This window comes from Sphingomonas sp. 179-A 2A2 NHS (genome assembly GCF_045371305.1).
GTDB lineage: Bacteria > Pseudomonadota > Alphaproteobacteria > Sphingomonadales > Sphingomonadaceae > Sphingomonas.
This window is the reverse complement of the sequence record NZ_JBIQDE010000001.1, coordinates 56,076-110,725: the sequence shown is the minus strand read 5'-3', so window position 1 is coordinate 110,725 and position 54,650 is coordinate 56,076. Positions and strand designations below refer to the sequence as shown.

General features: G+C 67.1%; 61 protein-coding genes, 1 tRNA gene and 1 other RNA gene (2 of these 63 cut by a window edge). 40 read left to right on the top strand and 23 right to left on the bottom strand.

Annotated features, from left to right (window positions below):
- Together mfd and ACH0AE_RS00570 are read right to left on the bottom strand one after the other, a co-directional pair.
- Positions 1-480: the start of a transcription-repair coupling factor gene (gene mfd / locus ACH0AE_RS00575; RefSeq protein ID WP_406875369.1), read on the bottom strand. The gene continues 2,976 nt to the left of window position 1, outside the view; 480 of the gene's 3,456 nt are visible here — the first part of the coding sequence; its start codon is at positions 478-480; its stop codon lies beyond the left edge, outside the window.
- Between the two features lie 43 nt (positions 481-523).
- Positions 524-808, bottom strand: coding sequence for a succinate dehydrogenase assembly factor 2 (locus ACH0AE_RS00570; RefSeq protein ID WP_046411778.1), 285 nt, complete (start codon positions 806-808; stop codon positions 524-526).
- 114 nt (positions 809-922) lie between these two features.
- On the opposite strand from ACH0AE_RS00570, the gene recG reads away from it, so the two are divergent.
- A complete protein-coding gene (recG, locus tag ACH0AE_RS00565; RefSeq protein WP_294442928.1) occupies positions 923-2,977 on the top strand; it encodes an ATP-dependent DNA helicase RecG in 2,055 nt (684 codons plus the stop codon).
- Between the two features lie 46 nt (positions 2,978-3,023).
- Here the strand turns inward: recG and ACH0AE_RS00560 are convergent, their stop codons facing one another.
- From ACH0AE_RS00560 to ACH0AE_RS00550, 3 genes are read right to left on the bottom strand one after another with little or no spacing between them, the layout of a single operon-like run.
- Complete coding sequence (locus ACH0AE_RS00560; RefSeq protein WP_294442927.1) at positions 3,024-3,803, bottom strand: sulfite exporter TauE/SafE family protein; 780 nt, start codon at positions 3,801-3,803, stop codon at positions 3,024-3,026.
- Positions 3,804-3,810: 7 nt separating this feature from the next.
- Positions 3,811-4,329, bottom strand: a complete 519-nt coding sequence (locus ACH0AE_RS00555; RefSeq protein ID WP_046410754.1) for a rhodanese-like domain-containing protein — start codon at positions 4,327-4,329, stop codon at positions 3,811-3,813.
- Positions 4,326-4,646: a helix-turn-helix transcriptional regulator gene (locus ACH0AE_RS00550; RefSeq protein ID WP_186314011.1), complete on the bottom strand. Its 321-nt coding sequence runs from the start codon at positions 4,644-4,646 to the stop codon at positions 4,326-4,328. The genes ACH0AE_RS00555 and ACH0AE_RS00550 overlap by 4 nt, the downstream gene beginning before the upstream one ends.
- 69 nt (positions 4,647-4,715) lie before the next feature.
- On the opposite strand from ACH0AE_RS00550, the gene ACH0AE_RS00545 reads away from it, so the two are divergent.
- The gene (locus ACH0AE_RS00545; RefSeq protein WP_046411776.1) at positions 4,716-5,591 is read left to right on the top strand and encodes an MBL fold metallo-hydrolase; all 876 of its coding nucleotides are present in this window, start codon (positions 4,716-4,718) and stop codon (positions 5,589-5,591) included.
- 20 nt (positions 5,592-5,611) lie between these two features.
- On the opposite strand, the gene tyrS is transcribed toward ACH0AE_RS00545, so the two are convergent.
- From tyrS to serS, 3 genes are read right to left on the bottom strand one after another with little or no spacing between them, the layout of a single operon-like run.
- On the bottom strand, positions 5,612-6,838 hold the full coding sequence (gene tyrS / locus ACH0AE_RS00540; RefSeq protein WP_294442925.1) for a tyrosine--tRNA ligase: 1,227 nt from the start codon (positions 6,836-6,838) through the stop codon (positions 5,612-5,614).
- 57 nt (positions 6,839-6,895) lie between these two features.
- Positions 6,896-7,963, bottom strand: a complete 1,068-nt coding sequence (locus ACH0AE_RS00535; RefSeq protein ID WP_294442924.1) for a M23 family metallopeptidase — start codon at positions 7,961-7,963, stop codon at positions 6,896-6,898.
- Between the two features lie 10 nt (positions 7,964-7,973).
- On the bottom strand, positions 7,974-9,263 hold the full coding sequence (gene serS / locus ACH0AE_RS00530; protein WP_294442923.1) for a serine--tRNA ligase: 1,290 nt from the start codon (positions 9,261-9,263) through the stop codon (positions 7,974-7,976).
- A gap of 93 nt (positions 9,264-9,356) precedes the next feature.
- Between serS and ACH0AE_RS00525 the strand changes: the two genes are divergently transcribed.
- Entirely contained in the window at positions 9,357-9,866 is a 510-nt protein-coding gene (locus tag ACH0AE_RS00525; RefSeq protein ID WP_294442922.1) for a host attachment family protein, read from the top strand.
- 74 nt (positions 9,867-9,940) lie between these two features.
- Here ACH0AE_RS00525 and ACH0AE_RS00520 read toward each other — a convergent pair whose 3' ends face one another.
- Positions 9,941-10,753: a hypothetical protein gene (locus ACH0AE_RS00520; RefSeq protein ID WP_294442921.1), complete on the bottom strand. Its 813-nt coding sequence runs from the start codon at positions 10,751-10,753 to the stop codon at positions 9,941-9,943.
- 365 nt (positions 10,754-11,118) lie between these two features.
- Here ACH0AE_RS00520 and dksA point away from each other — a divergent pair, with 365 nt between their 5' ends.
- From dksA to ACH0AE_RS00500, 4 genes are all read left to right on the top strand, one after another.
- A complete protein-coding gene (gene dksA, locus ACH0AE_RS00515; RefSeq protein ID WP_294442920.1) occupies positions 11,119-11,583 on the top strand; it encodes an RNA polymerase-binding protein DksA in 465 nt (154 codons plus the stop codon).
- A gap of 72 nt (positions 11,584-11,655) precedes the next feature.
- The gene (locus ACH0AE_RS00510; protein ID WP_294442919.1) at positions 11,656-12,021 is read left to right on the top strand and encodes a PilZ domain-containing protein; all 366 of its coding nucleotides are present in this window, start codon (positions 11,656-11,658) and stop codon (positions 12,019-12,021) included.
- A 67-nt stretch (positions 12,022-12,088) separates the two neighbouring features.
- A tRNA-Leu gene (locus tag ACH0AE_RS00505) sits at positions 12,089-12,174 on the top strand.
- A gap of 47 nt (positions 12,175-12,221) precedes the next feature.
- Positions 12,222-12,734: a biliverdin-producing heme oxygenase gene (locus tag ACH0AE_RS00500; RefSeq protein ID WP_294442918.1), complete on the top strand. Its 513-nt coding sequence runs from the start codon at positions 12,222-12,224 to the stop codon at positions 12,732-12,734.
- Positions 12,735-12,741: 7 nt separating this feature from the next.
- Here ACH0AE_RS00500 and ACH0AE_RS00495 read toward each other — a convergent pair whose 3' ends face one another.
- The 4 genes from ACH0AE_RS00495 to ACH0AE_RS00480 form a co-directional block, all read right to left on the bottom strand.
- A complete protein-coding gene (locus ACH0AE_RS00495) occupies positions 12,742-13,197 on the bottom strand; it encodes a DUF983 domain-containing protein (RefSeq protein WP_294442917.1) in 456 nt (151 codons plus the stop codon).
- Positions 13,198-13,265: 68 nt separating this feature from the next.
- Positions 13,266-15,377 (bottom strand): histidine kinase dimerization/phosphoacceptor domain -containing protein, encoded by a 2,112-nt coding sequence (locus ACH0AE_RS00490; protein WP_294442915.1) that lies wholly within the window; start codon positions 15,375-15,377, stop codon positions 13,266-13,268.
- Between the two features lie 104 nt (positions 15,378-15,481).
- A complete protein-coding gene (locus ACH0AE_RS00485) occupies positions 15,482-16,480 on the bottom strand; it encodes a nitronate monooxygenase family protein (protein ID WP_294442914.1) in 999 nt (332 codons plus the stop codon).
- 134 nt (positions 16,481-16,614) lie between these two features.
- Positions 16,615-17,982: an acyl-CoA dehydrogenase family protein gene (locus tag ACH0AE_RS00480; RefSeq protein ID WP_294442912.1), complete on the bottom strand. Its 1,368-nt coding sequence runs from the start codon at positions 17,980-17,982 to the stop codon at positions 16,615-16,617.
- A 129-nt stretch (positions 17,983-18,111) separates the two neighbouring features.
- On the opposite strand from ACH0AE_RS00480, the gene ACH0AE_RS00475 reads away from it, so the two are divergent.
- From ACH0AE_RS00475 to ACH0AE_RS00445, 7 genes are all read left to right on the top strand, one after another.
- Positions 18,112-19,089 (top strand): phosphotransferase family protein, encoded by a 978-nt coding sequence (locus tag ACH0AE_RS00475; protein WP_406875364.1) that lies wholly within the window; start codon positions 18,112-18,114, stop codon positions 19,087-19,089.
- Positions 19,086-19,439: a DUF6285 domain-containing protein gene (locus tag ACH0AE_RS00470; RefSeq protein ID WP_294442910.1), complete on the top strand. Its 354-nt coding sequence runs from the start codon at positions 19,086-19,088 to the stop codon at positions 19,437-19,439. The genes ACH0AE_RS00475 and ACH0AE_RS00470 overlap by 4 nt, the downstream gene beginning before the upstream one ends.
- A 149-nt stretch (positions 19,440-19,588) precedes the next feature.
- Positions 19,589-20,773 carry an acyl-CoA dehydrogenase gene (locus ACH0AE_RS00465; RefSeq protein WP_294442907.1) on the top strand — a complete coding sequence of 395 codons (1,185 nt, stop codon included), beginning with the start codon at positions 19,589-19,591 and terminating at the stop codon, positions 20,771-20,773.
- 10 nt (positions 20,774-20,783) lie between these two features.
- Positions 20,784-21,896 carry a CaiB/BaiF CoA-transferase family protein gene (locus ACH0AE_RS00460; RefSeq protein ID WP_294442906.1) on the top strand — a complete coding sequence of 371 codons (1,113 nt, stop codon included), beginning with the start codon at positions 20,784-20,786 and terminating at the stop codon, positions 21,894-21,896.
- Positions 21,897-22,050: 154 nt separating this feature from the next.
- Positions 22,051-23,175, top strand: a complete 1,125-nt coding sequence (locus ACH0AE_RS00455; RefSeq protein WP_294442904.1) for a CaiB/BaiF CoA-transferase family protein — start codon at positions 22,051-22,053, stop codon at positions 23,173-23,175.
- 12 nt (positions 23,176-23,187) lie between these two features.
- Entirely contained in the window at positions 23,188-23,358 is a 171-nt protein-coding gene (locus ACH0AE_RS00450) for a hypothetical protein (protein ID WP_294442902.1), read from the top strand.
- Positions 23,359-23,388: 30 nt separating this feature from the next.
- A complete protein-coding gene (locus ACH0AE_RS00445; RefSeq protein WP_294442901.1) occupies positions 23,389-23,925 on the top strand; it encodes a (2Fe-2S)-binding protein in 537 nt (178 codons plus the stop codon).
- On the opposite strand, the gene ACH0AE_RS00440 is transcribed toward ACH0AE_RS00445, so the two are convergent.
- Both ACH0AE_RS00440 and ACH0AE_RS00435 read right to left on the bottom strand, forming a co-directional pair.
- A complete protein-coding gene (locus tag ACH0AE_RS00440) occupies positions 23,912-25,171 on the bottom strand; it encodes an MFS transporter (protein WP_294442899.1) in 1,260 nt (419 codons plus the stop codon). The genes ACH0AE_RS00445 and ACH0AE_RS00440 overlap by 14 nt on opposite strands.
- Complete coding sequence (locus tag ACH0AE_RS00435; protein WP_294442898.1) at positions 25,168-26,493, bottom strand: dicarboxylate/amino acid:cation symporter; 1,326 nt, start codon at positions 26,491-26,493, stop codon at positions 25,168-25,170. The genes ACH0AE_RS00440 and ACH0AE_RS00435 overlap by 4 nt, the downstream gene beginning before the upstream one ends.
- Positions 26,494-26,634: 141 nt before the next feature.
- Here ACH0AE_RS00435 and ACH0AE_RS00430 point away from each other — a divergent pair, with 141 nt between their 5' ends.
- Positions 26,635-29,778, top strand: coding sequence for a carboxyl transferase domain-containing protein (locus ACH0AE_RS00430; RefSeq protein ID WP_294442897.1), 3,144 nt, complete (start codon positions 26,635-26,637; stop codon positions 29,776-29,778).
- An 11-nt stretch (positions 29,779-29,789) separates the two neighbouring features.
- On the top strand, positions 29,790-30,422 hold the full coding sequence (locus ACH0AE_RS00425) for a glutathione S-transferase family protein (protein ID WP_294442895.1): 633 nt from the start codon (positions 29,790-29,792) through the stop codon (positions 30,420-30,422).
- A gap of 36 nt (positions 30,423-30,458) precedes the next feature.
- Here ACH0AE_RS00425 and ACH0AE_RS00420 read toward each other — a convergent pair whose 3' ends face one another.
- The 5 genes from ACH0AE_RS00420 to hppD all read right to left on the bottom strand — a co-directional run bounded on the left by ACH0AE_RS00420 (position 30,459) and on the right by hppD (position 34,831).
- Entirely contained in the window at positions 30,459-31,103 is a 645-nt protein-coding gene (locus ACH0AE_RS00420; RefSeq protein WP_294442893.1) for a DsbA family oxidoreductase, read from the bottom strand.
- Positions 31,100-31,975: an alpha/beta fold hydrolase gene (locus ACH0AE_RS00415; protein ID WP_294442892.1), complete on the bottom strand. Its 876-nt coding sequence runs from the start codon at positions 31,973-31,975 to the stop codon at positions 31,100-31,102. The genes ACH0AE_RS00420 and ACH0AE_RS00415 overlap by 4 nt, the downstream gene beginning before the upstream one ends.
- 10 nt (positions 31,976-31,985) lie before the next feature.
- A complete protein-coding gene (locus tag ACH0AE_RS00410) occupies positions 31,986-32,369 on the bottom strand; it encodes a Rieske (2Fe-2S) protein (RefSeq protein ID WP_294442891.1) in 384 nt (127 codons plus the stop codon).
- A complete protein-coding gene (gene hmgA / locus ACH0AE_RS00405; protein ID WP_294442890.1) occupies positions 32,333-33,625 on the bottom strand; it encodes a homogentisate 1,2-dioxygenase in 1,293 nt (430 codons plus the stop codon). Before hmgA ends, ACH0AE_RS00410 begins: the two co-directional genes overlap by 37 nt.
- A gap of 156 nt (positions 33,626-33,781) precedes the next feature.
- Positions 33,782-34,831 (bottom strand): 4-hydroxyphenylpyruvate dioxygenase, encoded by a 1,050-nt coding sequence (gene hppD / locus ACH0AE_RS00400; RefSeq protein ID WP_294442889.1) that lies wholly within the window; start codon positions 34,829-34,831, stop codon positions 33,782-33,784.
- 78 nt (positions 34,832-34,909) lie between these two features.
- Here hppD and ACH0AE_RS00395 point away from each other — a divergent pair, with 78 nt between their 5' ends.
- Both ACH0AE_RS00395 and ACH0AE_RS00390 read left to right on the top strand, forming a co-directional pair.
- The gene (locus ACH0AE_RS00395) at positions 34,910-35,350 is read left to right on the top strand and encodes a MarR family winged helix-turn-helix transcriptional regulator (RefSeq protein WP_294442888.1); all 441 of its coding nucleotides are present in this window, start codon (positions 34,910-34,912) and stop codon (positions 35,348-35,350) included.
- 2 nt (positions 35,351-35,352) lie between these two features.
- On the top strand, positions 35,353-36,243 hold the full coding sequence (locus ACH0AE_RS00390) for an ROK family protein (RefSeq protein ID WP_294442887.1): 891 nt from the start codon (positions 35,353-35,355) through the stop codon (positions 36,241-36,243).
- A gap of 391 nt (positions 36,244-36,634) precedes the next feature.
- On the opposite strand, the gene ACH0AE_RS00385 is transcribed toward ACH0AE_RS00390, so the two are convergent.
- From ACH0AE_RS00385 to ACH0AE_RS00375, 3 genes are all read right to left on the bottom strand, one after another.
- A complete protein-coding gene (locus tag ACH0AE_RS00385; protein ID WP_294442886.1) occupies positions 36,635-37,393 on the bottom strand; it encodes a hypothetical protein in 759 nt (252 codons plus the stop codon).
- 69 nt (positions 37,394-37,462) lie between these two features.
- Positions 37,463-38,362 (bottom strand): RNA polymerase sigma factor RpoH, encoded by a 900-nt coding sequence (gene rpoH, locus ACH0AE_RS00380; RefSeq protein WP_294442885.1) that lies wholly within the window; start codon positions 38,360-38,362, stop codon positions 37,463-37,465.
- A 61-nt stretch (positions 38,363-38,423) separates the two neighbouring features.
- Positions 38,424-39,371 carry an RluA family pseudouridine synthase gene (locus ACH0AE_RS00375; protein ID WP_294442884.1) on the bottom strand — a complete coding sequence of 316 codons (948 nt, stop codon included), beginning with the start codon at positions 39,369-39,371 and terminating at the stop codon, positions 38,424-38,426.
- Positions 39,372-39,383: 12 nt separating this feature from the next.
- Between ACH0AE_RS00375 and ACH0AE_RS00370 the strand changes: the two genes are divergently transcribed.
- From ACH0AE_RS00370 to ACH0AE_RS00265, 22 genes are all read left to right on the top strand, one after another.
- Positions 39,384-39,794 (top strand): Mov34/MPN/PAD-1 family protein, encoded by a 411-nt coding sequence (locus ACH0AE_RS00370; RefSeq protein ID WP_294442883.1) that lies wholly within the window; start codon positions 39,384-39,386, stop codon positions 39,792-39,794.
- Between the two features lie 24 nt (positions 39,795-39,818).
- On the top strand, positions 39,819-40,463 hold the full coding sequence (locus ACH0AE_RS00365) for a histidine phosphotransferase family protein (RefSeq protein WP_294442882.1): 645 nt from the start codon (positions 39,819-39,821) through the stop codon (positions 40,461-40,463).
- A 77-nt stretch (positions 40,464-40,540) separates the two neighbouring features.
- On the top strand, positions 40,541-42,826 hold the full coding sequence (locus tag ACH0AE_RS00360) for a chemotaxis protein CheA (RefSeq protein WP_294442881.1): 2,286 nt from the start codon (positions 40,541-40,543) through the stop codon (positions 42,824-42,826).
- Positions 42,823-43,251, top strand: a complete 429-nt coding sequence (locus ACH0AE_RS00355) for a chemotaxis protein CheW (RefSeq protein WP_294442880.1) — start codon at positions 42,823-42,825, stop codon at positions 43,249-43,251. The genes ACH0AE_RS00360 and ACH0AE_RS00355 overlap by 4 nt, the downstream gene beginning before the upstream one ends.
- A gap of 62 nt (positions 43,252-43,313) precedes the next feature.
- Positions 43,314-43,679, top strand: a complete 366-nt coding sequence (locus ACH0AE_RS00350; RefSeq protein ID WP_294442878.1) for a response regulator — start codon at positions 43,314-43,316, stop codon at positions 43,677-43,679.
- A 17-nt stretch (positions 43,680-43,696) separates the two neighbouring features.
- Entirely contained in the window at positions 43,697-44,767 is a 1,071-nt protein-coding gene (locus ACH0AE_RS00345; protein WP_406875363.1) for a chemotaxis protein CheB, read from the top strand.
- Entirely contained in the window at positions 44,764-45,609 is an 846-nt protein-coding gene (locus ACH0AE_RS00340; RefSeq protein ID WP_294442876.1) for a protein-glutamate O-methyltransferase CheR, read from the top strand. Before ACH0AE_RS00345 ends, ACH0AE_RS00340 begins: the two co-directional genes overlap by 4 nt.
- Before the next feature lie 97 nt (positions 45,610-45,706).
- Positions 45,707-46,396 carry an N-acetylmuramoyl-L-alanine amidase gene (locus ACH0AE_RS00335; protein WP_294442875.1) on the top strand — a complete coding sequence of 230 codons (690 nt, stop codon included), beginning with the start codon at positions 45,707-45,709 and terminating at the stop codon, positions 46,394-46,396.
- Between the two features lie 93 nt (positions 46,397-46,489).
- The gene (locus tag ACH0AE_RS00330) at positions 46,490-47,356 is read left to right on the top strand and encodes a sterol desaturase family protein (protein ID WP_294442874.1); all 867 of its coding nucleotides are present in this window, start codon (positions 46,490-46,492) and stop codon (positions 47,354-47,356) included.
- 72 nt (positions 47,357-47,428) lie between these two features.
- On the top strand, positions 47,429-48,043 hold the full coding sequence (locus tag ACH0AE_RS00325; protein ID WP_294442873.1) for a hypothetical protein: 615 nt from the start codon (positions 47,429-47,431) through the stop codon (positions 48,041-48,043).
- 71 nt (positions 48,044-48,114) lie between these two features.
- Positions 48,115-48,493: RNase P RNA component class A (rnpB, locus tag ACH0AE_RS00320), an RNA gene on the top strand.
- A 39-nt stretch (positions 48,494-48,532) separates the two neighbouring features.
- Positions 48,533-49,069, top strand: coding sequence for a J domain-containing protein (locus tag ACH0AE_RS00315; protein ID WP_294442872.1), 537 nt, complete (start codon positions 48,533-48,535; stop codon positions 49,067-49,069).
- Positions 49,066-49,392, top strand: a complete 327-nt coding sequence (locus tag ACH0AE_RS00310; RefSeq protein WP_294442871.1) for a (2Fe-2S) ferredoxin domain-containing protein — start codon at positions 49,066-49,068, stop codon at positions 49,390-49,392. Before ACH0AE_RS00315 ends, ACH0AE_RS00310 begins: the two co-directional genes overlap by 4 nt.
- The gene (locus tag ACH0AE_RS00305; RefSeq protein WP_294442870.1) at positions 49,389-49,826 is read left to right on the top strand and encodes a DUF2147 domain-containing protein; all 438 of its coding nucleotides are present in this window, start codon (positions 49,389-49,391) and stop codon (positions 49,824-49,826) included. The genes ACH0AE_RS00310 and ACH0AE_RS00305 overlap by 4 nt, the downstream gene beginning before the upstream one ends.
- Positions 49,827-50,003: a hypothetical protein gene (locus ACH0AE_RS00300; RefSeq protein WP_294442869.1), complete on the top strand. Its 177-nt coding sequence runs from the start codon at positions 49,827-49,829 to the stop codon at positions 50,001-50,003.
- Positions 50,000-50,758: a 16S rRNA (uracil(1498)-N(3))-methyltransferase gene (locus ACH0AE_RS00295; RefSeq protein WP_294442868.1), complete on the top strand. Its 759-nt coding sequence runs from the start codon at positions 50,000-50,002 to the stop codon at positions 50,756-50,758. The genes ACH0AE_RS00300 and ACH0AE_RS00295 overlap by 4 nt, the downstream gene beginning before the upstream one ends.
- On the top strand, positions 50,742-51,608 hold the full coding sequence (locus tag ACH0AE_RS00290; RefSeq protein WP_294442867.1) for a hypothetical protein: 867 nt from the start codon (positions 50,742-50,744) through the stop codon (positions 51,606-51,608). The genes ACH0AE_RS00295 and ACH0AE_RS00290 overlap by 17 nt, the downstream gene beginning before the upstream one ends.
- 45 nt (positions 51,609-51,653) lie before the next feature.
- A complete protein-coding gene (locus ACH0AE_RS00285) occupies positions 51,654-53,027 on the top strand; it encodes a glutamate--cysteine ligase (RefSeq protein ID WP_294442865.1) in 1,374 nt (457 codons plus the stop codon).
- 43 nt (positions 53,028-53,070) lie between these two features.
- Positions 53,071-53,706: a nicotinate-nucleotide adenylyltransferase gene (locus ACH0AE_RS00280; RefSeq protein WP_294442864.1), complete on the top strand. Its 636-nt coding sequence runs from the start codon at positions 53,071-53,073 to the stop codon at positions 53,704-53,706.
- Positions 53,703-54,104, top strand: a complete 402-nt coding sequence (gene rsfS, locus ACH0AE_RS00275; RefSeq protein ID WP_406875362.1) for a ribosome silencing factor — start codon at positions 53,703-53,705, stop codon at positions 54,102-54,104. Before ACH0AE_RS00280 ends, rsfS begins: the two co-directional genes overlap by 4 nt.
- Before the next feature lies 1 nt (position 54,105).
- Positions 54,106-54,528: a 23S rRNA (pseudouridine(1915)-N(3))-methyltransferase RlmH gene (locus tag ACH0AE_RS00270; protein WP_294442931.1), complete on the top strand. Its 423-nt coding sequence runs from the start codon at positions 54,106-54,108 to the stop codon at positions 54,526-54,528.
- Between the two features lie 27 nt (positions 54,529-54,555).
- Positions 54,556-54,650, top strand: partial view of a murein hydrolase activator EnvC family protein gene (locus ACH0AE_RS00265; protein ID WP_406875361.1) — the start only. Its footprint extends 1,036 nt past the window's final position; 95 of the gene's 1,131 nt are visible here — the first part of the coding sequence; its start codon is at positions 54,556-54,558; its stop codon lies off the right edge, out of view.

Below are 54,650 nucleotides of genomic sequence, written 5' to 3'. Positions count from 1 at the left end.
GCCGGCGTCGTGGACCGTATCGGTGCGCACATAGCCGTTGGCGGAAAGCAGCGCGGCGAGCTTGTCACGCGCGATTCGCTCACCCGGCTTCAGGTTCGCGACGAGCTGGCGGATGCGGAACGGGGTGAGCGTGCGCTGGGTGGCGGCGTTGACGGTGGTGAGGACGAGCTGCGGCGTCTTGGGGGTCGCCTGCAGCTTGTGCAGCGCGCCGATCCGCTCCGCCATGACGCGCAGGGAGGGCGAGGCCCGGTCATAGGGAAGGCAGTCCCACGCGGGATATTCGACGATCTCGATCTCCGGCGCGAAGAAGCGCGCGGTGCCGGCGATCGCGCGCATCGCCGCTTCGTCCGGCGCGATGAACACCGCCCGCGTCGTCGCCGCGCGGGCGAGATCGGCGAGCAGGCTGGGCAGGAAGCCGGTCGGCACGCCCGAGAGGGTGAGCGGCGTCTTGGCGGAGAGAATCGTCTTCAGATCGGGCAAAGGCGGGTCCGTTCGTATCGGGCGGCGGCAGGTAGGGGCTTGGTCAGGCGCCGGGCTGGCTGCCCGGGGTGGCGAGCGCGAAATCGACGCGGCGCATCGTCTGCATCATCTCGCCTTCCCATTCGGGCGGGCAGGGGATGGAGCCGATCGCCCAGCCCATGATGTCCACGTCCTGCTCCTCCAGCAGGCGTTCGAACCATTGCAGCTGTTCTTCGGACCAGCTGGCGTGATGCGCATCGAAGAAGCCGCCGATCATGAAATCGGCCTCGCGCGTGCCCCGGTGCCAGGCGCGGAAGCGGGTGCGCCGCAAACGAGTTTCTTGATCCATCAGGGGCTCCAACGACACTTGGCCGGCCGTGGTTTCGCACGGTCGGCGACGATAATTCATCCGCTCGCCTGACAGGATCGATGCGAACGGCTAGGCGTGGCGCAAGAGATAGTCATGCGACCCAATATCCTCAATCCACTGTTCGCCGAAGTCACCGCGCTGAAGGGCGTCGGGGCAGGGCTGGCCAAGCCGCTGGATCGGCTTGGCCTTGCGAGGGTGGTGGACGTGCTGTTCCATCTGCCGAGCGGCTGGATCGATCGCCTGCCGCGCGACGAGCTGATGGCGCAGGATGCGGGGCGCACGATCGCGATCACGCTGACGGTGCGCGACATCCGCGTCTCCTCAAGCCCGCGCGGGCCGACGCGGGTGCAGGCCGCCGACGGCTACGGCAACATCGTCAGCCTCGTCTATTTCGGGCGATCGAGCGGGCTGGTGCGCAAGCTCTATACCGTTGGCGAGCCGGTGCGCGTGTCTGGCAAGCTGGAGACATACGGCCAGGAATTGCAGATCATCCACCCGGAGATCGTGGATGGGGAGGACAGCTTTCGCGAGCGCGAGGCGATCTATCCGCTTTCGGAGGGGATTACGTCGCGCCGCGTCGGTGGCTTGGTCGAGCAGGCGATCGCCCGCGCGCCCGAGCTTGGCGAATGGATCGAGCCCGGCTTGCTTGCCCAGCGCGACTGGCCGGGGTGGAAGGAGGCGCTGACGCGCGTCCATGCCGATCCGGCCGATGCGGTGGCGCGGGCGCGGATCGCTTATGACGAGATCTTTGCCAACCAGCTGGCACTGTCGCTGGTGCGGCAGGATACGCGGCGTCGGCGCGGGCGCGCGCTGAAGGGCGACGGTCGGCTGCGCGACATGCTTCGGCTGCCCTATGCGTTGACCGGCGCACAGGCGCGGACGGCGCGCGAGATTGAGGGCGATCTGGCGCAGGACGCGCCGATGCTGCGACTGCTGCAGGGCGATGTAGGGTCGGGCAAGACGCTGGTCGCGGCGCTCGCGCTGATGATCGCGGTGGAGGCGGGGGCGCAAGGCGCGCTGCTGGCGCCGACCGAGATCCTGGCGCGGCAGCATTATGACACGCTGCGCGAGACGCTGGCCGGCTTGCCGGTGAACATCGCGGTGCTGACCGGGCGCGACAAGGGTCGGGCGCGCGAGGGCGTGCTGATGGGGCTGGCGGATGGGTCGATCGACATATTGATCGGCACGCACGCGATCTTCCAGGATGCGGTGACTTACCGCGACCTTGGCCTTGTTGTGGTGGACGAACAGCATCGCTTCGGCGTGGCGGAGCGGCTGGCGCTGTCGGCCAAGGGCAAGACGACGCCGCACCTGCTGGCGATGACCGCGACTCCGATCCCGCGCACGCTCGTCCTCGCGCAACATGGCGAGATGGACCAGAGCCGGCTCGACGAAATGCCGCCGGGGCGCGAGCCGGTGGAGACGCGCGTCATCAGCGAGGAGCGGCTGGACGAGGTGGTCAACGCGCTCGGCCGGCATCTGGCAGAGGGCAAGCAGGCCTATTGGGTCTGCCCGCTGGTGGAGGAGAGCGAGAAGAGCGACCTTGCCGCCGCCGAGGCGCGGGCGGCGGCGCTGGCGGGGCGCTTCGGGGATCGCGTCGGGCTGGTGCATGGCAAGATGCGGCCGGCGGAGAAGGACGCGGTGATGGCGCGCTTCGCCGGCGGCGAGCTTGGCGTGCTGGTGGCGACGACGGTGATCGAGGTGGGCGTGAACGTGCCCAATGCGACGCTGATCGTGATCGAGCATGCCGACCGCTTCGGACTGGCGCAGCTGCATCAGCTGCGTGGGCGGGTGGGGCGCGGCGGCGGGCAATCGCGCTGTCTGCTGCTGCGCGGCAATGCGCTGAGCGAAACGTCGCGCGCGCGGCTGGCGCTGATGCGCGAGACGAACGACGGCTTCATGATCGCCGAGGAGGATCTGCGGCTGCGCGGCGGCGGCGAATTGCTCGGCACGCGGCAATCGGGCGAGGCGGCGTTCCGGCTGGCGACGCCGGAGCTGCTCAATGAGCTGCTGCCGATCGCTTACGATGACGCACGGCTGCTGATCGATCGCGACGGCGGGCTTTCCGGCGCGCGCGGGCAGGCGGCGCGGGTGGCGCTGTATCTGTTCGAGCGCGACGCCGGCGTCGCCCTGCTGCGATCGGGCTGATCAACGATTTCGCGCCGCGTCCCGGATGCGCGGGCAAGCGGCGCCGTCAGAATGAGGTCAGCGCGACGAATAGACCGGCAGCGATGACCATCACGGCAAAGCCGCGTTCGAGCAGGCCCTTGCGCGTGGCGAGGGCCCGAGCGGCGGCCATCCCGGCTACGGTGCCGATCGCGCCGCCCGCGATCATCAGCGCGGTGATCGGCCAGTCGACCATGCCCGAGGTGGCGTAGGACGCTGCGGTGGTCAGCCCCAGTGCGCTCACCACCACGAGCGAGGTTCCCACCGCGTTGGCGATCGGCATGGCAGTGGCCAGCATCAGGCCCGGGACGATGAGGAAACCCCCGCCGATACCGAAGAAGCCGGCTGCAAGGCCGACGCCAAGGCCAATCGGGATCAGCCTCGGCAGCAGCGTCGCGGCGGACTCTCGCGACAGGCGAACGTCCGGCGCTGGCGCAGACTTGCGGGGGCGGAGCATCGAGAGGCCGACGCCGACCATCAGCAGGCCGAACAATGCCAATAGCCGCGCGCCATCCATTGCCTTGCCGAGTTCCGCACCGATGCTCGCCCCGGCGACGCCCACCGCCGCGAACACGGTGGCGCAAGGCCATTTTACCGTGCCCGCCTGGGCGTGGCCGGCAAGGCTGGCCAGCGCGCTGGCGGCGACTGCAACGGCGGCCGTCCCGATCGCGAGATGCGCAGACCCGGTCCCGACGACATAGACGAGCAACGGCACGGCGAGGATCGACCCGCCGCCGCCGACCAGCGCCAGGATCAGGCCGATCGCCGCGCCGGACGCGAGCGTGGCGAGGATGGCGGCGGCGGTCATGAGCGGCTCAGCTCGCGGCGCGCCGGTTCCACGGCATCATGCGCAGCAGGTTCGCCATCCCACACCAGCCGGTCGCCCCGGCGAGCATCAGGCCGGCACCAACGAAGGCGGACAGGCCGAAGAAGGCGGGAGTGACGAACAGGCCCAGCAGCACGCCCGCAAGCACCAGCATGCCTGCCGTGATCTGCACCTGCCGCATGACCTCAAGTGGCTGGGCGCGATCGACCACCGTCGGTTGCCCGGCCGAGCGCCAGGCATCCACGCCGCCATCCAGGATATAGGCCGGGGCGCCTGCGGCAGCGGCGGCGAGCGCGCTGGCGTTGGCAGCCGTGCGCATCCCCGACTTGCAGTGGAAGATCACCGGGCGCTCTTCGCGCCGCAGGGTGGCAACGCGGTCGAGCGGCAGATTGACCGCACCGGGAATGCGCTCGCGCGCGAATTCGTCAGCGCCGCGGATGTCGACCAGCCGCGCGCCGCCATCGAGGGCGACGCGCGCGTCGCGCGGGGACAGGGTGGGAAGCATCAATCAACGTCCTTGCAGTAAAGTTGGTAGAGGGTGGCGAGAAGCGTTTCGACGCGGGGATCCGCGATCGCGTACCAGAGCGTCTGGCTCTCGCGCCGGAAGGCGACGAGGCCTTCGTCCCGCATCTTCGCGAGATGCTGCGAACAGGCGGACTGCGACAGGCCGACATCGCGGGCGAGGGTGGTGACCGTCACCTCGCCATGCTCGACCAGCTTGCACAGCAGCATCAGCCGCCGGGGATTGCCGATTGCCTTGAGCGTGTCGGCAACGTGGCCGGCCTTTTCCTCGAACGTCGCCAGATCCATCGGCGGCTTCAGCATCTGCTTCTCCATTAGATATTGCTAATTTAGCAATCTCTAATACATGTGCAAGGCATGATGGAGCCGAATATGACCCAGCCTTTCATCAAGGCCTTCTTCGATGAGCCGACCAACACGATCAGCTATCTCGTCGGCCACCCTGCCACCCGCATCGCGGCGGTGATCGACCCGGTGCTCGATTTCGACCTGGCGAGCGGCGAGGTGGATAGCCGGTCCGCAGAGCGGATCCTCGCCTTTGCCGATGAGGACGGATGGCAGATCGCGATCGTGCTCGAGACCCATGCGCATGCCGATCACCTGTCGGCGGCGCCCTTCATCAAGGCGCATACGGGCGCATGGATCGGCATCGGCGCGCACATCCGCGACGTGCAGCGCATCTTTCGGCCGGTATTCGCGATGACGGACCTGAAAATCGACGGATCGGACTTCGACCGGCTGTTCGACGACGGCGAGCGGTTCCAGATCGGCGACCTTGCCGTCGAGGTGCTGCACGTGCCCGGCCATACGCCAGCCGATGTCGCCTATCTGATCGGTGATGCCGCGTTCGTCGGCGATACCCTGTTCATGCCCGATTATGGCACCGCGCGTGCCGACTTCCCGGGTGGCGACGCCCGCACTTTATATCGCTCGATCCGCCGGCTGCTGTCGCTGCCTGGCGAGACGCGCCTGTTCCTGTGCCATGACTATAAGGCGCCCGGTCGCGACGAATATCGCTGGGAAACGACCGTGGACGAGCAGCGTCGATCGAGCGTGCATGTTCATGACGCGGTCAGCGAGGACGCGTTCGTCGCCATGCGCGAGCAGCGCGACGCCGGCCTCGCCGTGCCGCGGCTGTTGTTGCCGTCGATCCAGGTCAACATCCGCGCCGGCCGCTTCCACGAGGCGGCGGACAATGGCGTCACCTATTTGCGCATTCCCGTGAAGCCCCGGGAACGCGCAGAGTAAGGAGGGAAGGGCGCCGATGGTCAGCCGGCGACGAGCAGGCCGTGGTGCTTCTTGCCGGCGGAGATGCGGACCGGCTCGCCGCCTGCGGCCACAATGGCGGCTTCGTCCGAGACCTTCTCGCCGGCGACGCGCGCGCCGCCCTGCTTGATCAGACGGCGGGCCTCGCCCTTGGAGGCGCAGAAGCCGAGGCCAACGAGCACGTCGACCAACGCCACCTCGCCGTCCGCGGCGAAGGTGGGGAGCGCGTCGCCGCTGGCGCCTTCCTCGAAGGTCTTGCGGGCGGTCTCCGCCGCCTGCTCCGCTGCCTCGCGGCCGCGGCACATCGCGGTGGCTTCATTGGCGAGGATCTTCTTCGCCTCGTTGATCTCCGCGCCCTCGAGCTTTTCGAGGCGGGCGATCTCGTCCTCCGGCAGGTCGGTGAACAGGCGCAGGAAGCGGCCGACGTCGCGGTCATCGGTGTTGCGCCAGAACTGCCAGTAATCGAAGTGCGGCAGCTGATCCTCATGCAGCCAGACGGCGCCGGAGACGGTCTTGCCCATCTTCTGCCCGTCGGCGGTGGTCAGCAGCGGGGTGGTGACGCCGAACACCTCGGTCCCGTCCATGCGGCGGGCGAGTTCGATGCCGTTGACGATATTGCCCCATTGATCGCTACCGCCCATCTGCAGCCGCACGCCATGGCGCAGCGACAGCTCGCGGAAGTCATAGGCCTGCAGGATCATGTAGTTGAATTCGAGGAAGCTGAGCGACTGCTCGCGGTCGAGCCTGAGCTTCACCGAATCGAACGACAGCATCCGGTTGACCGAGAAATGCTGCCCGACCTCGCGCAGGAAGGGTATGTATTCGAGCTTGTCGAGCCAGTCGGCATTGTCGACCATCACCGCGTCTGTCGGGCCGTCGCCGAACGTGAGGAAGCGTTCGAAGATGCGGCGGATCGAGGCGACGTTGGCGCCGATGCGATCCTCGGTCAGCAGCTGACGCGATTCTTCCTTGAACGACGGATCGCCGATCTTGCCGGTGCCGCCGCCCATCAGGACGATCGGCTTGTGCCCGGTCTGCTGCAGGCGGCGCAGCAGCATGATCTGGACAAGGCTGCCGACGTGGAGCGACGGCGCGGTCGGATCGAAGCCGATATAGCCCGGCACCACTTGGCGAGCGGCGAGCGCATCGAGCGCCGCCGCATCGGTCATCTGGTGGATGTAGCCGCGGTCCGTGAGGACGCGGAGCAGATCGGACTTTGCTTCGGTCATAGTGGAGCGGCACATGCCCTCACCAGGCGGCGCCCGCAAGCGGGCCGGGCGTCCCGGTTAACGCTTGGGCAGTTGAGTCGTCGGGTCGACCGGGTTGCGGCCCTTGCGCAATTCGAAGTGCAGTTCGGGCTGATCGGCAAAGCCGGTGTCACCGGACAGTGCGATCGTCTGGCCCTTCTTCACCGCCTGGCCGCGCTGGACGAGCAGCTTGGAGGCGTGACCGTACACGCTGGTCCAGTTCTCGCCGTGGCGGACGATGATGAGGCCGCCGAGCGCAGCGATGCCGTCACCGACATAGGCCACGGTGCCGTCGGCGGCGGCGCGGACCGGCGTTTCGGTCGGCACCGCGATCTTGATGCCGTTGTTGCGCTGACCACTGGCGCCGGCGCCGAAGCGGCCGACGATGCGGCCGTCGACCGGCCACATGAAGCGGCCCGGGCTGCTGGTGGGCGGCGCCACCGCCGCAGTGGCGGGAAGGACGCGGCGCGGCGTCGCGACCGGTTTCGCCGGTGCCTGGTTTTCCGCGATGGCGGGCTCGCCGCCGGTGATGATATCATCGATGTCGAGGCGGAAGGCGGCGGCGCGCTCAGCAGCGCTGCGCGGGCGCGTGTCACCCGGGATCAGGATCCGCTGCCCGGTGCGCAGGATGTAAGGCTCGCTGAGGTTGTTCGCGGCGACGATGTGCGACCATTCGACGCCATAGGCGCGGGCGATCGCGATGCCGGTCTGACCGGAACGCACGAGGTGATAGCGGCCGCCGGGGATGCGCAGCCGCTGGCCGGCGTAGATGACGAACGGGGCGGACAGGCCGTTGGCGCGCGCTATCGCTTCGGAGCCGGCGCCGGTCCGCTCCGCGATGGCGCGCAGCGAGTCGCCGGAACGCACGACATAGGTTTGATCCGGAACCTGGCGCGCATCGTCCGCCACTCCGCGCTGCTCCCACGCGGGCGGCGGGGCGGGAAGCTGATCCACCTGCTCCTGCGGCCGCGGCCCGGGACGGGGCGGCGGATAACTGCCGCCCGTATCGGGACGCGGCGGAGTGGGCCGCGCCGGGCGGTCGACCGAGGGAATGCATCCCGCCAACGCGATCGCGAGCGGCAGCGCAAGCGGGATACGGTTCGTCATTACCGCTGCATTAACCCTGGACGGGCCGCGGCTCCAGTCGGTTCAGGCCCCCGAGATACGGCTGCAGCACCGAGGGCACCGCGACCGAGCCGTCGGCCTGCTGGTAATTCTCCAGGATCGCCACGATCGTCCGGCCGATCACCAGGCCGGAGCCGTTGAGCGTGTGGACGAAGCGGGTCGCCTTTTCGCCTTCCGGGCGGAAGCGGGCGTTCATGCGGCGCGCCTGGAAATCGGTGCAGGTGGAGCAGGACGAGATCTCGCGATAGCGATCCTGCCCCGGCAGCCACACTTCGATGTCATAGGTGCGGGCGGCGGAGAAGCCCATGTCGCCAGTGCACAGCTTCATGCGGCGGAACGGCAGCTCCAGCCGGGTCAGCACGTCCTCCGCCGCGGCGGTCATCCGCTCATGCTCCGCCTCCGACTGATCGGGCTCGACGATCGAGACCATCTCGGCCTTGTCGAATTGATGCTGGCGTATGAAGCCGCGCGTATCGCGCCCCGCGGCGCCCGCTTCGGAGCGGAAGCAGGGGGTGAGGGCGGTGAAGCGCAGCGGCAGATCGGTCGCCGACAGGATCTTCTCGCGCACGATGTTGGTGAGGCTGACCTCACTCGTCGGGATCAGCCAGCGACCGTCCGTGGTGCGGAACAGATCCTCGGCGAACTTGGGCAACTGGCCTGTGCCGAACATCGCCTCGTCACGTACGAGGAGCGGCGGGATCACTTCCTCATAGCCATAGTCGCGCGTCAGCACGTCGAGCCCATATTGGCCAAGCGCGCGGGCGAGCTTCGCGACATGGCCGCGCACCAGCGTGAAGCGCGCGCCGGACAGCAGTGCGCCGGTTTCGAAGTCGAGACCGAGCGCAGGGCCGATCGCATCATGCTCGCTGATCGCGAAATCGAACGTCGGGCGCTGGCCCCGTTCGTGGACGAGCTGATTGTCGTTCTCGTCCGCGCCGTCGGGCACGTCGGCGAGCGGGAGATTGGGCAGGCCGGCGAGGAGGCTGTCGAGTTCGCCGCCGAGCCGTGCTTCCTCCGCCTCAAGCTCGGGCAGCCGCTGCTTCAGCGTGGCGACTTCCGCCATCAGCGCGGCGGCGGTTTCCTCGTCCTTCTTGGCCTTGGCGGCGCCGATGGCCTTCGACGCCTCGTTGCGGCGCGCCTGGCCGACCTGAAGCTCCGTCACCACCTCACGGCGGCGGCGATCGAGATCGAGGATGGTGGCGGCGTCCGCCGGCTTGCCACGGCGCGCCATGGCGGCGTCGAAGGCGGCGGGATCGTCACGGATCAGGCGAATGTCGAGCATGGCGCGGCGCTATGCCGGGCAGCGACCAGCGAGGCAACCCGGGTGGGTGACGGCGCGTTGGTCGGCAAATACGGCATGCAAGGAGGTATCAACATGCAAGTTCCGCACAACGCCGTCGTTCTGGTGGCGGACGGCCGCAAGCTGCTGTTCCTGCGTAATGAAGGTGACGGCGAATATCCGAACCTGACGGTGGAATATGCGGAGGAGCAGAGCAACCCCGCGGACCGCGACCAGAAGACGGATGCGGCAGGCGCGGCTTCCTCGACGCAGAGTGGCCCGGGGGCGCCGGCGGTGGCGCAGAACGGATCGATGCACGCCCGCGGCGGCGGCGCGCAGTTCGCCCCGGCACGCGGCACGCTGGGCGAGGCGGATTTCCATCAGCTGGAAGAGGATCGCTTTGCGGCCGACGCGGCGGAACTGCTGAAGAAGCGCGCCTTGTCGAACGAATATGAGAAGCTGATCGTGGTCGCGCCGCCCAAGACGCTGGGCGAATTGCGCAAGCATTACCACAAGGAAGTGAGCGATCGGCTTGCGGGCGAGCTTTCCAAGGACCTGACCGGCCACCCCATTTCGGACATCGAGCAGGCGCTGCTGAACGCCTGAGCCGGCCGAGTCGCATTAAAAAGGGCCCGCGCGATGGTGTCGCGCGGGCCCTTTCTGGTGGCGCGATGGTAAGATCAGGCCGCGACTGGTGCCTTCTTGGCGAGGCGGCGGCGCGCAATGAGCGCGGCTGCGGCGGCGCCGAACAGCAGCACCATCGGCGGGGCCGGCACCGGCGAGGGATTGCCGCTGCTGTTGCTGCTGTGCCCGCCGTTCGACGACCAGCCATGGTTCGAGCCCCAGCCGTGGCTGGAACCCCAGCCCTTCGACGACGAGCCGTAGGACGAACTGGACGTCGAGGAAGAGGTGGAGGTTGAGGTCGAGCCGCTGGTCGAGCTGGACGTGGAGGTCGACGAGCCGCCGGTCGACGTGGATGTCGACGAACCGCCCGTCGAGGTGGAGGTGGACGAACCACCGGTCGAGGTGGACGAGCCGCCGGTCGACGTCGAGGTCGAGCCGCCGCTGGAGCTGGACGTCGAGGAGACCACGATCCCGCCCGAGCCGCCACTCCCGCCCGAGCCACCGAAGAAGCCGCCAGCGAAGAAGCCGCCGCCGCCAAAGCCGCCGCCACCGATGATCGGCGCTGCCACCGGCGCGCCGCCGCCCGAGACGACCGGCGCTGCTGCGGGCAGCGGCACGGGAATGGGGGCAGCCTGACTGGCGACCGTCACCACCGCGGGCGCGCAGGTGGTGGTGGTGTTCTTCACGATCGTGCGGACCCTGGTGCGCGGCGGCGGCGGGCGCTTCGCCACCCGCTTCACGGGCGTCGACTTCTTGGTGAAGGACGTGCGCGCCTTCTGCGTTTCCGCCACGTGCACAGCGCCCCCACCGACGATCGCGCCACCGACCGTGCACGCGCAGAGTTTCGCCAAAGCCATCCGCACCGACATGATGTCTCTTTCAATCAAGAACGACGTTACCGCCGCATTGCCCCTCGCGACGACGAGGGGCTGCTATCACCGTAAAGTGCGAAACAAAGCATTAAGCGCAACGTGATTCGGTGCGATTCACCGTCTCAAGATCGTATTTCCCGCAGGTTTGCTGACAAAATCATGGTTAACGTGCCAGTAGGGGACGGAACTTGCCGCGGCTGCGAACATGAATTCCCCCCGTTCTCGTGGATGGAATGCTCACACTTATTGGTGAGTCGAGTGCAGGAGCGCTTGTCCGTTAGTTAAGGCGCGACTATAGGGCGCGCCTGGGGCGCTCAGTGGTGCTTTGAGAAACGCTGTGACGCCGGCGGGGAGACAGGTCGATGGCGACGGCGTACAATCGCGTGGATCAGACTGAGGTATCCGGCTTCGCGGCCAATGACGGCGACGATGGTTACCGGCCACATGCTGACGAGCCCTTCATGAACCCACGCCAGCAGGCGTATTTCCGGAACAAGCTGCTGGCATGGAAGGAAGCGATCCTGCGCGAGGCGCAGGGCACCCTTTCCCAATTGCAGATCGATTCGATCCGCGAGCCCGATCTCAACGATCGCGCTTCAAGTGAAACCGACTGGTCGATCGAACTTCGCACCCGTGATCGCCAGCGCAAGCTGATCGGCAAGATCGAGGCCGCGCTGCGGCGGATCGATGACGGCGAATATGGCTATTGCGAAGTGACCGGCGAGCCGATCAGCCTGGGTCGGCTGGAAGCGCGGCCGATCGCCACCATGACGGTCGAGGCGCAGGAGCGGCACGAGCGGCAGGAAAAGGTGTCGCGCGAGGAATAAAGCGCGCGCAGGTGGCGCCATTGCGGACGCGTCTTCGTAATTCGTCAAGAAATACGGTCGTATCCAGAAGCCATGGATCCTGCCCGCGAAAACGTCTTCCTCGAGGCAGCGCCTGCCGACGGCGGGGCGCGTGGCCGTGACAGCCTGTTCCTGCTCGCGAGCCTGAAGGTGGAAGGCATGGCCGAGGCGATGCCAGTCCGCGTCCGCAACCTTTCCGCTGGCGGGCTGATGGCCGAATTGCCCGAGCCGGTATCACCCGACAGTGCGGTGGAGATCGATCTTCGCGGCGTCGGCAAGATCAAGGGCCGGGTCGCATGGCAGACCGAGGGACGCGCCGGGATCGCGTTCGACCGGCAGATCGATCCGCAACGTGCGCGCAAGCCGGTGGGCACAGCCAAGAGCGACGACTCGCCCAAGCCGCTCCGCTTCCCCGGCTAAACGACGCGCCATCAACGCCGGGCTAGACGGGCCCGCCCCAATCATGCCAAAGCCGCCGCCCGGACACGCGGGCGTGGCGGAATGGTAGACGCAGCGGACTCAAAATCCGCCGTTGGTGACAACATGTCGGTTCGAGTCCGACCGCCCGTACCACGCTGGTCCCTCGACCGCGGCCGCCGGATCGGGCATCGCGTGCGGCGATGTCATCGATTTCCCTTCTCCGATCGCGAACCGCTGCCGCCCACGAGGCGGTCGACGCTGCCTTTGGCGGGTTCGATCTGCTCGACCGGGAGGCTTATACGCGCTTCCTGGCGGCGCATGCCAAGGCGCTGCCGATTGCGGAGGCGAGAGCCGCGGCAGTCTGGCCGGATCTTCGCCCGCGCTTGCCGTTACTGGCCGAGGATCTCGTCCAATTGGGCCATGAGGGGCCAGTGGTGGCCACACCGCGCGCGGCGAATGACGATCCGCGCGCTTGGGGCGCGCTCTATGTGGTGGAAGGATCGCGTTTGGGCTTCGGGATGCTGGCCAAGCAGGTGGGCGGCGGGCTGCCGACCGCTTATCTGGCCGCGACTCACGCGCCGGGCGAATGGCGCGACATCCGCTCCGCGATCGACGCGGCTGGAGAGGGGAAGGACGAGCATTGGGCCGAGGAGCTGGTCGCCGGTGCGCTCGAGACGTTCGATCTTTATGCCGCTGCCGCGCGGGCTGCGTGAGCGGCCGTCACTGATCGAAATCGTTGGTCTTGTCGTCCGTTCCGTGCAGCTTCGACCATAAGGCGCCGGTTCCCGCTTCCTGCGCGCGGTTGACGAATTGCGAGGCGACCAGCCAGCCCTTGATCGGCTGGAGCGGCAGCAGCGTGCCGATCACCATGACCGGAACCGATGTGAGGAGGTGGACCCAGGCGGGGGGATCAAACGCGACCTGCAGCCAGACCACGAAGGCGGTGAGCGGCAGGGCGATGATGCACAGCGAGAAGAAGGCGGGGCCGTCGTCCGGTGCAGCGAAGCGATAGTCGAGCCCGCAATTGTCGCAGCGATCGGCAAGCTTCAACCAGGAGCGGAACATCTTTCCCTGGCCGCAGCGAGGACAAAGGCCCTTCCAGCCGCACTTCATGATCCAGCGGAACTTGGCTTCACCGCTCAGCGGCGCGCGCGCGGATACATGTTCATCTGTCATGCGCGGGAGGTAGGGAGCCGCGCGGGCGACCGCGATGAGACAAATTGTCCTATTTCCATCGCCGCCACCTAACGCGTCTTGTCCTCGATCAGCGCCGTCACGATCGTGCGCAGACCCGGATGGTTATCGACCTGTTCCAGCTCGCCATCGAGCCGCGCCATCATCGCATCCATCATCCGGCTGCCGAAGCCGCGGCGATCGCCGGACAGGCCCTGCCCCTGATCGGCGACGATCAGGCGCAGGCGATTGCGGTGCTGCTCCAGCGCGATGTCGATCGGGCCCGAGCCGCCGGGATAGGCATATTTGGTGGCGTTGATGACGAGTTCAGCCGCGATCAGCCCGATGCTGACGGCGCGATCGGTGGGGATCAGCATCGGCATGAGATCGACCGTCATCTGCGATGCCCAGTTCTGGCCGAGCGAGTTCTTGATGTCGCCGATCAGCTCCTCGAGGTAGCGCGCGAGGTCGATCGTCTCAATCTGATCGTCGCGGTACAGGCGGCGGTGGACGAGGGCGACAGCGGAAAGCCGCGAACGTGCCTCGATCAGCTGATCCGCGACCGGGCCGGGGCCAGCGTCACGCGCCTGAAGCGACAGGAAGGCAGCGACGAGTTGGAGGCTGTTCTGGACGCGATGGTCCACCTCCTTCATCAGCACGTCCTTCTGGCCGAGCAGCACGTCCTTTTCGGCCGAGGCGCGTTCGAGCTCGTGATAGAGGCGCTGGCGCTCACGCGCGTCGCCTGCCTCGCGCAGCACACGGCGCAGGCGATGCGAGGCTTCGACCTGTTCGAGCGTCCAGCGGCGCGAGCGGCCACGCACCGTCTCGCTCCACGACTGGAACGAGGTGCGCGGGGTGAGCATCTCACCCTCGCCGATGCCGGTGCCCTTGTGCGGGTTGCCGGCCCATTCGACTTCCTCGATCTGTTCGACGCGGAACCAGACGAGCGTCGCCTGCTCCTCGGGCACGGGCAGGGTGAGAATGCCGCTGGCGCGATCGGCAAAGCCCTCCGCGGCGGGCAGCACGCTGGAGAGATGATGCGTCGCGAACGCCTCGGTCGAGTTGCGCTCGCGCAGCCAGTCCCCGATCGCGCGGATATGATCTGAGTCGGGACAGCGGCCGTAGCAGTCGATCCCCCCGGGATGGAGCACCGCCACGCCATCGGCATCGAACATGCGGCGCAGGTCGTCGGCGCGGGCAGCGACGGCGCTGGTGAGCGGCGGCCGAAGCGACGGTACGAGCGAGTCCTCGGCGGCCCGCAGGGCGAGCCGCTCGCGGTAGCTTTCCGCCTCTTCCTTGGCGCGGATCTGGCGCGCGAGGCCGCCGGCAAGCGCCACGCCGGCAAGCCGCACGTCGAGCGGCATGGCGATCGGCGTGCGGTGATGGCAGGCGATGAGGCCCCACAGCACGCCATCCTTGACGATCGAGATGGAGGCGGAGGCGCCGACGCCCATGTTCTTGAGATACTGGACGTGGATCGGCGAGACGCTGCGCAGCGCCACGTCGCTGAGATCGACATCCGCGAAAGGGGCGGGGCGGAGCGGGGCCGGGACATAATCCACGTCCGGGATGACGCGGGCGCGGTTGCGCACATAGAGCGCGCGGGCCTGGCGCGGGATGTCGCCGGCCGGGAAATGGTGATGCATGAAGCTGCTGAGGGCCGGATCGCGGTCCTCGCCGACGACGCGGCCGGCATCATCGTCGAGGAAACGATAGACCATCACGCGATCAAAGCCGGTGAGCGCGCGAAAGGCGCTGGCGGCGCGAGCGCACAGCGCCTGCAGCGTGGGCGCGCGTTCGAAGCTGGCGGCGATCGAGTCCATCCAGGCGAGCATGTCACCCGCGAGCATCGGTTCGGCAGCGGCCGGCTCGAGCTCGACGATCAGCCGATCACTGCCGCGATGGATCGCCACGTCATAGTTGCGATCGCGCAGCCGAACACCGGCGGCGCGGATCGTGCCGCCCGAGCCGGGCGCGATCGTGCCGAGCCGCGCCGCGACGTCCTGGGAAAGCAGGGTATCGAGTTTGGCGCCGCGCCAGGAATAGCCAAAGGTGCCTTCAAGATCGCCGGCACCCGCGACGACGCGGTACGTGTCTGGCGCCGCGATCAGCAGCAAACCGTGGGGCTGAATCGCCCCGGGGATATGGATTGGTTCCCGATCGCAATCCGTCAGGTCGGGCATGGCCCGCTCGCTATGCGCCGCCATGACCCTCTTTCTCAACGCGGATCAAAGAGGCATGGCGCACGCACGCGAGCGGTGCAACTGATCTATGTTAATAAAGCGGCTTACTCCGCCGCTGCGGCGTAGCGGCTGACCATCGACTGCAAGCGGTTCTCGATGATGTCTTCCGCCTGGGCGACGATGCGGTCGACCAGCTCCTTCACGGTGGGCACGTCCTCGATCAGGCCCTGCACCATGCCGGCCGACCAGATGCCGCCATCGGTATCGCCGGCCTGCATTGCATCCTGGCCGCGCTTGCCGGCGACGAGGTGCTGGATGTCGCTGAACTGGGCGCCGCCGGCGCGCTCGATCTTCACCACCTCGTCGGACACGGCGTTCTTCATCACGCGCGCGGTGTTGTGCATCGTGCGGAAGATGAGGTTGGTCGCGCGCTCGTCGTTCTCGATCATCTTCTGCTTGAAGCTGTCGGCGATCTGCGCCTCCTGCGTGACGCAGAAGCGCGTGCCCATGTTGATGCCGTCCGCACCGAGCGCGAGCGCGGCGACGAGGCCGCGGCCATCACCAAAGCCGCCCGAGGCGAGCATCGGGATCTTCACCTTGTTGGCGGCGGCCGGGATCAGGATGAGGCCGGGGATGTCGTCCTCACCCGGGTGACCGGCGCATTCGAAGCCGTCGATCGAAATGGCATCGACGCCCTTGCGCTCAGCGGAGAGCGCGTGGCGGACGCTGGTGCATTTGTGGATGATCTTGACCCCGGCGGCCTTGAACATCTCCCACTGCTCGGCGACCGCTGGGGTGCCGGCGGTCTCGACGATCTTGATGCCCGAATCGATGATCACCTGCGCATAAGCGTTGTAATCGGGGGCGTTGATCGTCGGGAAGACGGTGAGGTTCACGCCGAACGGCTTGTCGGTGAGATCCTTGGTGCGCTGGATTTCCTTCGCCAGTTCCTCCGGCGACGGCTGAGTCAAAGCGGTGATGAAGCCGAGCGCGCCGGCATTGGCGACGGCGGCGACGAGCTGCGCCTTGCCGACCCACTGCATGCCGCCTTGTGCAATCGGATAATCGATCCCGAACGTTTCGGTGAACCGTGTCTTGAGCATTTGCCTCTCCCCTGGGCCGCCGCAGTCGGCGGGGTAACGTAACAGATGTTATGCTGATCTGAATGGCGTCGCAAGCCTTGCCGCCGGCCGCCCGCCCGGCTCCCCGCCGGGGCGACGGCCGGCTAGCCTGACGATCAGAAGACGCTGCCGAGCGCCTGCTTCCCCGAACGCGGGCGGATCTGGCTGTTGCGATAGTCGACGTCGCTCCAGTCGAGTTCCTTGAACTCCTGTCGGCGCGGGCCGAGGTAGCCGAACAGGAAGGCTGCGACCTTGCGCATCTGGATCTCCTCCGCGCCTTCGGTGATGCGATAGCGACGGTGATGGCGATAGATGTGCTCGAACGCCTTGTGCCGCGAATAGCCGATGCCGCCATGCACCTGCATCGCGCGGTCCGCCGCCTCGCAGCAGAGCCGATTGCCCCAGTAATTGCACATCGACACCTTGTCGGAGAGGCGCTTCTCCACCTCGTGGTGCGGCATCTGGTCCATTTCCCAGGCGGTCTTGCGGATCAGCAGGCGAAGCATCTCGGCCTGGGTGGCGAGCTCCACGAGCGGGAACTGGATCGCCTGGTTGCGGGCAAGATCCTCGCCGAAGGGCTTGCGCTGGCGCGCGTAGCGGATCGATTCCTCGATGCAGTAGGTCGCGGCACCCAGCGATGACGCCGCCTGGCGGATACGGTTTTCGTGCACGAAGGCCTGAGCGACGGGAAGGCCGTTCTCCGGATCGCCGAAGATCGTCGTTTCCGGCACCCACACGTCCTTGAAGCTGACGCGCGGGTGATCGGTCGGCATGTTGAAGGTCCAGAGATATTCCTCGACCTTCACGCCCTCATCGTCGGTCGGCACCAGGAAGCAGGTGATGCCCTTCGCCGCGCCATCCTCGCCGCTGGTGCGGGCGAACAGCGCGCAATGCGTCGCTACGTGCATGCCCGTCGTCCACATCTTTTCGCCGTTGATGACATAGCCGGGAACGCCATTGCGAGATTCCGGCACCGCGCGCGTTTCCATATGGGTCGCGTCGGAGCCGTGATACGGCTCGGTCAGGCCGAAGGTCACCCGGCGGGTGCCGTTCAGCGTGCCGGTGATGAACTCTTCCTTCTGCTCCTCGGTGCCGAAATCGTCGAACATCTTGGCGAAGGGATTGTTGGCGACGATCGAATGCTCGGTCTGCAGATCGTTGTGGAGGCCGAGGCCCTTGGCGGCGAGATACTCGCGGATCACGCACATCCACAGGTTCGACCCGCCCTTGCCGCCGAACTTGGGATCCATGGCGAAGCGCAGATGCCCCGCCTTGTCGGCGCGGCGCTTCGCCTCCCGCATCAGCTCTTCCCACTCATGGCGCGGCAGGCCGTCGTTCTCGAAATCGGTGCGGGCATATTCGCGACGGTGGTCAAAAAAGCGGACGTTATCGTCGGCTTCCTCGAGCGGCTTGATCTCCGCTTCGATGAAGGCGTCCAGCTCCTTCAGATAGTCGAGCAGATCCTGCGGCAAACCGAAATCCATGGCCCTCTCCCGAATTAAGTCGATCCTTTTAACTTGCGTAGCGCGCTCAGGCAGGATTTACAGCCCCTAAATCAAACAAGCCGAGGGGCGATGGCGGAGAGGCTTTCGAAAGACGAGTTGGCGCGGCGATTGTCCGCGCTTGCACCGCGCATGGCCCCGGGGGCGGAGCGGGTTGAGAATCTGGTACGCCTGACGGGCGGCGCCAGCATGGAAACCTGGGCGTTCGATGCGGTGGGGGCGGGGGATGCGAAGACGCCGCTGATCCTGCGGCGACGCACGCGGATGGTGATGAACTCCGCCGTCTCGAAGCCGCCGCTGCGGCGGGAGGCTGAGGCTATCGCGCTGGCGGTTGAGGCCGGCGTGCCGGCGCCAATCGTGACCTATGTCTGCGACGAGGAGGCGGACGGGCTGGACGAGGCCTATGTCATGCACCGTGTCGCCGGCGAGACGCTGGGCAAGAAGATCACCAGCGATCCCGCGTTCGAGCCGGCACGCGGCAAGCTCGCGCGGCAATGCGGTGCGGCGCTGGCGCGGATCCATTCGGTCGAGCCGCTCGATGGACTGGACCAGACTGACGCCGAGACGACGCTCGCCAATTACGAGGCGATGTGGCGGGCGACCGGCGCGGTGCGGCCCACGATCGAGGCGGCGTTCCGGTGGCTCGAGAAAAGGCTGCCGAAGGAGAAGGTGACGTCCCGCTTCGTCCACGGGGATTTCCGCAACGGCAACATCATGGTCGATCCGAACGAGGGGCTGGTCGCGGTGCTGGACTGGGAATTGGTGCATGTCGGCGACCCGGCGGAGGACTTAGGCTGGCTGTGCACCAACAGCTGGAAGTTCGGCCGGCCGGATCGCTATGTCGGTGGCTTCGGCGACGTGCAGGACCTGCTCGATGGCTATGCCGAAGCGGGCGGCGAGCCGATCAGCGCGGCGCGAGTCGATTTCTGGTCGATGCTCGGCAGTCTCAAGTGGGGCGTCATGACGATGGGCATGTACGCGAGCTTCGCCTCCGACCCGAGCGCCGGGCCGGAGCGCGGCGTGATCGGCCGCCGTTTGTCGGAGACGGAGGCTGACATCGTGGCGATCATCGAAAGGAACGCGGCATGATCACGCATCCGACGGCGCAGGAACTGGTGGCGGGCGTCGCGCAATGGCTGCCGGTCGATGGCAGCGCCAGCGTCTTTGGCCTGCGCGTGGCGCGCAACGCGCTGGAGATCGCCGCGCGTGACATGGCGCTGAGCCCCGCCGCGGATGCGCGTGCGGTGGAGCGGATGCGTGCGCTGCTGCACCGTGACGGCACGCGTGACGAGTTGGACGCGGCGCTGGTCGCCGCGATCCGCAGCGGGGCGATCGCCCCGGACGATCCCGCGCTGGTCGCGCACCTGAAGGCAACGGCGCTGGACACGATCGCGATCGACCAGCCGAAATATGCCCATACGCTTGGCGCGCCCGTCTGAAGCTCTATAGGCCATCCGGATCATCTCCGTTCGCCCTGAGCTTGTCGACGGGCGTGTCGTTCGGCCCGTCGCCGCTTGGCACGGGTGTCGACAGGCTCAGCCCGAACGGGGCGGGGCGTTTCGCTCCTGGCACTATGGTGGAGTAGATTATGGCCGGCATGGGCGCGTTCGATTGGGCGGATCCGTTTCTGCTCGACGAGCAACTGAGCGAAGACGAGCGGATGGTGCGCGATACCGCGCGTGCCTATGCGCAGGAGAAACTGGCGCCGCGGATCATCGATGCGTTCGCCAATGAAGTGACCGATCCCGCGATCTTCCGCGAGATGGGCGAGCTTGGCCTGCTGGGCCCGACGATCCCGGAGGAGTATGGCGGCGTCGGCGCGTCGTACGTCGCCTACGGCCTGGTCGCGCACGAGGTGGAGCGGATCGATTCGGGGTACCGCTCGATGATGAGCGTCCAGTCCAGCCTCGTGATGTACCCGATCCATGCCTATGGCTCGGAGGAGCAGAAGCGGAAGTATCTGCCCAAGCTCGCGAGCGGCGAGTGGATCGGCTGCTTCGGCCTGACCGAGCCGGATGCGGGCTCCGACCCGGGCGGCATGAAGACCCGGGCGGTCAAGACCGACGGCGGCTATCGCCTGTCCGGCAGCAAGACCTGGATCTCCAATGCGCCGATCGCCGACGTGTTCGTCGTGTGGGCGAAGAGCGATGCGCATGGCGGCGGGATTCGCGGCTTCGTGCTCGAGAAGGGCATGAAGGGGCTGTCAGCGCCCAAGATCGAGGGCAAGCTCTCGTTGCGCGCGTCGATCACCGGCATGGTGATGATGGATGATGTCGAGGTGGGCGAGGATGCATTGCTCCCGGATGTTCAGGGGCTGAAGGGGCCGTTCGGCTGCCTCAACCGCGCTCGCTACGGCATCAGCTGGGGCGCGATCGGCGCGGCGGAGTTCTGCATGCACGCCGCGCGGCAGTACGGCCTCGATCGCCACCAGTTCGGCCGGCCGCTCGCCGCGACACAGCTGTATCAAAAGAAGCTGGCGGACATGGAGACGGAGATCGCGCTCGGTCTTCAGGCGTCGTTGCGGGTCGGCCGGCTGATGGACGAGGGCCGGTTCGCGCCGGAAATGGTCTCGATCGTGAAGCGCAACAATGTCGGCAAGGCGCTGGATATCGCCCGCGTCGCGCGTGACATGCACGGCGGCAACGGCATCTCGGGCGAATATCAGGTGATGCGCCACGTGATGAACCTCGAAACGGTGAACACCTATGAGGGCGCGCATGACGTGCACGCGCTGATCCTCGGCCGCGCGATCACAGGCATCGCCGCCTTCTGAGCGCCGGCACATGAAGGAAACCCCGCTCAAGGGCATCAAGGTCGTCGAGCTTGCCCGCATCCTCGCCGGCCCCTGGGCGGGGCAGATCCTGGCCGACCTCGGCGCCGAGGTGATCAAGGTACAGAGCCCCGCGGGCGATGATACCCGCACCTGGGGCCCGCCGTTCGTCGAGCATGACGGCGACCGCGCCGCGGCCTATTACCACGCCTGTAACCGCGGCAAGACGAGCATCATTGCGGACTTCACCAAGGCGGAGGACGTGGCACGGGTGAAGTCGCTGATCGCCGATGCGGACGTGGTGATCGAGAACTTCAAGGTCGGTGGGCTGGCCAAATACGGGCTCGATTACGCGAGCCTGGCGCCGGATCATCCGCGCCTCGTCTATTGCTCGATCACCGGTTTCGGCCAGACCGGGCCTTATGCGCACCGTGCCGGTTATGATTTCATCATCCAGGGCATGGGCGGAATCATGTCGCTGACCGGCGAGCCGGACGGCGCGCCGCAGAAGATCGGCGTCGCCTTCGCCGACATCATGACCGGGCTGTATGCCACGATCGGCATCCAGGCCGCGCTGATGATGCGCGCGCGGACGGGGCGGGGCCAGCAGGTGGATTGTGCGTTGCTCGACACGATGGTTGGGGTGCTCGCCAACCAGGCCGCGAACTATTTCGCCAGTGGCGAGAACCCGGCGCGGATGGGCAATGCCCATGCGAACGTCAGCCCCTATGCCGTGTTCCCGACCAGCGATGGCTGGTTCATTCTGGCGGTGGGCAATGACGCGCAATATCACCGCTTCGCCGCCATCGTCGGGATCGGACCGGATCCGCGGTGGGACACCAATTCCGGGCGGATCGAGCATCGCGCGCCATTGTTCGCGCTGATTGAGGAGCGCTGCCGCACCTTCATGCGTGATGACCTGCTTGCCAGGCTGGAGGCGGCGGGGGTGCCGGCGGGGCCGATCAACACCGTGGAACAGGCGCTGAACGACCCGCAGGTGCAGGCGCGCGGCATGGTGCTGCCGGTGAACGACACGCGGCCGATCGCAGGGCTGCGCACGCCGATCCAGTTCTCCGGCGCGGATCTGGCGCTGGACAAGGGTGCGCCGCCGCTCGTGCGGGGATAGTCGGACGCTCCGACCAAGCCGGAGCCGCGGGTGCCGGTTGGCGCGGGCTTCGGCAGGGTTGGCCCGAGCGGTTCCCCGAGGCGGCATAACTTTTGTTGTGCTCACCGCCGCCGCGCGATACGCCTGCCGGCAAATCAATCGGGAGAGAGACATCGTGAGCAACGCGCCACTCGCCGGCATTCGTATCGTTGAGTTCGCCGGGATCGGCCCCGGCCCGTTCGCCGGCATGATGCTGGCGGACCATGGTGCGGAAGTGATCCGGATCGACCGCCCGGTGAAGGGCGGCAGCGGCATTTCGATCGACAGCAAGGACCCGCTGCTGCGCAGCCGCAAGTCGATCGGCATGGACCTGAAGAACCCCAAGGCGATCGAGGCGGTGCGCAAGATCGTGAAGGGCGCGGACGCGATCATCGAAGGCTATCGCCCGGGGGTGATGGAGCGGCTGGGGCTGGGGCCGGACGTGCTGCTCGCGGACAATCCGAAGCTCGTCTACGGCCGCATGACCGGCTGGGGCCAGTACGGCCCGATGGCGCCGGAGCCGGGCCACGACATCAACTATATCGCGATCTCGGGCGCGCTTCACGCCTTCGGGCGCAAGGGCGAGAAGCCGACGCCGCCGATCAACATGGTCGGCGATTTCGGCGGCGGCGGCATGTTCCTGGCGTATGGCATGCTCGCCGCGCTGCTCCATGCCGCGCGGACCGGCGAGGGGCAGGTGGTCGATGCGGCGATGACCGATGGCTCCGCGGTGCTGATGACGATGATGTGGGGCTTCCGCGGCATGGGCCGGTGGAGCGACGAGCGCGGCACCAATCTGCTCGATACCGCGGCGCACTTCTACGACACCTATGAGACGAGCGACGGCAAGTTCATCTCGCTCGGCGCCATCGAGCCGCAATTCTACGCCGAGTTCCGCAACGTCATGGGGCTGAGCGACGAGAAATGGGCCGCGCAGATGGACGCCCGCCAGTGGCCTGCGCTGAAGGACGAATTGACCGCGCTGTTCAAGACCAGAACGCGCGACGAATGGGTCGCGGCGTTCAAGGGGCACGACGTGTGCTTCGCGCCCGTGCTGGGCTTCGACGACGCCTACAATGATGAACACAACAAGGCGCGCGGCACCTTCACCGAGGTGAACGGGATCAAGCAGCCCGCGCCGGCGCCGCGTTATTCCAAGAGCGAGACAGTGGCGCCGACGCTGGGCGGCGAGCGCCGGGACGCGGAGGTTCTGCGCGAGCTCGGCTTCGACGATGCCGAGGTGGCGGCGCTGGGTTATTGAGGGAGAGAAATGATGGTGGCGAGCGCGCACTACCTGACCTCCGCCGAGGATCGTGACGGCAACGTCTGGGTCGTGCGCGCCGACGATGATGCGACGGCGCATCATGTGGCGGACCTGTTCCGCCTCAGTGACCATGTGCGCGTGACGATCATCTCGCCGGACGACCCGCTCGATCTGGATTGAGCGGGGCCCGCGTTCGGGTAGAGCGGGGACATGCCGAGACTGACCGTCAACAACGAGGCGATCGAATATCGCCTCGATCCGGCCACGCCGCTGCTGTGGGCGCTGCGCGATGCGTCCAACCTCACCGGCGCCAAATATGGCTGCGGCACCGGAAGCTGCGGCGCGTGCACCGTCGATGTCGACGGGCGCGCCGTCCGATCGTGCCAGGTGACGCTGGCGGAGGTGGAGGGGAGCTTCGTCACCACCGTGGAAGGGCTGTCGCGGGAGCGCGCGCATCCGGTGCAGGCGGCGCTGCTGGCCGGCAACGTCGTCCAATGCGGCTATTGCATCCCAGGCATCGTCATGGCGGCCGCGGTGCTGATCAAGAACGACCGGGACCCGTCGGAGGCGAAGATCCGCCGCGCGATCACCAACATCTGTCGATGCGGCATCTACCCCAGGCTAGTGGAGGCGATCCAGCGCGCGGCGAGCGCCGCACGTGGCGACGAGACCTTGCCGACCACCACCAGACCGGGGATCGACCCCGCGGAGGCGGCGAAGAGCGTGCCGGCGCTCAGTCCTCGCTGATCCGGCTGGTCGCGCGCGTGTCGCGCATGCGGATGTAGATCACCAGCGACACCGCGATCATGCCGGTGACATACCAGTAGAAGCCGCGCTCCCAGCCAGCGTTCTTGAACGACAAAGCGACGTATTCCGCGGTGCCGCCGAACAGGGTGTTGGCGAGCGCATAGGGGAGGGCGACCCCCAGCGCACGGATGTTGGCCGGGAACAGTTCCGCCTTCACCACCGCGTTGATCGAGGTGTAGCCGGTAACGATCACCAGCGCCGCCATCACCAGCAGGCCGGCAATGATCGGGCTGCGCACCGTCTCCAGCGTGGCGAAGATCGGGTAGGTGGCGAGCACGCCGAGCACGCCGAAGCCGATCATCAGCGGCTTTCGCCCGATGCGATCGCTGAGGCCCCCCGCAAGCGGCTGAAGGCACATGAAGACGAAAAGGGTGGCGGCGTTGATCTGGCTTGCCGTCTGGCGATCGAAGCCGCTGGTGTTGACCAGGAACTTCTGCATGTAGATCGAGTAAGCGTAGAAGGCGAGCGTGCCACCGGCGGTGAGCAGCATCACCGTCAGCGTTTCGCGGGGATGGTGCGTGACGAGCGTCCAGAAGCCCGACTTTGGCCCTTCCGCGCGCTTGAAGCTCTCCGTTTCGGCGAGCCCGCGGCGGATGCGGAAGACAACGATAGCCAGCACGCCGCCGACCGCAAAGGGGATGCGCCAGCCCCAGGCGTCGAGCGCGGCCTCGCTCATCGCCGATTGCAGCACGAGAAGGACGAGGAGCGCGGTGAGCTGGCCTGCGATCAGCGTCACATATTGGAAGCTGGAGAAGAAGCCGCGGCGATCGCGTCCGGCCATTTCTGACAGGTACGTCGCGCTGGCGCCATATTCGCCGCCGACCGACAGCCCCTGCATCAGCCGGGCAATGACCAGCAGGGCGGGGGCGAAGACGCCGATCGTCTCATAGCCCGGCGTGATCGCGATCAGGAACGAGCCGGCGCACATCAATGTGACGGACAGGGTGAGACCGGCCTTGCGGCCGCGGCGATCGGCATAGACGCCCATGACCCAGGCGCCGATCGGCCGCATGACGAAGCCGACGGCGAAGACCGCCGCCGCGCTCAGGAGCTGCGCGGTCTGATCGCGTTCCGGGAAGAAGTGCGGCGCGAAATAGAGCGTGAAAGCAGCATAGGCATACCAATCGTACCATTCGACGAGGTTGCCGGTGGAACCGCCGATGATCGATTTGAGGCGCGGGTTCATGGCTCGACCTCGCCGGGCGGGAGATCCTCGATCGGCGGCAAGCGGCCGGCCAGCGCGGCGGCGAGTTGTTCACGATCGAGCGTGTTCTCCCACCGGGCGACGACCAGCGTCGCCACGGCATTGCCGATGAAGTTGGTGAGGCTGCGGCATTCGGACATGAAGCGATCGACGCCGAGGATCAGTGCCATGCCGGCGACGGGCACAGACGGCACGATCGAGAGCGTCGCGGCGAGCGTGATGAAGCCCGCGCCAGTGACGCCCGCCGCACCCTTCGACGACAGCATCGCGACGCCAAGCAGCAGCACCTGCTCGCCCAGCGACAGGTCGATCCCGGTTGCCTGGGCGATGAACAGCGCGGCGAGCGTCATGTAGATGTTCGTGCCATCGAGGTTGAAGGAATAGCCGGCGGGCACGACGAGGCCGACGATCGATTTGGGCGCGCCGGCACGTTGCATCTTCTCGATCAGCGCGGGCAGCGCAGCCTCGGAGGAAGAGGTGCCGAGGACCAGCAGAAGCTCCGCCTTGAGATATCCGATGAGGCGCAGGATCGAGAAGCCGGCGAGCCGCGCGACCGTGCCCAGCACGACCAGGACGAACAGCAGCGAGGTGAGATAGAAGGTGCCGACCAGCCAGGCGAGGTTAGCGAGCGTGCCGACGCCATAAGTGCCGATGGTGAAGGCCATCGCGCCGAACGCGCCGATCGGAGCCGCGCGCATCAGGATCGAGACGATCCGGAAGACGACGATCGACACGTCCTCCAGGAACGACAGGACCTTGGCGCCGCGCTCGCCCACCGACACCAATGCGATGCCGAACAGGATCGCGACGAGCAGCACCTGGAGGATGTTCCCCTGCGTCAGCGAGGAGGGGAGCGTTTCCGGGATGACGGAGAGGACGAAGCCGGTCAGCGTCGTCTCGTGCGCCTTGGCGGCATAGCCCGAGACGGCGCCCGCATCGAGGCTGGCGGGATCGATGTTGAGGCCCTCGCCCGGACGAACGACATTGGCGACGATGAGCCCGACGATCAGGGCCAGCGTTGAGAAGAAAATGAAGTAGATGAATGACTTGGCCGCTACTCTTCCCACGCGGGCGAGATCGTGCATGCCGGCGATACCGGTGACGATGGTGAGGAAGATGACCGGCGCGATGATCATCTTCACCAGCTTGATGAAGCCGTCCCCTAGCGGCTTCAGCGCGGCGCCGGCAGACGGATAGAAATGCCCGATCGCAATGCCGAGCGCGATCGCGACCAGCACCTGAACGTACAATTGCCGATACCAGGGAAGCGGCGTGCGCAGGACGCCAGCAGTTTCCGGTAGCACGTGTCTTCGACCCCCCTTGCCCGATGCGGCGCGCCTCCGCCCGATCGGTTTGGCAGCGGCGTGCCAGCAAAAAGGGGTTGATGCAAAGGGCAGGATGGCTCGAAAGGACAAGGTGAAGGGAGAGGGCCAATCAGAAGCCTGTTGATCGCAAACCGCGGCGAGATCGCGATCCGCATCGCGCGCACCGCTGCTGCCATGGGCATCGAGACGGTCGCGGTTCATTCCGCCGACGATGCCGAAGCGCCACACGTCCGCGCTGCTGATCGGGCGGTGCCGCTCCGCGGCGAAGGGCCGGGCGCCTATCTGGCGATCGATGCGGTGATCGCGGCGGCGCGGGACGCCGGCTGTGACGCGGTTCATCCGGGCTATGGCTTCCTTAGCGAGAATGCGGCTTTTGCCGAGGCCTGTGCCAAGGCCGGGCTGTTGTTCGTCGGACCGGAGGCGCGTCTGCTGGCGCTGTTCGGTGACAAGGCCCTCGCCAAGCGTCACGCGCGGGCGGTGGGCGTACCGGTGCTGGCCGAGGGGACGGACGTAAGCGGGCCGGTGGTGGTGAAGGCGCTGGCTGGCGGTGGCGGGCGCGGGATCCGCGTGGTCCAGGATCGCGCGACGCTTGCGGCGCAGATCGAGGCCGCGGGCGCCGAAGCGCTGGCGGCGTTCGGATCGGCCGAAGTGATGGTTGAGCGTTACATCCCCGCGGCGCGGCATATAGAGGTTCAGCTGGCGGCCGATGCGGACGGCCGGGTGATGGCGCTGGGCACGCGCGACTGCACGGTGCAGCGGCGGCACCAGAAGCTTATCGAGATCGCGCCGGCCCAGACGATCGAGCCAGCACTTGCCGAGCGGATCGAGCGCGCCGCGGAACGCCTGCTGGAGGACACCGGATATGTCGGCCTGGCGACGGCGGAGTTCCTGGTCGACAAGGAGCGCGCTGCTGATGATCCGGAGGCGTTCGCCTTCCTCGAGGTGAACCCGCGGCTTCAGGTGGAGCATACGGTGACCGAGGAGGTGACCGGCCTTGACCTCGTGGCGCTGCAGCTTCGGTTCGCAGAAGGGGGCAGCGTTCCGGCGGAGCGGCCGGGCGCGCGCGGCGTCGCGATCCAGCTGCGCATCAATGCCGAGACGATCGGTGCCGACGGCATGCCGCGTGCGTCGGGCGGCACCATCAGCAATGTCGAGGTGCCCGGCGGGCCGGGCATCCGCGTCGACGGCGCGCTGAAGGCGGGCATGGCGGCCAATCCGCGGTTCGATTCGCTGCTCGCCAAGCTGATTGTCCATGCGCCCGACTGGGACGCGGCGCTGGCGCGGGCGCGGCGGGCGGTTGCGGAGTTCGAGATCGCGGGTGTCGCCACGAACCTGCCGCTCCACGCGGCGCTGCTGGCGCGCGAGGAGGTGGCGGCCGGCAAGGTCGACACCGGCTGGTTCGATCGCAACGTCAGCGACTTTGCGGTGGCTGCGGCCCCGGCGGCGTCGACGGATACGCAGGCGGTTGTGGCGCCGCTGGCTGGCGTGGTGGTGGCGATCGGCGTGCAGCCGGGGGACCGGGTGGTGCGGGGCGCTGAGCTAGGCACGATCGAGGCGCTGAAGATGCAGCATGCCGTTGTGGCGACACACGGCGGCGTGGTGCGGGCGGTCGTGGTCGAGCCCGGGCGGGTGATTGAGGAGGGCGCTGTTTTCGTCTCGATCGAGCCGGCCGACGATGACGATGATGTGGCGGCTGAAGCTGCGGCGCTCGACCTCGACTTGATCCGGAACGATCTTGCCGAGGTGCGCGCACGCCATGCGCTGGGGCTCGACGAGCACCGGCCGGCAGCCGTGGAGCGGCGGCGGCGCACCAACCAGCGCACGGCGCGCGAGAATATCGACGACCTGTTCGATCCGGGCAGCTTCATCGAATATGGCGCGCTGACGATCGCGGCGCAGCGACGGCGCCGGACCCTCGACGATCTGATGCGCAACACCCCCGCCGACGGCCTGATCGGCGGGATCGGCACGGTGAATGCCGCGGATCATGGCGAGGAAGCCGCCAAGTGCCTTGGCCTCGCCTATGACTATACCGTGCTGGCGGGCACGCAGGGCCATATGAACCACCGCAAGACCGATCGGCTGCTCGGTATTGCGGGCGAGCTGAAGCTGCCGATCGTCTTCTATACCGAGGGCGGCGGGGGACGGCCGGGGGACGTCGATTCGGTCGGCGCGACGGGGCTCGACGTGCCGACGTTCAGCCGCTTTGCCGCGCTGTCCGGTGTTGCGCCGAGGATCGGGATCACGTCCGGCTATTCCTTTGCGGGCAATGCCGTGCTGTTCGGCAGCTGCGACATCACGATCGCCACGCGCGACGCGCATATCGGCGTCGGTGGCCCGGCAATGATCGAGGGCGGTGGGCTCGGCGTCTATTCGCCCAAGGAAGTCGGGCCGGTCGAGGTGCATTGGAACAGCGGTGCGATCGACGTGCTGGCAGAGGATGAGGCGGAGGCGACCGATCTCGCGCGGCGGCTGCTGTCGTTTTTCCAGGGGCGGGTGGCGGGCGGAGATGCGCCGGACCAGCGGCTGTTGCGGCACGTGGTGCCAGAGAATCGGCTGCGCGTGTTCGACATCCGCCGCGCGATCGACGGGCTGTTCGACACTGGTTCCTTCATCGAGCTGCGCGGTGGCTGGGCGAAGGGGATGATCACCGGGCTGGCGCGGCTGGACGGCCGTGCCGTGGGCGTGATTGCCAATAATTGCCGCTACTTGTCGGGCGCAATTGACGCGGAAGGTGCGGACAAGGCGGCGCGCTTCTTCCAGTTGTGCGACGCGTTCGGCGTGCCGATCGTCTCGCTGTGCGACACGCCTGGCTTCATGGTCGGGCCGGAGGCGGAGAAGACCGCGCCGATCCGCCGTGCCTCGCGCATGTTCGTGGTCGGGGCGGCGCTGTCGGTGCCGATCTTCACGGTCGTGGTGCGCAAGGCATACGGGCTCGGTGCGCAGGGAATGGCGGGCGGATCGCTCCACGCCGGGCCGTTCACCGTCGCCTGGCCGACCGGCGAGTTCGGCGGCATGGGGCTCGAAGGGGCGGTGCGGCTCGGCTACCGCAAGGAGCTGGAGGCGATCGAGGATGCCGAGGCGCGAGAGGCGCGATATCAGGAACTTGTCGCGCATTCCTATGAGCGCGGCAAAGCTGTGTCGGTGGCGCAGTTCCTGGAGATCGACGCGGTGATCGACCCGGCGGATACGCGCGCCTGGCTGCTGCGCGGGCTCGCTTCGACACCGGCGCGCCGGTCAGGCCGCTATATAGATACGTGGTGATTGGGGCGACAATGATCGAACTATACCATTGCGCGGATGCGCGAAGCTTTCGCGCGCTGTGGGCGCTGGAGGAGCTTGGGCTCGAATACAAGCTCCACCTGCTGCCCTTTCCCCCGCGGGTGCGCGAACCGTCGTACCTCGACGTCAATCCGCTCGGCACCATTCCGCTGCTGGTGGACGGTGAGACGCGGATGACGGAATCGGCTGCGATCGTTCAGTATCTCGCGACGCGTGCGGGGCCGAACGAACTGGTCGTGGAGCCTGGCTCGCCCGACTATGGCGCGTGGCTCAACTGGCTACATTTCGGCGAGGCGACGCTGACCTTCCCGCAGACGTTGGTGCTGCGATATCGCATGCTGGAGCCGCCGGAGCGGCGCCTGCCGCAGGCGGCGGATGATTATGCGCAGTGGTTCCACTCACGGCTGCGGCATGTGGAGCGGGCGCTGGGGGACCGCGAGTATCTGATCGGCGGGCGTTTCACGGTGGCAGACATTTCCGTGGGTTACGCGCTGCTGCTCGCCAAGAGCCTGAAGATCGACAACGGCTTTCCGCCGCAGGTTGCCGCTTATTGGGAGCGGCTGAAGGCGCGGGATGGATTCGCGCGAGCGAAAGAGGCGCAGAAGGCCGGGGCGGCGCCGTTCTAACGCCCGCGTCCCTGCGATGATCGACCGAACACTGGGCTAGCGAGCCGCGAGTTTGCGCAGCGCGCGTTCGAGGCGATCCGGTTCCTGAGCGCCGTTGATGACGAACTCGCGGTCGATCACCATGGTGGGGACGGAAGCGATCCCTTCGGACCGCCACTCGATCTCGTCGTCGTTCACTTCGGCGGCGAAATCGCCGCGGGCGAGGATCTGGAGCGCCGCTTCCCTGTCCAATCCTGCACCAGCAGCGGCATCGGCCAGCACCTGATGGTCGGAAATTGCACGTCCCTGGTCGAAATATGCACGCAGGAGCGCATGTTTGAGCGCCAATTGCCGGCCCTCGCGCCCCGCCCAATGAAGCAGGCGATGCGCGTCGAACGTGTCGTAGAGCCGATCCGGTCGGCCAGCCATCGACACGCCGGCTGCCTCTGCCGCCGCCCGAACGCCGCCGCCGCGGCTGCGCGCCTGTTCGGGCGTGATGCCATACTTGCGGGCGATGTTGTCGGCCGCCAGCTCGCCCTCTGGCGGTAGCCCGGGGTTGAGCTGAAGCGGGTGGAAGACGAGTTCCACCGGTACCTCGTCGCCGAGGCTGGCGAGGGCGCGTTCGAGATTGGCGAGGCCGATCAGGCACCAGGGGCAGACGACGTCGGAGACGAAATCGATGCGGAGCGTGCGGCCGGTCATCGCGCGACGCTTTCGATCGCGTCGACGATCTGCGGGATGACTTCCACCGGCACGTTGTGGCCCATGCCGCGCACCTCGACGAGCCGCGCGCCGGGGATGCTTGCGGCGGTATCGCGACCGCCGTCGAGCGGGACCAGCGAATCGTCGCTGCCGTGGATGACGACCGTGGGCGCGGTGATCGCCTTCAGCCGCTGGCGCCGATCCCCGTCGGCGACGATCGCCGCCAGCTGGCGCGCGAAGCCATCGGGGTAGTTCGAGCGCTGGATCGTTTCGCGGACCCGGGCCTCCAGCACGTCGTGCGCGACGGGAAAGGCGGGGCCGGCGAGCACCTGGGACGCGCGGACGCCATGGGCGACGAGCGCCTCCAGATCGTCCGTTTTGGGGCGGTTGACGAGCACGTCCATCGCCTCGCGCGAGGCGCGCGACAGCCTGGGATTGCCGGTGGTGGACATGATCGAGGTGAGCGACAGCGTGCGATCGGGATAGGTGGCGGCGAAGATCTGCGCGATCATCCCGCCCATAGAGGCGCCGACGATGTGGGCTTTCTCAATCCCCAGCGCATCCAGCAGGCCGGCGGCGTCCGCCGCCATGTCCCCGAGCGTATAGGGTACCCGCGGGCGCAGGCGAAGCAGGCGCTGGAGCACGAGCATGCCAATACGCGGCGGGCGGGCGTGGTCGAGCTTCGTCGAAAGGCCTACGTCACGATTGTCGTAGCGGACGACGTGGAAGCCGCGTTCTACCAGCGCCTCGACGAACGGGAGCGGCCAGAGCGTCAGCTGCGCGCCAAGGCCCATGATGAGGAGGATGGTGGGATCGGCGGGATTGCCGAACGACTCATATTCCAGCTCGATGCCGTTCGCGCGCGCCTTCATGGCCTCTCCTTCAGGCGGTGATTATCGCACCAGCCTCCACCCGAAGCGGCCATGGCGTCAAGGCAGTGCCGGGGCAGGGGCCGCCAAGGCACGCGCCGCTTGCGATATCGAACAGCGCGCCGTGCCAGCTGCACGCGATGCGATCCGCGGCGACATAATCGTCGAGCTTCTGCGCGAGCGGCAGGCCCATGTGCGGGCAGCGATCGACATAGCCGAATACCTGATCGCCGCGCCGCACCGCAAAACCGTGGAAGCGGCCGGCGCGCATTTCGATGACGAAGCTCCGCGCGGCGCCGTCCGCGATCTGATCGAGCGGGCCGAGCGCGATGCCGGCCGGGGTGGCGGAGAGGCGCTCGGTCAGGGCAGCTTCGCCTTGGGGAAATCGGCCCAGCACGCATCGTAATCGGACTGGGCGTGCTCCAGCGCGAACGCCGTGGGGCGATAGGGCCAGCAGCTTTCCAGCATGAAGGCCATGGTGCCGCCGATCTTGTGCGGCTTCAGATCGGCATTGGAGGCCGCGTCCCACGTCGCCTTATCCGGCCCGTGGCCGCTCAGCAGATTGTGGAGCGACAGGCCGCCGGGGCGGAAGCCCTCGGCCTTGGCGTCATAGGCGCCGGTGATGAGGCCCATTGCCTCGGACATGATGTTGCGGTGGAACCAGGGCGGGCGGAACGTGTCCTCCGCCACCATCCAGCGCGGCGGGAAGATCACGAAATCGGCGTTGGCGCGGCCCGGCACATCGCTGGGCGACGTCAGCACGGTGAAGATCGACGGATCGGGATGGTCGAAGCTGACGGTGTTGACGGTGTTGAAATGCGCGAGATCGTAGCGCCACGGCGCGAGATTGCCGTGCCACGCGACGACATCGAGCGGCGAATGATGCAGCTCCGTGCGCCACAGGCTGCCGAGATACTTCTGGATCACCTCGATACGTTCGTCGCGATCCTCGAACCAGGCGTTCGGCGTCTCGAAATCGCGCGGATTGGCGAGGCCGTTCGCACCGATCGGGCCGAGATCGGGCAGGCGGAACATCGCGCCATGGTTTTCCAGCGCATAACCGCGCGCCGAACCATCCGGCAGCAATGCACGGAAGCGGACGCCGCGCGGGACCAGCGCGATCTGGCCGGGGGCGATGTCGATCCGGCCGAGCTCGGTGAGAAGCGCGAGCCGGCCTTCCTGCGGCACGAACAGCAATTCGCCGTCGGCATCGACGAAGACGCGGTTCTCCATGTCGCGATTCGCGGCATAGACGTGGATCGCGACGCCTTCGAGATCGGCGGGATCGCGATTGGCGAGCATCGTCGTCATGCCGTCGATGAGGTCGACGCCAGTGTCACCGGCGACCGGATCCCAGCGCAGACGATTGGGCGCGAGTGGTTCCTTGACGGTGCCGGGCGCGAAGCGTGCCGCGCCTTCGTAGCGGGTAAAGGGCGGATGCTCGGCGGAAGGGCGCAGGCGATACAGCCAGGAGCGGCGGTTCTCGTGGCGCGGCGCGGTGAAGGCCGTGCCGGAGAGCTGCTCCGCATAGAGGCCGAAGGGCGGCTTCTGCGGCGAGTTGCGGCCGATGGGGAGGGCGCCCGGCACGGCCTCGGTCGCGACATGGTTGCCGAAGCCGGGAGTGTAGGCTGGGGTGGCAGTGTCGGTGGGCATCCTCACCTCGGGCGGGTCTTGTTTTGGGGTAGTCAGGGGTGGTGCATGGTGTGGCTCGCCGGGGCGTCAGACGCGGCTAAGCCGCGCCTTGAGCGCCGGCTTAGCTGCGCTGGCCGGTCGGGGCCGAGCGCCTTCGCGCTCGCATTCGGCCGATGCTTAGGCATCGACCTTAATCACGCCCCGACGGATCTGGTCGAGCTCGATGCTTTCGAACAGCGCCTGGAAGTTGCCGTTGCCGAAGCCTTCATTGCCCTTGCGCTGGATGATCTCGAAGAAGATCGGGCCGAACATGTTCTCGGTGAAGATCTGCAGCAGGATGCCCTCGCCGTTCTCGACCGAGCCGTCGATCAGGATGCGGTTCTTGCGAAGCCGTTCGAGATCCTCGCCGTGTCCGGGGACGCGCTTGTCGACCAGTTCGTAATAGGTCTCGATCGTGTCCTGCAGCTTCACGCCGCGGGCGCGCAGGCGCTCGACCGTGTCGTAGATGTCGTCGGTGGTCAGCGCGAGGTGCTGGATGCCTTCGCCCTGATATTCGCGGATGAATTCTTCGATCTGCGAATTGTCGTCCTGGCTTTCGTTCAGCGGGATGCGGATCGCTTTGTCCGGCGCGATCATCGCCTGGCTGAACAGGCCGGTCGCCTTGCCCTTGATGTCGAAATACTTCTGCTCCTCGAAGTTGAAGAGCGTGCGGTAGAACTGGCTCCACACCTGCATCTGGCCGCGGCGGACATTGTGCGTGAGGTGATCGAGCAGATCGAGCCCGACGTTGTTCTTCGCCTCGGCTTCCTGCCAGCCGTCGAACTCGGCCCAATTCTCATACAGGTCGACGCCGTCCTGGATGAAATAGAGGTACGAGCCGCCGATCCCCATGATGACGGTGTCGTCTTCCTCGGTCGGCTTTCCGCCGTTGGCGAGCGCCCATTCGAGCGCCTTCTTCGGATCGGCGACGCGGAACGCCATCGCGCTGGCCGAGGCGCCATGTTCGTTGCGGAACTGCTTTACCCGGCCCGCCTCGTCGCGGTTCAGCATCAGGTTGATTCGGCCCTGCTTGTAGCGAGTGATGTTCTTCGTCGGGTGACGGTGCGTCGGCACGAAGCCGAGCTGCTCGAACTGCTTCGCCATCGCTTCGGGATCGGGCGAGGTAAATTCGACGAATTCGAAGCCGTTGAGGCCCAGGGGATTGCTAGACGGATTGTCGAGGGACATGACGGCACCTTTACATCGTAACAATTGATACGATCATCGCGGCTTGAGCGGATCGTGTCAAATGCTACCGCTAGCGTCATGACCAACCACCTCGTGCTTGACCGGTTCCTGCCCTATCGATTGTCGATCACGTCGAACCTGGTGAGCGACCGGATCGCGCGCGCCTATGCATCGCTGTTCGGGCTCACCATTCCGGAATGGCGGCTGATCGCGGTGATCGCGGAGGTGGAGACGATCACCCAGGCCGAGATCGGCGAGCGTACGCGGATGGACAAAGTGACGGTGAGCCGGGCGGCGATCGCGCTGGTGGAACGTGGCCTCTTGGGCCGGGCGCCGAACCCGACCGACAAAAGATCCCACCATTTGTCGCTGACGCCGGCGGGGCGGGACCTGTACGCCAGCGTCGCGCCCAAGGCACTGGAGCTGGAGGGCCGCATCTTCGCGCGCTTCAGCCGCGACGAACTGGACGGGTTCGTTACGATGCTGCGTCGGATCGACGAAGCAGCGCTGGAGGAATGAGCATGGCCGAGGCACCGCTGATCGCCGGGATCGAACTGGGCGGCACGAAATGCATCGCGATCCTGGCGAGCGGGCCGGATGCCATCCATGAGCGGGTGGAACTCCCGACGACCAAGCCGGACGAGACGCTGGCGGCGCTGGAGGCGGTGATCGACGGGTGGCGCGGGTTCGCCGCGCTGGGCATCGCGAGCTTTGGCCCGATCTCGATCGACCGCAGCTCCGCCGATTACGGGCGCATCACTTCCACCCCGAAGCCCGGCTGGGCGGGGACGGACATCGCGCGGCGCTTTGCCAGCCGATACGACGTGCCGACCGGCTTCCATACCGACGTGGTGGGCGCGGCGCTGGGCGAGGCCCGCTGGGGCGCGGCGCAGGGGCTGGCGGACCTCGCCTATGTAACGGTGGGTACCGGTATCGGCGTCGGGCTGGTGGCGCATGGCCAGCCGGTCGACGGGCTGACGCATAGCGAGCTTGGCCATATCCGGCCGCAGCGGATGGCGGGGGACGACTGGACCGGCGTGTGCCCGTTCCACGGCGCCTGTGTCGAAGGGCTGGCCGCGGGGCCGGCGATCGCGGCGCGCACCGGGATCAAGGGGCAGGAGCTGCCCGCCGATCATCCCGGCTGGGACGGCGTCGTCCACGCGCTGGCGCAGATGCTGCACGCGGTGGTTATGACCGGCGTGCCGCGGCGGATCGTGATGGGCGGCGGTGTGATGGTGGGCAGCCAGTTCCTGTTCCCGCGCATCCGCGCCGCGCTCCACCAGTCGATCGGCGGCTATATTGCCATTGCCGAGGTGGACGATGTCGACACCTTCGTCGTGCCGCCAGCGCTGGGAAACAATGCCGGGCCGCTGGGCGCGATCGTGCTGGGGGAACTGGCGCTTCGCGGGTGAGGGCGGGCGGAAGAGGGTGTAACGCCCGGGCAGCGCGGCCAGGCGGATCATCGTTTACGGGGCGGATCATCCGGTTGGCGCTCCTTCGTTCACCAAACGCTGGCGCAAGCCCGCGGAGTCGATCGCAAAGCCGGCAAATCTCGCCAACATCGCGACGAAGAACCAACGATCGATGATGTGCCCGCCCCTAGAGCACCTTTCGCCGACATATCGTCGCGCGTATGGGGCGTTGAAGTGGTGCAAGCGGGCGAGGGACGCGGCTTGGCATATGCCGCCACAGGGCCAATGACCGATAGGTCGCGAGCCGGCCGATCCGACCCGCTTCGCTTAACTGCCCCTATGGAGGACGCCCATGTGTGGCGAGGAGGGTGAGGCACCCGCCCGGATGCTCCTACCGCCGCGCCGGCGCTTCTGGCTCAAGCGGAATGTCGCTCCGGCGGGCGGCGTATCTCGCGGCTAGATAGGCGGCGCCGGCGCCGGTCAGCGCCAGGAAGCCGACCACCAGCGCGTCGCTCGTCATCATCAGCCACACCAGCCACTCGGGCCGGCCGAGCGCGCCGTAGCCGAGCGCATAGTGGATCGCCATCAGCGGCACCGATCCGGCGATGAGATAGGCCACCGAGCGCCAGAAGCTGCCGGCCATGATCGCGATCGACCGCAGGGGACCGATCCGGGCGTTGCCGAGCGGCCAGGCGACGAACCAGGCGGTGAGATACACGCCGATCACGCTCACCAGAATGCCGGCGGTCAGCGTGGCATATTGCGCCAGCCGCCCCTCCAGCCCCAGCAACACGGCGATCGGCGGGCCGAACAGGCCGTACCATTGGGCGAGCGCCTGCAACGCGAAGATGATGCCGAACAGCGTCGCCGCCGGCCGCTCGATCCGCTTGGCGCGATCCGCGTCGCGGTTCCACGCGATGTAGCGCACGAACCAATAGCCCGGCAGGATCATCGCCAGCACCTTGGCGAAGCCCAGCGTCAGGCGGCGCTGGTCTCCCCAAGCGGCCTCGACGCCGAGGCGATACATGCCGGTGTCGATCTCCACGACATGCTGGGCAAATTCGATGAGAACGGGGATGGAAAAGAGGATCGGCAGCGCCAGCGCGAAAGCCAGGCTGTCCGCGTAGAGACGCTTGATATCCTGCCACATGCGAAGCCCCGCCCTTCCGTCGCCACGATGGCGGGGAGGGGCGGGGCTGGCAAGCTTCGGATGTGCCGATCAGGCGGTCAGCAAGCGCTTCTCGCCCGCGATCTTCATCATCGCCTTCTGCAGCTTCTCGAACGCGCGCACCTCGATCTGGCGGACGCGTTCACGGCTGACGCCATAGACCTGGCTCAGTTCCTCGAGCGTCTTGGGATCGTCGGTCAGGCGGCGCTCGGTCAGGATATGCTTCTCACGGTCGTTGAGGTTGTCCATCGCGGTCACGAGCATGTCGTGCCGGACGTCCGCCTCCTGCGCTTCGGCCACCACCTGATCCTGCAGCGGCGAATCATCCTGCAACCAATCCTGCCACTGGCCTTCGCCATCCTCGCGCATCGAGACGTTGAGCGAGGTGTCGCCGCCCATCGCCATGCGGCGGTTCATGCTGACCACGTCCGCCTCGCTGACGCCGAGGTCGGTCGCGATCTTGGTCAGGTCCTCCGGCTTCAGATCGCCGTCCTCGAACGCGTCGAGGCGGGCCTTCATCCGGCGCAGGTTGAAGAACAGCTTCTTCTGCGCGGCGGTGGTGCCCATCTTCACCAGGCTCCACGAGCGCAGGATGAATTCCTGGATCGACGCGCGAATCCACCACATCGCATAGGTCGCGAGGCGGAAGCCGCGATCGGGCTCGAACTTCTTCACGCCCTGCATCAGGCCGATATTGCCCTCGCTGATCAGCTCGGACACGGGCAGCCCATAGCCGCGATAGCCCATCGCGATCTTCGCGACGAGACGCAGGTGGCTGGTGACGAGCTGGGCTGCCGCCTCAGGATCGCCATGCTCCTGGAAACGCTTGGCGAGCATATATTCCTGCTCGGGCGCCAGGATGGGAAACTTCTTGATCTCGGCGAGATAGCGGTTGAGGCTCTGCTCGCCGCCGAGTGCGGGGATCGTCGCAGGGACGTTGCCGCTTGCCATGATTACCTAATCTCCCTTTCCGGAGAAGCGCCGTCTCGCATAGCAGCGTGGCGCTTTCACCCTATACGTAGAGTTGACTGAACAGTTCCTGCATGTCTGCAGGCATCGCGCTTTCGAACGACAAAGCGGTGCTTGTGATCGGGTGGACGAACCCGAGCCGCGCGGCGTGCAGCGCCTGGCGGCGGAACGAGAGTTCATCGAGCACACGCTTGTGAGCTTGTTTTGTTCTACCATAGACCGGGTCACCCAGCAAGGCATGACCGATCGATGCCATGTGCACGCGCACCTGGTGCGTCCGGCCGGTTTCAAGCCGGCATTCGACGAGCGCGGCGTCGCGCAGCCGCTCCAGCGTGCGGAAATGCGTGACGGCGCGCTTGCCGTTGGCGACGATCGCAACCTTCTTCCGGTTCTGCGGCGAGCGGGCGAGCGGCGCATCGACCTTGCCTTCCGGCGGCATCGGCCGGCCGTTGACGATCGCCTTGTAGCGGCGGTCGATGGTGTGCGCGGCGAACTGCTTGGCGAGGCCCTCGTGCGCCCGATCGGTCTTCGCGGCGACCATCAGGCCGGACGTATCCTTGTCGATACGGTGGACGATGCCGGGGCGCGCGACCCCGCCGATGCCGGAGAGCGATCCGCCGCAATGATGCAGCAGCGCGTTGACGAGCGTGCCGTCGAGGTTGCCGGCGGCGGGGTGGACGACGAGCCCCGCGGGCTTGTCGATCACGATCAGGTGTTCGTCCTCGAAGGCCACCACCAGGGGAATGTCCTGCGCCTCATTATGGGCAGGGGCGGGGGCGGGCACCGCGATCGCGAAGATGTCGCCGGCGCTCGCGCGCTTCGACGGATCGCGCACCAAAAGGCCGTCGCGCTGGACCTGGCCGGCATTGATCAGCACCTTCAGCCGCTCGCGCGACAGGGTCGGCACTGCGTCGGCCAACGCACGATCGAGCCGCCATCCATCGGCAGCCGGTGCGATCGTCGCTTGAATGATGGAAACCCCCCGGTCCATTAGGTGTACTAGATGGGTACGACGGTGCGGATTTCAAGGTCGTTGCTGGAACGGATCGTTTCCGAAGCTGACCGGTCGAGCGACGAAATATGCGGCTTGCTGCTCGGATACGGCGACCGGATCGAGGAGGCGCGGCCATGCCGCAACGTCGATGCCACGCCCGCCGTCCGGTTCGAACTTGATCCTGCCGCCCTGTTCGCGGCGCTGCGCGCGGCACGGCAGGGCGGTCCCAAGGTGCTGGGCCATTACCACTCGCACCCGTCAGGCATTGCCGCGCCCTCGCTGGCGGATGCGGCGGCAGCGGCGCCGGATCGCGCGGTCTGGTTGATCACGGCAGGGGGCGAAATCACCGCCTGGCGCGCGGTCAGCGACGGAGCGGTGCACGGGCGCTTCGATCCGCTCACCCTCGCCATTGCACCCTAGAGTCGGCTGCGTCATGGAACGGCCATGACCATCGATCCCGTTGATTTCGCCAGCCTGCTCTGCTCCCGCCTCTGCCACGATCTCCTCTCTCCGATCGGTGCGCTGAACAACGGCCTCGAACTGCTCGCCGACGAGACCGATCCGGCGATGCGCGAGCGCTGCATGGAACTGCTGGCGGAGAGCGCGCGGACGTCCGCGGCGAAGCTCAAGTTCTTCCGGCTGGCATTCGGCGCGGCCGGCGGCTTTGGCGAATCAGTGGATTCGCGCGAGGCCCAGGCCGCGATCGAGGGTCTGTTCGGCGAGAACAAGCGATTGACGATCAACTGGATGGTCGAAGAACCGCTGCTGCCCAAGACGGCGATCAAGGTGCTGCTGAACATGGCGATGATCGCGGGCGATTCGCTGGTGCGAGGCGGTACGCTGGATATCGGCGGCGAGATGAACGACGGCGCGATCGAAATCGTGCTGAAGGCCGAAGGGCCGCGGATTGCGCTGGACGACGAACTGCGTGCGACCCTGGTTGATGGCCTCGCCAGCGACGCGGTGACGCCGCGCGCCGCCGCAGCCTTCCTGGTACACGAGATGGTGGCGGGGGCGGACGGCAAGGTGCTGGTGAGCGCGCCGGCGGACAATGTGCTGCTGTTCGGGGCGGCGATGCGCGCGCAGTAAGATGCGGTGATTGCGCATCGATCGCATCGAGTGCGGTAAACATCCTTTTTACTGCTTTGCTGCACAGATCGTCGGCGATGGACGATCTGCTGCAGGAATTCATCGCGGAAACACGCGAAACGCTGGCCGCACTGTCGGGCGAGATCGTCGCCTGGGAGAGCGATCCAGCGGATCGCGCGCGGCTGGATGCGATCTTCCGCTTCGTCCACACCGTGAAGGGGAGTTGCGGGTTCCTCGATCTGCCGCGCCTTGCGCGATTGAGCCACGCCGCCGAGGACGTGCTGCAAAGCTTCCGCTCGGGCGAGCGGGTGCCCGATCCGCAGCTGGTGAACGCGGTATTGGCGATCGTCGACCGTATCGGCGAGATCGTCGAGGCGATCGATGCCGGCGCGGCGCTGGACGATTCGACCGAGGATCTGCTGCTTGCCGCCCTTCATGGTCAGGCTGCACCGGCCTCTGCCCCGTCAGCCGCCCCAATCTCCGGCGCTCCGCGCGCGCCGACGCGCAGCATCCGCCTGTCGGTGGATCTGCTCGACCGGATGATGAACGGCGTGTCCGAAATGGTGCTGGCGCGCAACGAGCTGGCGCGGCGGCTGCGCGAAGCGGCGGACCCCACGCTGGAATCGGCGATCGACCGCCTCTCGCTGACGGTGGCCGAGCTTCGCGACACGGTGACGCGCACGCGGATGCAGGCGATCGATTCGCTGTTCAGTGCCGTCCCGCGGCTGGTGCGTGACACCGCAGCCTCGCTGGGCAAGAAGGTGGTCCTGTCGATCGATGGTTCGGACGTCGAGCTCGATCGCGAGATGATCGAGCTGCTGCGCGATCCGCTGGTCCATATCGTCCGCAACGCGCTCGACCACGGGATCGAATCGCCTGAGGAGCGACGGCGCGCGGGAAAGTCCGAAACGGGCCGTTTGTCGATCGTCGCGCGCCAGTCCGGCAACCGTATCTTCGTCGAGATCGCGGACGACGGAAAGGGCATCGATACAGCCCGGCTGGTGGAAAGACGGATCGCGCAGGAACCGGCGCGCGCGGCGGAGTTCAACGCGCTGACTGAACGCGCGCGGCTGGACCTCATCTTCGAGCCCGGCCTGACGACGCGCGAGGAAGTGACCGCATTGTCCGGCCGGGGCGTTGGCATGGACGTGGTACGCACCAACGTCGAGCAGACCGGCGGATCGATCCGGCTCGATAATCGCCGCGGCCGGGGCCTCACCACCACGATCGAGGTGCCGCTGACGCTGGCGATCGTGTCGGTCGTGCTGATCGAGGTGGGCGGCCATTGCTACGCCGTGCCGCGGCAAGCGGTCGAGGAGATCGTCGCAGCGAGTTCATCGGCGGTGCGGATCGACCGCGTAGGCGATAGCGCCCTGGCCACGGTGCGCGGGCGGCGACTGCCGCTGGTGGTCCTGGGTGATGTGCTGGGGCAGGGCGATCGCGCGGCGCCGATGCTGATGATCGTGACTTTGCCGGGCGGGATGTTCGCGCTGGCGGTGGACGCGGTGACCGATACACAGGAACTGGTGGTGAAGCCGGTGGCGCCGGCGGTGATGGCGGCCGGCATCTATGCCGGGCAGATGCTGCCGGATACCGGCCGGCCGCTATTGCTGATCGACTGCGCCGGCGTGGCCGCTGCCGCTGGCGTGTCCTTCGAGCGGGTGGTCGACGTCGAACCGGAGGCCGAAGAGGCGGCGCCGGAAGGAACCGCCGCCTTGCTGTTCGAGGGGCTGGATGGGGCGCGTCGCGCGGTTGCGCTTTCCGCGATTGATCATATCGAAACGGTGGAGCGGGAAGCGCTGCGAGAGGCGGGTGGGCGGCGCTGGGTGCTGGGCCGGGAAGGCATGGTGCCGCTGTTGCGGGGCGAGGCGCCGCCGGCGGGCAACGACAAATTGTCGATGCTGCTGCTCAGCCACGGCGGCGAGCAGTGGGGATATCTGGTCCGTTGCGCGATTGATATCGCGACGCTCACGGGGGAATTGCTGCCCGCCCACGGCGCGCGGGCAGTGATCGGCGTCGCCGTGATCGACGGTGAGCCGGTCGAAGTGGTGGAACCGCTACGGCTGATGGCAAATGCCGCGACGAACAGCGGAGCGCCGCCGATCTGCCTTCTCAAGGGCGCGGAGACTGGCTGGATGGAGGCGTTCCTCCGGCCCACGATCGAGGCCGCAGGCTATCGCGTCGCGCATTCGCTGGAGCCCGGCGAAACCGCGGCGATCACCTTTTCCACCGACGAGGATGCACTTGCCGACGCCAATGTGATCCAGCTGGCGCGTGATGCCGCCACCGGGCGGCCGCGGATCGATCTCGAACTGATCGCCGGAGCGTTAAGCGTGGCGAGCAAGGCAGGGTCGGGCCGATGAGCACGCTCCACTTGCTGGCCCACGTCGGCGGCCGCGCCATTGCCGTACCGTGCGAAGCGGTGGATTCCGTGGTGGACGTGACGTCGATCGTGCCGGCGCCGCGTGCGCACCCGGCCGTGCGCGGGCTTGCAGCCCTCCGCAGCCGTGTCGTTACCGTGATCGATACCTGGCAGGTCCTTGGCCTGCCGCCCGGCCCGGATGATGCGGAACGCGCGATCCTGACCATCGTCGACGGGCATCACCATGCGGTGCTGGTCGATTCGCTGGAGGACGTCGCGCCGCTGGAGGTCGAGCCGCTTCCCGGGGGCCTGGCGCTCGGCCGGCGCTGGGCCGCGGTGACCATCGGGGCGGCGGAGCGCGATGGCGAACCGCTGCTCGTGATCGATCTCGTCCGATTGGTCGGCACGCTCGCCGCGGCAGATTAACGCCGTCCTTACCCTTCGTGGGTAGAAACGATCGCCATACAGATAGTTGCGGGGTTAGCGTCATGAAGTCGTGTCTGGTCGTGGACGACTCGAAGGTGATCCGAAAGGTGGCCCGGCACATTCTGGAGGGGCTCGACTTCACCGTCGCCGAGGCAGCCGATGGGCGCGAGGCACTGGAGAGCTGCATCGCCAGCCCGCCCGATGTGATCCTGCTCGATTGGAACATGCCGGTGATGAGCGGCATGGATTTCCTTCGCGCGCTTCGCGAAACGCCGCTCGGCTCGCGCCCCAAGGTGGTGTTCTGCACCACCGAGAACGGCATGGCTCATATCCGCGCCGCGATCGAAGCGGGTGCCGATGAATATGTCATGAAGCCGTTTGACCGCGAGACGCTGGAAAGCAAGCTCCAGATCGTCGGCGTCGCCTGACACCGCAGTTGGCCTCAGTGGCTGCCCCTCCGCCCGCAAGCGTGTTCGCACCGGCGGATCACGCGCCGCAGCGGCTGCTGATCGTCGACGATTCGACGGTAGCGCGCGCGGTGCTGACCCGCATCGCGACGGAGGCCGGCGGCAGCATAGTGGTGGGGGCAGTGCCGGACGTGGGCCGTGCGCTCGACGTCCTGGCCCGCAAACGTGTCGACGTCATCCTGCTCGACCTTGAGATGCCGGGCGTCGACGGGCTGACTGGGCTTCCTGCCCTGATTGCCACGGGACAGGGAGCCCGCGTGCTGGTCGTGTCTTCGGCGGCGGGTGACGGCGCGGCCGCCACCGTGCAGGCGCTGGCGCTCGGCGCCGCCGATACGCTGGTGAAACCTGGCGGCAGCATGTCTTCCAGTCAGTTCGCACGCAATCTGGTCGAGAAACTGATCCGGCTGGGCGAGCGGAGCGTTGTGGCACCTCGCGCCGTCACGCCGGCGAGCCTGCCGGAGCGCGACATCGATCTCGTTGCCATCGGGGCTTCTACCGGCGGCATTCATGCGCTCATGCATCTGTTTCAGGCGGTTCCGGCCTCGTTCCGCGCCCCGATCGTGGTGACGCAGCATCTGCCCCCGGCGTTCGTCCCGTTCTTCGTGGGCCAGCTTTCGGCCGCGACCGGCCGGCCCTGCGAGGTGGCGCGCGATCGGATGGCGCTTCGTGACGGCACGATCGTAGTGGCGCCGGGAGACGCGCATGTTGTCGCTGTTCGCTTGCCGCGCGGGCGCGCCGCGATCCGGCTGTCGCGTGAGCCGGTAGCGAACGGCAACATGCCCTCCGTCGATCCGATGTTCTCGTCCTTCGCCGAATGTTTCGGCCCCCGTTTGTTGGCGGTGGTGCTGAGCGGGATGGGCCGGGACGGGCTTGAAGGCGCGGGCAGGGTGCGCGCCGCGGGGGGACGAGTGGTGGTGCAGGACGAGACGAGTTCGGTGGTCTGGGGCATGCCGGGCGCCGTGGCTGCCGCAGGCCTTGCCGATGCCATCATGCCACCCGGGCAGATCGGCAGCCTCATCGCCGCCGCCGCCGGGCGTCCGGACGCATGACCGCGCCCCAGACGCTGGGCGCAAACGACGCCAGTCCGGGCGCGGTGAACGTGCTCGCCGCGCTGCTCGAGGCGCGCACCGGGCAGCGCATCGCGGCGAACCGAACGTGGCGGATCGACACCGCGCTGCGGCCGATCGCCGCGGAGCGCGGGGCGACAACGATTGACGATCTTGTCCGGCTGGTGCTCGACGGCAGCAGCCCGGAACTTGCGGATCGGGTGGTCGACGCTCTCCTCAACCAGGAGACTTCCTTCTTTCGCGACGCCCAGGCGATCGCAGGTGCGGCGGAGGCGATCGCTTCGCTTGATCGTTCAAACCCGCGCATCTGGTGCGCGGGCTGCGCCACGGGGCAGGAGCCTTTGTCGCTCGCCATGGCATTCGCCGAACGCGGCGGGCCGTTGCCGGAGATCGTCGCCACTGACGTTTCAGCCGCCGCGATCGGCCGGGCGCGGACTGGGCGCTTTTCCCAGTTCGAGATCCAGCGCGGCCTGCCGGTACGGCAGATGCTCCAATGGTTCGAGCAGGACGGCAACGACTGGGTGGCGCGCAACGACTTGCTGCGGCGTATCACCTTTCGGCGGCAAAACCTGGTTGCCGATCCCGCGCCGGGGCAGTTTGATGCGGTGCTGTGTCGCAACGTCCTTTTCTATCTGGCGCCAGACCTGCGTGCGAAGGTGCTTGATACATTCGCTGCCTGCCTGCGCCCCCACGGCATCCTCATGCTGGGGGCCGGCGAAACGGTGATCGGTCAATCGAACCGGTTCGTGCCGAGCAAGCGGCTGCGCGGCTTCTATGAGGTGGCCGGGCCCGGGGACGTTCCGCCGGCGTATGCCGCGCACTGACCGGCGCGCTCCGGGCCTCGTCATGCTGGCCGAGGCGGCAAGGGCGCGATAGGACGGTTCCCGTGACCTATCGCATCGCTCGCGCCGAGGACCATCAATGACGCTGATCGAGGCACCGTCGCCCAATTTCGATGACCGGACGCTGCCGATCACGATGATCGTGCTGCACTATACCGGCATGGTCGACGGCGAATCCGCCATCGCCCGTCTGCGCGATCCGGGGGCAAAGGTTTCATCGCACTATGTGGTTGCGGAGGATGGCACCGTGCTTCGCCTGGTGCCCGAGGACAAGCGCGCCTGGCATGCCGGCCAATCACACTGGCGCGACGTGGATGACGTGAATTCCGCGTCGATCGGGATCGAGATCGTCAATCCCGGCCACGAGTTCGGGTATCGGCCGTTCCCGGACGAGCAGATCGAGGCGGTGATCCGCCTGGTCCACGACATCAAGGACCGGTACCAGATCACGCGCGGTAACATCGTCGGCCATTCCGACATCGCACCAGCCCGCAAGCGCGATCCGGGTGAGCTGTTTCCCTGGGGCAAACTCGCCCGGCTGCGCCTTGCCCTGCCGCGGCCGACCAAGAACCTGATGGACCCGATGTGGAGCGAGGCGGGTTTCCTGCTGGCGCTGGAACGCTTCGGTTATGACGTGACCGACAAGATCGCCGCGATCATCGCCTTCCAGCGCCGCTTCCGCCCTGAGCTGGTCGATGGCGAGATCGACGCCGAGTGCCGCATGATCCTGCTCGCGCTGCTGCTGCCCAAGCCGCAGGGGGATGAGTGACTGGACGCCTGGCGCGCTCGATGCGGCCACCGGGGTTTAATTCCGCTTAACCGTTGCACTGGCATACCCCCCGATCGACGGGGAAGAGCCTGAATGTTGAACATCTTATGGTCGGACGTTGTCGGGGCGCTGTTCGGCGCCGTTGTCCTGCTTGCCGCCTGTGTCGTGATCGAGATCGTGGCGGGCACTGAGCGGCTCCGACTTCGTGATCGCGCAACGGGCGCCATGCTTGTCCTAATCGGGTCCGCCTTAGCTCCCGTGATCAGCTGGCCATTGCAGAAATTGTGGTTCGCGCTGGACCTTGGCCACATTGTTGTTCCGCTGTGGCCAGCGCTCGAGCCCTTAGGGGTGGTCGGCTACGGCATTGCGGTCGCATGTTTCGTGCTGTTGATGGATTTCCTGCGCTACTGGCGGCATCGCGCGGAGCATCGCTGGTTCTGGAGCATCCACAAGGTTCATCACTCGCCGACCGAACTCCACGCCGCCAATTCGATCGGGCACCCACTTCAGGTGATCCCGGATTTCCTCTTCGTCTCATTGCCCTTGAGCCTCTTCCAGTTTCCGGGAGCAGAGGTTCCCCTAGTCATCGGCTTCGTGGTGAGCTTTCTGTCGGTCCATATCCATTCCCCGGTGCGCATTCACTTTGGCCCGTTCCGCCGCATCGTGGTGGACAACCGCTTTCACCGCATCCACCATTCGGTGGAAGAACGTCATTTCGACCGTAATTTCGGCATCTGCTTCAGCTTCTGGGACGCGATGTTCGGAACCGTGCATTGGCCGAAACGTGGCGAATGGCCGGATGTCGGCGTCCAAGGAGAAAGGTTTCCTGAAACCGTGGCAGAGTTTCTCGCGATGCCATTCGCCAAAGCGCAGGGGATCGCTCTCGCGCCAAAGGAGAACGCGATCGATAGCGTTTCCCTGAACGGCTTCGCCGTTTCAAAGGCGCCAGAATCACGCTGATCACGATCGTTCCTTGCTCGCTGCCATCAAGAGTTTCTGGAAATCTCGGGAGTGTTAGGGCAGCTTGCTCCGATGCGCGCGACTTGGCTCGTCTTGGCTGGCGGGGTGGCGATCCTGATGATCGGGGCCGCTATTCTTTCATCGTCGCGGCAAGATGCGCCGATTGGCGACAATGCGAGCACGATCAAGGTCGTTCGAGTTAAGCCCGGCGCTGCCGCCACCGGTGTTGCGCCGATGCGAGACGGCTCTGTCCTGGCGGCGCAGCCGAACGGCGCCGCGCCGGCGCTGAACGAACTTGTCCCGCGGGGTCCGGCGATGGAAGCGGCCTTGCCGCCGCCGGGGATCGATCCACGCACGCTCTACACCAAGATCCGCAGCCAGCCGCGGGACAGGGAATGGGCAACGCGATCGGAACGGGCGATCGGTGCGGCGCTCGCCGCCATCCCGAACCTGGGCGGGAACGAGCAGGTGCGGGTCAGCTGCGCCGCTACCTTGTGCGAGGTGACCGGGGGTTTCGCGCCTGGGCTTGGACAGGAACAGGAGAATGCAGCGGCGCTTGCGCTTCAGGGCGGGTCGTTCCACGAGGCTCTCGCCCCCTTCGGCCTCGAGCCTTATGCGGGGCACTTCGGCGCCGCCGAGCGAGGCAGTCGTTACAGTCTCTACTTCCGGCGCAAGCCTGAGCGATGAGGGGCGCTTCCGGCTCGCACAAACAGGCGGCAATTGCATTTGCCCGCGCCCCCGCTACAGCCCGCCATACATCAGAGGGCCGGGCGGCCGCGTCATGCGTTCTCGCATGCCGAGGAAAGTCCGGGCTCCATGGAACAACGGTGGCGGGTAACGCCCGCCGGGGGTGACCTCAGGGAAAGTGCCACAGAGAGCAGACCGCCCAATCTTCGGATGAAGGCTTCGGCCAGGCAAGGGTGAAAGGGTGCGGTAAAAGCGCACCGCGCTTCCGGTAACGGCAGCGGCATGGCAAACCCCACCGGGAGCAAAACCGAATAGGGGCGGCATAGGGGCGTGTTCCCGCCCGTCGCCCGGGTTGGTTGCTTGAGCGTGCCGGCAACGGTTCGCCTAGATGAATGGTCGCCCATCCCGGCAACGGGTGGACAGAACCCGGCTTACAGGCCCTCTGGTGTCACCTTTAACCGCGGCCGATCAGTCGCTAGATGGTGGGCAATGGCCCGCTCTACCCGTTCGAACGATTGGGGATTTCCCCGCTGGCGACCTTATGGTGCGGCGCGCGAGGCGACGAAGGTTCGGCTGTGCGACCGCCATGGCTGCGAGGAACCCGGCGATTGCCCCGCGCCGAAATCGCCCAACAGCCCGGAGCGCTGGTATTTCTGCCAGGCCCATGCGGCGGAATACAACCGCGGCTGGAATTACTTCGAAGGGCTGGATGCCGAGGAAGCGGCGGCACGCGAGCGCGACGAGCGGCGCGATGCATCGGGCTACGAACAGTCGCGTCACCATGGCTGGGCCGGCCCGGGCGACGGATCGCGATCGCGTGACGAGATGCGCGCGCTCGAGGTGCTGGAACTGGAGAGCGACGCGACGTTCGAGGACGTGCGCACCGCGTGGCGGCGGCTGGCGAAATCGAACCATCCCGATGTCCGCCCAGGCGATGCCGAGGCGGCGAAGCGCTTCCAGGGTATCCAGGCGGCCTATGAAGTGCTGCGCGCCGCCGAGGAGCGACGGAGCTGGAAGCCGGCGTGAAGCGTGCGCGTTCGCACTGGACCGGCGCCATCCTGGTGTGCGGCAAATGTTCGAAGAAGATCGATGGCGGTTTCGGGCCCAAGGGGCATACCCGCCTCGCAAAGGCACTGCGCGGGGAGCCGGGTTTCGGCAAGGGGCGCAAGGCGGACATCGGCGTGGTCGAGACGAGGTGCCTTGGCATCTGCCCTAAAGCTGCCGTGACCGTGGTGGATAGTCGGCGCCCCGGTGAATGGCTGGTGGTGCCGGAAGGGGCGGACGTGGCGGAGCTTGCCCGCAGCTTCCGGGAAGGCCCGGACTCACCCGGGGATGGAGGAGCATCATGACGATCGCATCAATGCGCGCCGCCGCTGCCGCCCTCGTGCTGGCGGGTGTCGGGGCCGGCGCGGTCATGCTCGCGTCCCCCGCCGCAGCGCAGCGAGCGCAGGGCTGGGAAGGCATCTGGCGCAACAATGCCGACAGCGTGCGCATCCGCGTCGCGAGATGCGGACAGGGGCTGTGCGGCACGGTCGTCCAGGCAAGCGAGAAGGCAAAGGCGGATGCCGCCGCCGGCGGCACCGATCGGCTGATCGGCACGCAGCTGTTCCACGATTTCCGCCGCGAGGATGACGGCTTGTGGTACGGTCAGGTCTATGTGCCCGATATCGACAAGACCTTTGACGGGACGATCGAGCAGGTCGATCGCGACACGATCGTCGGCACGGGCTGTCTGTTCGCCAATTTCGGCTGCAAATCGCAGACGTGGCGCCGCGTGCGCTGAATGATCCATTTGTCGGTTGCGATCGGGCGCTTCGTGGAGGCGCTGTTCTACGCCATCCTGCGGGTCGCCGGGGCGATCACCGGGGTGGTGCTTGGCGTCGCCCTGATTGGGTTGGTGCTGTTCCTGATCGCGCGCTGGGCGATCGCCCGCGGCCGGGCGCGGACCAGAGGTCAATGATCGCCACGCCTGCCTGGCCACCGCGCTCGACACCGCGGCTGTTCGTCGATCAGCGGCTCGATGTCGGGCCGCTGCGCATCGATGGACCTGCGGCGCATTATCTCGCTGGCGTGATGCGGGTGAAGCCGGGCGATCCGGTGCGGCTGTTCGATGATCGCACGGGAGAATGGCTGGCCATCGTCGCCGCTGCCGGCAAGCGCGACCTGACGCTCGACATCACGCAGAAGCTTGCCGAGCGTGAGGCGGTGCCCGACCTGTGGCTGCTTGCCGCACCGCTGAAGAAGGGCCGGGTCGACTGGATGGCGGAAAAGGCGTGCGAGCTGGGCGTCGCGCGTCTGGTGCCGGTGCTGACGCATCGCACCGTGGTCGACAAGCCGAAGGTCGATCGGCTGCGCGCGCACATGATCGAGGCGGCCGAGCAATGCGGGCGAACCGCGCTGCCGCAGGTAGCGGAGCCGGTGAAGCTAACCGCGCTGCTGCGCGACTGGCCGGCCGATCGCGCGCTGTACTTCGCCGACGAGCTTGGCGGCGCGCCTGCGCGCGAGGCGATGAAGCCTGGGCCGGCGGCGATCCTGATCGGCCCCGAGGGCGGCTTCGATGACGGCGAACGCGCCGCGATCCGGGCGCTTCCCCAGGCACTTGGCATATCCCTTGGACCTCGTATTCTGCGGGCGGACACAGCGGCCGCCGCAGCCATCGCGATCTGGATGGCGGTGGCCGGTGACTGGAGGGGGAATGATGAGGGTGCACCTTAGCCTCGTTGCCGCGGCGCTCGTCACGCTGCCGATTTCGGTGGTAGCGCAGGATGCGCCTTCCCAATCCCCCGCGCCCGCGACCGGCGGCAAGGACATCGTCGTTACCGCGCGTGAGCGGACGGTGATTGACCAGTTCGTGCAGAACCTCACGGACCCGGCGCGCAGCGACCAGGTGCCGCGATGGGACCTGCCATTGTGCACCGGGATCGTGGGGCTGGCGCCGAAACATGCGGTCGTGTTGAACGGACGGATCGAGGAGACCGCCCGCGCCATCGGCTACCCCGTCGGGAAAGAAGGATGCCGCCCAAATGCCGTCGTGCTGGTGACGCGCAACCCCGAGGAAATCGCCGCTCGTCTGCGGTCCCGCTATCCACGAACGCTGGGGCAGGAGGGGCGCGCGCGGTTGAGGCACTTCGCCGACACAACGCAGCCCGTTCGCTGGATCAGCCAGGTGGCGGAATTGCCGTTCGATGGTAGCCCGGTGAAGGATGCCAACGGTCTTGCGAACGGCGCCGGGCGCGCGATCGGCGTCGGCAGGCTTTCGGGCTCGCGGTTGCAGAAGAGCACGCGCACGGTGCTGGACAACATGCTGGTCATCGTCGACGCGGAGCGGCTTGCTGGCCTCTCGCTGAGGCAGATCGGCGACTATCTTGCGATGGTGGTGCTGGCCCGCCCGCCGCTTGAGGCAAACGCGCCGGAGGGTTCGATCCTGTCGGTGTTCGACCAGGGCTCAAGCGTCGCCGGCCTGAGCGACAACGACCGCGCCTTCCTGCGCGCACTTTATGCCGCACCCGATAGCGTATCGGCCCAGGTCCAGCGGTCCGCCATGCGCAAGGCGATGGAGCGCTAAACGAGCGCTCTAGCCGCCGCCTTCATCCCCGATTAAGGGCGCGCCATGACGACGAAGACAGTTTCGGATAGCAACTCGCCCGTGATCGAGTCGCGTGATCAGCTGATTGCCAGCTTCGCGCGGGGCGAGAAGCCGAAAGACCGCTGGCGGATCGGCACCGAACACGAGAAATTCGTCTACGCCCGGTCGGATCATCATGCGCCCAGCTGGGACGAGCCCGGTGGCATTCGCGCGTTGCTGACCGAACTGCAGCAGCATGGCTGGAAGCCGGTGGAGGAAAACGGCAGCCTCATTGCTTTGACCGGTGCGGACGGATCGGTCAGCCTGGAGCCGGCTGGGCAGTTTGAGCTTTCCGGTGCGCCGCTCGATAACCTGCATCAGACCTGCGCTGAAACCGGCCGCCACCTCGATCAGGTGAAGGCGGCGGGGGACAAGCTCGGCATCAGTTTCCTTGGCCTCGGCATGTGGCCGGACAAGACCCGCGGCGAGCTGCCGATCATGCCGAAGGGCCGCTACGCCATCATGCTGCGCCACATGCCGCGCGTCGGCACGATGGGGCTCGACATGATGCTGCGTACCTGCACGATCCAGGTGAACCTCGATTACGCGACCGAAGCGGACATGGTGCAGAAGTTCCGCGTCGGCCTGGCACTCCAGCCGCTTGCCACCGCGCTCTTCGCCAATTCGCCGTTCACCGAAGGCAAGCCCAACGGTTATCTCAGTTACCGTAGCCACATCTGGTCGGATACCGATCCGGCGCGCACGGGCATGCTGCCCTTCGTGTTCGAGGAGGGCTTCGGCTACGAGCGCTACGCCGAGTACATGCTCGATGTGCCGATGTACTTCGTCTATCGGGACGGCAAATATATCGACGCCGCAGGACTGAGCTTCCGCGATTTCCTGAAGGGTGAACTGTCCGTCCTGCCCGGTGAGCTGCCGACGCTCGACGACTGGAACGACCATCTGTCGACCGCCTTCCCGGAAGTGCGGCTGAAGACCTTCCTTGAGATGCGCGGCGCCGACGGCGGCCCCTGGGGGCGGATCTGCGCGCTGCCGGCCTTGTGGGTGGGCCTCCTCTACGATCAGGGCGCGCTCGACGCGGCGTGGGATCTGGTGAAGCATTGGTCGATGGAAGCGCGCCAGGCATTGCGCGATTTGGTGCCGAAGCTGGGCCTCGACGCGCCGGTGCCGGGGCGCGGCACGCTGCGTGATATCGCGGGCGAGGTGCTCGACATCGCGGGGCGCGGCCTTGCGGCGCGCGCGCGGCTGAGTGCATCGGGTGACGACGAGACGGGCTTCCTCAATCCGCTGCGCGAGATCGTCCGCACCGGCAAGGTGCCGGCGCAGGATCTGCTCGATCGCTACCACGGCGTGTGGGGCGGCGACGTCTCGAAGGTGTATGAGGAGCTGAGCTTCTGAGGGTCGCTGGCCAAGGGGCCCGGGCCCCGGGCGAACGGCGTTGGTGAGCCGCCGGCCCCGGCGAATCGGCCTCCTCGGAGGCTCGTTCAACCCGGCCCATACCGGTCATCGCGGCATCAGCCTGGCGGCGATCGAGGCGCTTGGGCTGGACGAGATGTGGTGGCTGGTATCCCCCGGCAATCCGCTGAAGCCTGCCGTTGGCATGGCGCCGCTCTCCGCACGGCTCGCCTCCGCGCGGCGCATGGCCCGTGCCGCGCGCATCCGGCCGACCGACATCGAGGCGCGGCTCGGCACCCGCTACACCGTCGATACGCTGGCGGCGCTGGTGCGCCGCTATCCCCGTCACCGTTTCATCTGGGTGATGGGGGCTGACAACCTGCAGCAATTCGATCGCTGGCGGGCATGGCGGCGGATCGCGCGCACGGTGCCGATTGCAGTGATCGCGCGGCCAGGCTATGATGGCATTGCCCGCGCGGCACCCGCGATGGGTTGGCTGCGGCGCTTCCAGAGGCCCGCAAGCCAGGCGAAGAACTGGACCGAGTGGAGTGTGCCAGCCCTGGTGCTGCTACGTTTCCGCCCTGACCCGACATCCGCGACGCAGCTGCGCGCCGCAGATCCTGCCTGGCATCAACGCTATACGCTTCCCATATCTGCAGCCAAACCTTCCACCCAGGAGTGAACTTGCCCGCTTCCGCCAACGCCTATCGATCCCCTGACGCTGACAGCGTCGCGGCATTGCATAAGCTTGTCCTCGACAGCCTGGACGATGATCAGGCCGCCGATACCATCTCGATCCCGCTCGCGGGCAAGTCGTCGATCGCTGATCACATGGTGATCGCGAGCGGCCGCTCGACCCGTCAGGTCGCCTCCATGGCCCAAAAGCTCGCCGAGAAGATCAAGGGCGAGACCGGCAAGTCGCCGCGGATCGAGGGCCTGCCGACGGCGGACTGGGTGCTGATCGACGCCGGCGACGTGATCGTCCACCTGTTCCGTCCCGAGGTGCGCTCCTTCTACAATCTGGAGCGCATGTGGTCGTTCGGCGACGCGCCGGCTGCGCCATCGCCCGGGAACGCCTGACCTGATCCTTCACATCGTCGCGCGCGGGCGGATCGGCCGATCGCCCGAGGCGGAGCTCGTCGATCGCTACCTGAAGCGGATCAACTGGCCGACCCGCGTGAGCGAATTGCCCGACCGGGGCGGCAAGGTGCCCGAAATGGCGCCGGGCACCCGGCGGGTGATGCTGGACGAGACGGGGAAGCTTCTCTCCTCGGTCGAGTTTGCGCGGGTGCTGGAGCGGTGGCGCGACGACGGCGTGCGCGAGGCGCGCTTCATGATCGGGGCCGCCGATGGCTTCGACGACGAAGAACGTGCCGGGGCTGATCTCCTGCTGTCATTCGGCCGCGCCACGTGGCCGCACATGCTGGCGCGTGCGATGCTGGCGGAACAATTGTTCCGCGCCACCTCCATCCTTGCCAATCACCCTTATCATCGCGAAGGCTGACGCCGGATGGGGCGGTGGGCGACAGCGATGCTTGTGGCAGCGGCGGTGCCGCTCGCCAGTGCCACCGCTGCGCCTGATCCTCTGGCCATCCAACGCGAGCGGCTGACCGCGGCCAAGGCCGA

Coding starts and splice junctions, on each gene's coding strand:
- ACH0AE_RS00570 (WP_046411778.1), bottom strand. CDS start 808: ATGGATCAAGAAACTCGTTTGCGGCGCACCCGCTTCCGCGCCTGGCAC.
- recG (WP_294442928.1), top strand. CDS start 923: ATGCGACCCAATATCCTCAATCCACTGTTCGCCGAAGTCACCGCGCTG.
- ACH0AE_RS00560 (WP_294442927.1), bottom strand. CDS start 3,803: ATGACCGCCGCCGCCATCCTCGCCACGCTCGCGTCCGGCGCGGCGATC.
- ACH0AE_RS00550 (WP_186314011.1), bottom strand. CDS start 4,646: ATGCTGAAGCCGCCGATGGATCTGGCGACGTTCGAGGAAAAGGCCGGC.
- ACH0AE_RS00545 (WP_046411776.1), top strand. CDS start 4,716: ATGACCCAGCCTTTCATCAAGGCCTTCTTCGATGAGCCGACCAACACG.
- tyrS (WP_294442925.1), bottom strand. CDS start 6,838: ATGACCGAAGCAAAGTCCGATCTGCTCCGCGTCCTCACGGACCGCGGC.
- ACH0AE_RS00535 (WP_294442924.1), bottom strand. CDS start 7,963: ATGACGAACCGTATCCCGCTTGCGCTGCCGCTCGCGATCGCGTTGGCG.
- serS (WP_294442923.1), bottom strand. CDS start 9,263: ATGCTCGACATTCGCCTGATCCGTGACGATCCCGCCGCCTTCGACGCC.
- ACH0AE_RS00525 (WP_294442922.1), top strand. CDS start 9,357: ATGCAAGTTCCGCACAACGCCGTCGTTCTGGTGGCGGACGGCCGCAAG.
- ACH0AE_RS00520 (WP_294442921.1), bottom strand. CDS start 10,753: ATGTCGGTGCGGATGGCTTTGGCGAAACTCTGCGCGTGCACGGTCGGT.
- dksA (WP_294442920.1), top strand. CDS start 11,119: ATGGCGACGGCGTACAATCGCGTGGATCAGACTGAGGTATCCGGCTTC.
- ACH0AE_RS00510 (WP_294442919.1), top strand. CDS start 11,656: ATGGATCCTGCCCGCGAAAACGTCTTCCTCGAGGCAGCGCCTGCCGAC.
- ACH0AE_RS00500 (WP_294442918.1), top strand. CDS start 12,222: ATGTCATCGATTTCCCTTCTCCGATCGCGAACCGCTGCCGCCCACGAG.
- ACH0AE_RS00495 (WP_294442917.1), bottom strand. CDS start 13,197: ATGACAGATGAACATGTATCCGCGCGCGCGCCGCTGAGCGGTGAAGCC.
- ACH0AE_RS00490 (WP_294442915.1), bottom strand. CDS start 15,377: ATGCCCGACCTGACGGATTGCGATCGGGAACCAATCCATATCCCCGGG.
- ACH0AE_RS00485 (WP_294442914.1), bottom strand. CDS start 16,480: ATGCTCAAGACACGGTTCACCGAAACGTTCGGGATCGATTATCCGATT.
- ACH0AE_RS00480 (WP_294442912.1), bottom strand. CDS start 17,982: ATGGATTTCGGTTTGCCGCAGGATCTGCTCGACTATCTGAAGGAGCTG.
- ACH0AE_RS00470 (WP_294442910.1), top strand. CDS start 19,086: ATGATCACGCATCCGACGGCGCAGGAACTGGTGGCGGGCGTCGCGCAA.
- ACH0AE_RS00465 (WP_294442907.1), top strand. CDS start 19,589: ATGGCCGGCATGGGCGCGTTCGATTGGGCGGATCCGTTTCTGCTCGAC.
- ACH0AE_RS00460 (WP_294442906.1), top strand. CDS start 20,784: ATGAAGGAAACCCCGCTCAAGGGCATCAAGGTCGTCGAGCTTGCCCGC.
- ACH0AE_RS00450 (WP_294442902.1), top strand. CDS start 23,188: ATGGTGGCGAGCGCGCACTACCTGACCTCCGCCGAGGATCGTGACGGC.
- ACH0AE_RS00445 (WP_294442901.1), top strand. CDS start 23,389: ATGCCGAGACTGACCGTCAACAACGAGGCGATCGAATATCGCCTCGAT.
- ACH0AE_RS00440 (WP_294442899.1), bottom strand. CDS start 25,171: ATGAACCCGCGCCTCAAATCGATCATCGGCGGTTCCACCGGCAACCTC.
- ACH0AE_RS00425 (WP_294442895.1), top strand. CDS start 29,790: ATGATCGAACTATACCATTGCGCGGATGCGCGAAGCTTTCGCGCGCTG.
- ACH0AE_RS00420 (WP_294442893.1), bottom strand. CDS start 31,103: ATGACCGGCCGCACGCTCCGCATCGATTTCGTCTCCGACGTCGTCTGC.
- ACH0AE_RS00415 (WP_294442892.1), bottom strand. CDS start 31,975: ATGAAGGCGCGCGCGAACGGCATCGAGCTGGAATATGAGTCGTTCGGC.
- hmgA (WP_294442890.1), bottom strand. CDS start 33,625: ATGCCCACCGACACTGCCACCCCAGCCTACACTCCCGGCTTCGGCAAC.
- hppD (WP_294442889.1), bottom strand. CDS start 34,831: ATGTCCCTCGACAATCCGTCTAGCAATCCCCTGGGCCTCAACGGCTTC.
- ACH0AE_RS00395 (WP_294442888.1), top strand. CDS start 34,910: ATGACCAACCACCTCGTGCTTGACCGGTTCCTGCCCTATCGATTGTCG.
- ACH0AE_RS00390 (WP_294442887.1), top strand. CDS start 35,353: ATGGCCGAGGCACCGCTGATCGCCGGGATCGAACTGGGCGGCACGAAA.
- ACH0AE_RS00385 (WP_294442886.1), bottom strand. CDS start 37,393: ATGTGGCAGGATATCAAGCGTCTCTACGCGGACAGCCTGGCTTTCGCG.
- rpoH (WP_294442885.1), bottom strand. CDS start 38,362: ATGGCAAGCGGCAACGTCCCTGCGACGATCCCCGCACTCGGCGGCGAG.
- ACH0AE_RS00375 (WP_294442884.1), bottom strand. CDS start 39,371: ATGGACCGGGGGGTTTCCATCATTCAAGCGACGATCGCACCGGCTGCC.
- ACH0AE_RS00370 (WP_294442883.1), top strand. CDS start 39,384: ATGGGTACGACGGTGCGGATTTCAAGGTCGTTGCTGGAACGGATCGTT.
- ACH0AE_RS00365 (WP_294442882.1), top strand. CDS start 39,819: ATGACCATCGATCCCGTTGATTTCGCCAGCCTGCTCTGCTCCCGCCTC.
- ACH0AE_RS00360 (WP_294442881.1), top strand. CDS start 40,541: ATGGACGATCTGCTGCAGGAATTCATCGCGGAAACACGCGAAACGCTG.
- ACH0AE_RS00355 (WP_294442880.1), top strand. CDS start 42,823: ATGAGCACGCTCCACTTGCTGGCCCACGTCGGCGGCCGCGCCATTGCC.
- ACH0AE_RS00350 (WP_294442878.1), top strand. CDS start 43,314: ATGAAGTCGTGTCTGGTCGTGGACGACTCGAAGGTGATCCGAAAGGTG.
- ACH0AE_RS00340 (WP_294442876.1), top strand. CDS start 44,764: ATGACCGCGCCCCAGACGCTGGGCGCAAACGACGCCAGTCCGGGCGCG.
- ACH0AE_RS00335 (WP_294442875.1), top strand. CDS start 45,707: ATGACGCTGATCGAGGCACCGTCGCCCAATTTCGATGACCGGACGCTG.
- ACH0AE_RS00330 (WP_294442874.1), top strand. CDS start 46,490: ATGTTGAACATCTTATGGTCGGACGTTGTCGGGGCGCTGTTCGGCGCC.
- ACH0AE_RS00325 (WP_294442873.1), top strand. CDS start 47,429: ATGCGCGCGACTTGGCTCGTCTTGGCTGGCGGGGTGGCGATCCTGATG.
- ACH0AE_RS00315 (WP_294442872.1), top strand. CDS start 48,533: ATGGCCCGCTCTACCCGTTCGAACGATTGGGGATTTCCCCGCTGGCGA.
- ACH0AE_RS00305 (WP_294442870.1), top strand. CDS start 49,389: ATGACGATCGCATCAATGCGCGCCGCCGCTGCCGCCCTCGTGCTGGCG.
- ACH0AE_RS00300 (WP_294442869.1), top strand. CDS start 49,827: ATGATCCATTTGTCGGTTGCGATCGGGCGCTTCGTGGAGGCGCTGTTC.
- ACH0AE_RS00295 (WP_294442868.1), top strand. CDS start 50,000: ATGATCGCCACGCCTGCCTGGCCACCGCGCTCGACACCGCGGCTGTTC.
- ACH0AE_RS00290 (WP_294442867.1), top strand. CDS start 50,742: ATGAGGGTGCACCTTAGCCTCGTTGCCGCGGCGCTCGTCACGCTGCCG.
- ACH0AE_RS00285 (WP_294442865.1), top strand. CDS start 51,654: ATGACGACGAAGACAGTTTCGGATAGCAACTCGCCCGTGATCGAGTCG.